At 34.0% G+C, this 55,949-nt stretch carries 54 protein-coding genes, 20 tRNA genes and 1 riboswitch; of the genes, 10 read left to right on the top strand and 64 right to left on the bottom strand.

Annotated features, from left to right (window positions below; genetic code table 11):
• Positions 1-22: 22 nt before the first annotated feature.
• The 3 genes from COI44_RS21335 to COI44_RS21325 form a co-directional block, all read right to left on the bottom strand.
• A tRNA-Gly gene (locus COI44_RS21335) sits at positions 23-96 on the bottom strand.
• Positions 97-100: 4 nt separating this feature from the next.
• A tRNA-Pro gene (locus COI44_RS21330) sits at positions 101-177 on the bottom strand.
• Positions 178-182: 5 nt separating this feature from the next.
• Positions 183-259, bottom strand: a tRNA-Arg gene (locus COI44_RS21325).
• 572 nt (positions 260-831) lie between these two features.
• On the opposite strand from COI44_RS21325, the gene cls reads away from it, so the two are divergent.
• Both cls and COI44_RS21315 read left to right on the top strand, forming a co-directional pair.
• Positions 832-2,277: a cardiolipin synthase gene (gene cls / locus COI44_RS21320; RefSeq protein WP_098429696.1), complete on the top strand. Its 1,446-nt coding sequence runs from the start codon at positions 832-834 to the stop codon at positions 2,275-2,277.
• Positions 2,278-2,409: 132 nt separating this feature from the next.
• Positions 2,410-3,228: a M15 family metallopeptidase gene (locus COI44_RS21315; RefSeq protein ID WP_098429695.1), complete on the top strand. Its 819-nt coding sequence runs from the start codon at positions 2,410-2,412 to the stop codon at positions 3,226-3,228.
• Between the two features lie 79 nt (positions 3,229-3,307).
• Here COI44_RS21315 and COI44_RS21310 read toward each other — a convergent pair whose 3' ends face one another.
• The 14 genes from COI44_RS21310 to COI44_RS21240 form a co-directional block, all read right to left on the bottom strand.
• Positions 3,308-4,036 carry a GntR family transcriptional regulator gene (locus COI44_RS21310; RefSeq protein WP_098429694.1) on the bottom strand — a complete coding sequence of 243 codons (729 nt, stop codon included), beginning with the start codon at positions 4,034-4,036 and terminating at the stop codon, positions 3,308-3,310.
• Positions 4,037-4,096: 60 nt separating this feature from the next.
• Positions 4,097-4,879, bottom strand: a complete 783-nt coding sequence (gene frlD, locus COI44_RS21305; protein ID WP_098429693.1) for a fructoselysine 6-kinase — start codon at positions 4,877-4,879, stop codon at positions 4,097-4,099.
• 64 nt (positions 4,880-4,943) lie between these two features.
• Complete coding sequence (locus COI44_RS21300) at positions 4,944-5,957, bottom strand: SIS domain-containing protein (protein WP_098429692.1); 1,014 nt, start codon at positions 5,955-5,957, stop codon at positions 4,944-4,946.
• A gap of 101 nt (positions 5,958-6,058) precedes the next feature.
• Positions 6,059-7,429 (bottom strand): amino acid permease, encoded by a 1,371-nt coding sequence (locus COI44_RS21295; protein ID WP_098429691.1) that lies wholly within the window; start codon positions 7,427-7,429, stop codon positions 6,059-6,061.
• A gap of 24 nt (positions 7,430-7,453) precedes the next feature.
• A complete protein-coding gene (locus COI44_RS21290; protein WP_098429690.1) occupies positions 7,454-8,275 on the bottom strand; it encodes a sugar phosphate isomerase/epimerase family protein in 822 nt (273 codons plus the stop codon).
• 221 nt (positions 8,276-8,496) lie between these two features.
• Positions 8,497-8,579, bottom strand: a tRNA-Leu gene (locus COI44_RS21285).
• Between the two features lie 13 nt (positions 8,580-8,592).
• Positions 8,593-8,665, bottom strand: a tRNA-Lys gene (locus COI44_RS21280).
• 126 nt (positions 8,666-8,791) lie between these two features.
• Positions 8,792-8,866: transfer RNA gene (locus COI44_RS21275), tRNA-Gln, on the bottom strand.
• A gap of 460 nt (positions 8,867-9,326) precedes the next feature.
• Positions 9,327-9,402 (bottom strand) — tRNA-Asp (locus COI44_RS21265).
• 12 nt (positions 9,403-9,414) lie between these two features.
• Positions 9,415-9,490: transfer RNA gene (locus COI44_RS21260), tRNA-Val, on the bottom strand.
• Between the two features lie 9 nt (positions 9,491-9,499).
• Positions 9,500-9,574: transfer RNA gene (locus tag COI44_RS21255), tRNA-Glu, on the bottom strand.
• 7 nt (positions 9,575-9,581) lie between these two features.
• A tRNA-Ser gene (locus COI44_RS21250) sits at positions 9,582-9,672 on the bottom strand.
• Between the two features lie 7 nt (positions 9,673-9,679).
• Positions 9,680-9,754, bottom strand: a tRNA-Asn gene (locus tag COI44_RS21245).
• 83 nt (positions 9,755-9,837) lie between these two features.
• On the bottom strand, positions 9,838-10,290 hold the full coding sequence (locus tag COI44_RS21240) for a SprT family protein (protein WP_098429688.1): 453 nt from the start codon (positions 10,288-10,290) through the stop codon (positions 9,838-9,840).
• Between the two features lie 303 nt (positions 10,291-10,593).
• Between COI44_RS21240 and cmpA the strand changes: the two genes are divergently transcribed.
• Positions 10,594-10,704, top strand: coding sequence for a cortex morphogenetic protein CmpA (gene cmpA / locus COI44_RS21235; RefSeq protein WP_088014579.1), 111 nt, complete (start codon positions 10,594-10,596; stop codon positions 10,702-10,704).
• Here cmpA and COI44_RS21230 read toward each other — a convergent pair.
• The 13 genes from COI44_RS21230 to msrA form a co-directional block, all read right to left on the bottom strand.
• Positions 10,694-12,892: a Tex family protein gene (locus tag COI44_RS21230; RefSeq protein ID WP_286164032.1), complete on the bottom strand. Its 2,199-nt coding sequence runs from the start codon at positions 12,890-12,892 to the stop codon at positions 10,694-10,696. The two genes, cmpA and COI44_RS21230, sit on opposite strands and share 11 nt — an antisense overlap.
• Before the next feature lie 118 nt (positions 12,893-13,010).
• Positions 13,011-13,361 carry a type II toxin-antitoxin system endoribonuclease NdoA gene (gene ndoA, locus COI44_RS21225; RefSeq protein ID WP_056476047.1) on the bottom strand — a complete coding sequence of 117 codons (351 nt, stop codon included), beginning with the start codon at positions 13,359-13,361 and terminating at the stop codon, positions 13,011-13,013.
• 4 nt (positions 13,362-13,365) lie between these two features.
• Positions 13,366-13,647 carry a CopG family ribbon-helix-helix protein gene (locus COI44_RS21220; RefSeq protein ID WP_056476050.1) on the bottom strand — a complete coding sequence of 94 codons (282 nt, stop codon included), beginning with the start codon at positions 13,645-13,647 and terminating at the stop codon, positions 13,366-13,368.
• Between the two features lie 144 nt (positions 13,648-13,791).
• Positions 13,792-14,958: an alanine racemase gene (alr, locus tag COI44_RS21215; protein WP_098429686.1), complete on the bottom strand. Its 1,167-nt coding sequence runs from the start codon at positions 14,956-14,958 to the stop codon at positions 13,792-13,794.
• 168 nt (positions 14,959-15,126) lie between these two features.
• Positions 15,127-16,146 carry a LolA family protein gene (locus COI44_RS21210; RefSeq protein WP_098429685.1) on the bottom strand — a complete coding sequence of 340 codons (1,020 nt, stop codon included), beginning with the start codon at positions 16,144-16,146 and terminating at the stop codon, positions 15,127-15,129.
• Between the two features lie 341 nt (positions 16,147-16,487).
• Positions 16,488-16,841: a holo-ACP synthase gene (gene acpS, locus COI44_RS21205; protein WP_098429684.1), complete on the bottom strand. Its 354-nt coding sequence runs from the start codon at positions 16,839-16,841 to the stop codon at positions 16,488-16,490.
• Between the two features lie 25 nt (positions 16,842-16,866).
• Entirely contained in the window at positions 16,867-17,832 is a 966-nt protein-coding gene (gene uvsE / locus COI44_RS21200; protein ID WP_098429700.1) for a UV DNA damage repair endonuclease UvsE, read from the bottom strand.
• A gap of 125 nt (positions 17,833-17,957) precedes the next feature.
• Positions 17,958-19,508, bottom strand: a complete 1,551-nt coding sequence (gene cshA / locus COI44_RS21195) for a degradosome RNA helicase CshA (protein WP_098429683.1) — start codon at positions 19,506-19,508, stop codon at positions 17,958-17,960.
• Positions 19,509-19,927: 419 nt separating this feature from the next.
• Positions 19,928-21,310 (bottom strand): UDP-N-acetylmuramoyl-tripeptide--D-alanyl-D-alanine ligase, encoded by a 1,383-nt coding sequence (locus tag COI44_RS21190; RefSeq protein ID WP_098429682.1) that lies wholly within the window; start codon positions 21,308-21,310, stop codon positions 19,928-19,930.
• A gap of 80 nt (positions 21,311-21,390) precedes the next feature.
• The gene (locus tag COI44_RS21185) at positions 21,391-22,491 is read right to left on the bottom strand and encodes a D-alanine--D-alanine ligase (protein WP_142329294.1); all 1,101 of its coding nucleotides are present in this window, start codon (positions 22,489-22,491) and stop codon (positions 21,391-21,393) included.
• Positions 22,492-22,777: 286 nt separating this feature from the next.
• The gene (locus COI44_RS21180; RefSeq protein WP_098429680.1) at positions 22,778-24,049 is read right to left on the bottom strand and encodes an MDR family MFS transporter; all 1,272 of its coding nucleotides are present in this window, start codon (positions 24,047-24,049) and stop codon (positions 22,778-22,780) included.
• Between the two features lie 169 nt (positions 24,050-24,218).
• Positions 24,219-24,446: a hypothetical protein gene (locus tag COI44_RS21175; protein ID WP_097978935.1), complete on the bottom strand. Its 228-nt coding sequence runs from the start codon at positions 24,444-24,446 to the stop codon at positions 24,219-24,221.
• 276 nt (positions 24,447-24,722) lie between these two features.
• A complete protein-coding gene (msrA, locus tag COI44_RS21170) occupies positions 24,723-25,670 on the bottom strand; it encodes a peptide-methionine (S)-S-oxide reductase MsrA (protein WP_286164028.1) in 948 nt (315 codons plus the stop codon).
• 151 nt (positions 25,671-25,821) lie between these two features.
• Between msrA and mscL the strand changes: the two genes are divergently transcribed.
• Entirely contained in the window at positions 25,822-26,211 is a 390-nt protein-coding gene (mscL, locus tag COI44_RS21165) for a large-conductance mechanosensitive channel protein MscL (protein ID WP_098429678.1), read from the top strand.
• Positions 26,212-26,293: 82 nt separating this feature from the next.
• Here the strand turns inward: mscL and COI44_RS21160 are convergent, their stop codons facing one another.
• Complete coding sequence (locus tag COI44_RS21160) at positions 26,294-27,499, bottom strand: C40 family peptidase (RefSeq protein ID WP_098429677.1); 1,206 nt, start codon at positions 27,497-27,499, stop codon at positions 26,294-26,296.
• Positions 27,500-27,708: 209 nt separating this feature from the next.
• Positions 27,709-29,028, bottom strand: coding sequence for a diaminopimelate decarboxylase (lysA, locus tag COI44_RS21155; protein ID WP_098429676.1), 1,320 nt, complete (start codon positions 29,026-29,028; stop codon positions 27,709-27,711).
• Positions 29,029-29,163: 135 nt separating this feature from the next.
• Positions 29,164-29,337, bottom strand: a riboswitch (Lysine riboswitch).
• A gap of 306 nt (positions 29,338-29,643) precedes the next feature.
• Here lysA and COI44_RS21150 point away from each other — a divergent pair.
• Positions 29,644-30,582 (top strand): cation diffusion facilitator family transporter, encoded by a 939-nt coding sequence (locus COI44_RS21150; RefSeq protein ID WP_098429675.1) that lies wholly within the window; start codon positions 29,644-29,646, stop codon positions 30,580-30,582.
• A 70-nt stretch (positions 30,583-30,652) separates the two neighbouring features.
• Here the strand turns inward: COI44_RS21150 and COI44_RS21145 are convergent, their stop codons facing one another.
• From COI44_RS21145 to COI44_RS21135, 3 genes are all read right to left on the bottom strand, one after another.
• Positions 30,653-31,309, bottom strand: a complete 657-nt coding sequence (locus COI44_RS21145) for a VC0807 family protein (RefSeq protein ID WP_098429674.1) — start codon at positions 31,307-31,309, stop codon at positions 30,653-30,655.
• A 228-nt stretch (positions 31,310-31,537) separates the two neighbouring features.
• A complete protein-coding gene (locus tag COI44_RS21140; protein ID WP_098429673.1) occupies positions 31,538-32,005 on the bottom strand; it encodes a DinB family protein in 468 nt (155 codons plus the stop codon).
• 174 nt (positions 32,006-32,179) lie between these two features.
• Entirely contained in the window at positions 32,180-32,566 is a 387-nt protein-coding gene (locus tag COI44_RS21135; RefSeq protein ID WP_098429672.1) for a DoxX family protein, read from the bottom strand.
• Between the two features lie 175 nt (positions 32,567-32,741).
• Here COI44_RS21135 and COI44_RS21130 point away from each other — a divergent pair, with 175 nt between their 5' ends.
• Positions 32,742-33,386, top strand: coding sequence for a TVP38/TMEM64 family protein (locus tag COI44_RS21130; RefSeq protein ID WP_098429671.1), 645 nt, complete (start codon positions 32,742-32,744; stop codon positions 33,384-33,386).
• A gap of 113 nt (positions 33,387-33,499) precedes the next feature.
• Positions 33,500-33,808, top strand: a complete 309-nt coding sequence (locus COI44_RS21125) for a magnetosome magnetite crystal formation protein family (RefSeq protein ID WP_098429670.1) — start codon at positions 33,500-33,502, stop codon at positions 33,806-33,808.
• A gap of 120 nt (positions 33,809-33,928) precedes the next feature.
• On the opposite strand, the gene COI44_RS21120 is transcribed toward COI44_RS21125, so the two are convergent.
• From COI44_RS21120 to COI44_RS21110, 3 genes are all read right to left on the bottom strand, one after another.
• Positions 33,929-34,813 carry a TVP38/TMEM64 family protein gene (locus COI44_RS21120; RefSeq protein ID WP_286164027.1) on the bottom strand — a complete coding sequence of 295 codons (885 nt, stop codon included), beginning with the start codon at positions 34,811-34,813 and terminating at the stop codon, positions 33,929-33,931.
• Between the two features lie 303 nt (positions 34,814-35,116).
• On the bottom strand, positions 35,117-35,947 hold the full coding sequence (locus COI44_RS21115) for an aldo/keto reductase (protein ID WP_098429669.1): 831 nt from the start codon (positions 35,945-35,947) through the stop codon (positions 35,117-35,119).
• Between the two features lie 38 nt (positions 35,948-35,985).
• Positions 35,986-37,188 carry an MFS transporter gene (locus COI44_RS21110; RefSeq protein ID WP_098429668.1) on the bottom strand — a complete coding sequence of 401 codons (1,203 nt, stop codon included), beginning with the start codon at positions 37,186-37,188 and terminating at the stop codon, positions 35,986-35,988.
• Between the two features lie 408 nt (positions 37,189-37,596).
• Here COI44_RS21110 and COI44_RS21105 point away from each other — a divergent pair, with 408 nt between their 5' ends.
• Positions 37,597-37,962 (top strand): winged helix-turn-helix transcriptional regulator, encoded by a 366-nt coding sequence (locus COI44_RS21105; protein ID WP_097978515.1) that lies wholly within the window; start codon positions 37,597-37,599, stop codon positions 37,960-37,962.
• Positions 37,963-38,008: 46 nt separating this feature from the next.
• Here the strand turns inward: COI44_RS21105 and COI44_RS21100 are convergent, their stop codons facing one another.
• Together COI44_RS21100 and COI44_RS21095 are read right to left on the bottom strand one after the other, a co-directional pair.
• Positions 38,009-38,680 (bottom strand): DUF4352 domain-containing protein, encoded by a 672-nt coding sequence (locus tag COI44_RS21100; protein WP_098429667.1) that lies wholly within the window; start codon positions 38,678-38,680, stop codon positions 38,009-38,011.
• A 50-nt stretch (positions 38,681-38,730) separates the two neighbouring features.
• A complete protein-coding gene (locus COI44_RS21095; RefSeq protein WP_098429666.1) occupies positions 38,731-40,095 on the bottom strand; it encodes an alkaline phosphatase in 1,365 nt (454 codons plus the stop codon).
• A gap of 332 nt (positions 40,096-40,427) precedes the next feature.
• Between COI44_RS21095 and COI44_RS21090 the strand changes: the two genes are divergently transcribed.
• Both COI44_RS21090 and COI44_RS21085 read left to right on the top strand, forming a co-directional pair.
• A complete protein-coding gene (locus COI44_RS21090; protein WP_098429665.1) occupies positions 40,428-40,970 on the top strand; it encodes a copper resistance CopC family protein in 543 nt (180 codons plus the stop codon).
• Entirely contained in the window at positions 40,967-42,049 is a 1,083-nt protein-coding gene (locus tag COI44_RS21085; protein WP_098429664.1) for a copper resistance D family protein, read from the top strand. The genes COI44_RS21090 and COI44_RS21085 overlap by 4 nt, the downstream gene beginning before the upstream one ends.
• 42 nt (positions 42,050-42,091) lie before the next feature.
• Here COI44_RS21085 and COI44_RS24325 read toward each other — a convergent pair whose 3' ends face one another.
• The 24 genes from COI44_RS24325 to COI44_RS20975 form a co-directional block, all read right to left on the bottom strand.
• Positions 42,092-42,256 carry a hypothetical protein gene (locus COI44_RS24325; RefSeq protein WP_176547407.1) on the bottom strand — a complete coding sequence of 55 codons (165 nt, stop codon included), beginning with the start codon at positions 42,254-42,256 and terminating at the stop codon, positions 42,092-42,094.
• Positions 42,257-42,346: 90 nt separating this feature from the next.
• Positions 42,347-42,763 carry a methylglyoxal synthase gene (mgsA, locus tag COI44_RS21080; protein ID WP_097978524.1) on the bottom strand — a complete coding sequence of 139 codons (417 nt, stop codon included), beginning with the start codon at positions 42,761-42,763 and terminating at the stop codon, positions 42,347-42,349.
• 120 nt (positions 42,764-42,883) lie between these two features.
• Positions 42,884-44,329 (bottom strand): sensor histidine kinase, encoded by a 1,446-nt coding sequence (locus tag COI44_RS21075; protein ID WP_286164025.1) that lies wholly within the window; start codon positions 44,327-44,329, stop codon positions 42,884-42,886.
• Entirely contained in the window at positions 44,319-44,993 is a 675-nt protein-coding gene (locus tag COI44_RS21070) for a response regulator transcription factor (RefSeq protein WP_098429697.1), read from the bottom strand. The genes COI44_RS21075 and COI44_RS21070 overlap by 11 nt, the downstream gene beginning before the upstream one ends.
• Positions 44,994-45,142: 149 nt before the next feature.
• A complete protein-coding gene (locus COI44_RS21065; protein WP_098429663.1) occupies positions 45,143-45,811 on the bottom strand; it encodes a PspA/IM30 family protein in 669 nt (222 codons plus the stop codon).
• 1 nt (position 45,812) lies between these two features.
• A complete protein-coding gene (locus COI44_RS21060; protein ID WP_098429662.1) occupies positions 45,813-46,223 on the bottom strand; it encodes a hypothetical protein in 411 nt (136 codons plus the stop codon).
• Between the two features lie 163 nt (positions 46,224-46,386).
• Entirely contained in the window at positions 46,387-46,575 is a 189-nt protein-coding gene (locus COI44_RS24895; protein WP_098429661.1) for a Ger(x)C family spore germination C-terminal domain-containing protein, read from the bottom strand.
• Positions 46,562-46,747 (bottom strand): hypothetical protein, encoded by a 186-nt coding sequence (locus tag COI44_RS21050; RefSeq protein ID WP_098429660.1) that lies wholly within the window; start codon positions 46,745-46,747, stop codon positions 46,562-46,564. The genes COI44_RS24895 and COI44_RS21050 overlap by 14 nt, the downstream gene beginning before the upstream one ends.
• Positions 46,728-47,024, bottom strand: coding sequence for a hypothetical protein (locus COI44_RS21045; RefSeq protein ID WP_142329292.1), 297 nt, complete (start codon positions 47,022-47,024; stop codon positions 46,728-46,730). The genes COI44_RS21050 and COI44_RS21045 overlap by 20 nt, the downstream gene beginning before the upstream one ends.
• A 48-nt stretch (positions 47,025-47,072) precedes the next feature.
• Positions 47,073-47,225 (bottom strand): Ger(x)C family spore germination protein, encoded by a 153-nt coding sequence (locus tag COI44_RS24320; protein ID WP_179887212.1) that lies wholly within the window; start codon positions 47,223-47,225, stop codon positions 47,073-47,075.
• Between the two features lie 676 nt (positions 47,226-47,901).
• Positions 47,902-49,704 (bottom strand): glutamine--fructose-6-phosphate transaminase (isomerizing), encoded by a 1,803-nt coding sequence (gene glmS, locus COI44_RS21040; RefSeq protein WP_098429658.1) that lies wholly within the window; start codon positions 49,702-49,704, stop codon positions 47,902-47,904.
• Positions 49,705-50,236: 532 nt separating this feature from the next.
• The gene (glmM, locus tag COI44_RS21035; RefSeq protein ID WP_098429657.1) at positions 50,237-51,580 is read right to left on the bottom strand and encodes a phosphoglucosamine mutase; all 1,344 of its coding nucleotides are present in this window, start codon (positions 51,578-51,580) and stop codon (positions 50,237-50,239) included.
• Positions 51,581-51,593: 13 nt separating this feature from the next.
• Positions 51,594-52,889, bottom strand: coding sequence for a CdaR family protein (locus COI44_RS21030; RefSeq protein ID WP_098429656.1), 1,296 nt, complete (start codon positions 52,887-52,889; stop codon positions 51,594-51,596).
• A complete protein-coding gene (cdaA, locus tag COI44_RS21025; protein ID WP_098429655.1) occupies positions 52,882-53,700 on the bottom strand; it encodes a diadenylate cyclase CdaA in 819 nt (272 codons plus the stop codon). The genes COI44_RS21030 and cdaA overlap by 8 nt, the downstream gene beginning before the upstream one ends.
• A gap of 270 nt (positions 53,701-53,970) precedes the next feature.
• On the bottom strand, positions 53,971-54,870 hold the full coding sequence (gene rocF, locus COI44_RS21020; RefSeq protein ID WP_088014518.1) for an arginase: 900 nt from the start codon (positions 54,868-54,870) through the stop codon (positions 53,971-53,973).
• Positions 54,871-55,110: 240 nt separating this feature from the next.
• Positions 55,111-55,186 (bottom strand) — tRNA-Ala (locus COI44_RS21015).
• 20 nt (positions 55,187-55,206) lie between these two features.
• A tRNA-Gly gene (locus tag COI44_RS21010) sits at positions 55,207-55,281 on the bottom strand.
• Between the two features lie 16 nt (positions 55,282-55,297).
• Positions 55,298-55,370: transfer RNA gene (locus COI44_RS21005), tRNA-Lys, on the bottom strand.
• Positions 55,371-55,397: 27 nt separating this feature from the next.
• Positions 55,398-55,472, bottom strand: a tRNA-Gln gene (locus COI44_RS21000).
• Positions 55,473-55,480: 8 nt separating this feature from the next.
• Positions 55,481-55,565, bottom strand: a tRNA-Tyr gene (locus COI44_RS20995).
• An 18-nt stretch (positions 55,566-55,583) separates the two neighbouring features.
• Positions 55,584-55,659 (bottom strand) — tRNA-Val (locus COI44_RS20990).
• 10 nt (positions 55,660-55,669) lie between these two features.
• Positions 55,670-55,744, bottom strand: a tRNA-Glu gene (locus tag COI44_RS20985).
• Positions 55,745-55,760: 16 nt separating this feature from the next.
• Positions 55,761-55,833, bottom strand: a tRNA-Thr gene (locus COI44_RS20980).
• A gap of 13 nt (positions 55,834-55,846) precedes the next feature.
• A tRNA-Asn gene (locus COI44_RS20975) sits at positions 55,847-55,921 on the bottom strand.
• Between the last annotated feature and the right edge of the window lie 28 nt (positions 55,922-55,949).

Here is a 55,949-nt window from a genome sequence, read left to right as displayed (position 1 = left end):
GTTTAGTTTTCAAAGTTCATAATGGAGCGGGTGATGGGAATCGAACCCACGACCGAAGCTTGGAAGGCTTCTATTTTACCATTAAACTACACCCGCGAAATGGTCGGGAAGACAGGATTTGAACCTGCGACCCCCTGGTCCCAAACCAGGTGCTCTACCAAGCTGAGCCACTTCCCGAAATATGGCGCGCCCGAAAGGACTCGAACCCATAACCTTTTGATCCGTAGTCAAACGCTCTATCCAATTGAGCTACGGGCGCATATTGTAAAGTGTGTCGTCTTCGTTAGCGACTTTTACAGTTTATAACATCCAACTGTTTATGTCAACACTTTTTTAAAAGTTTTTTTAACTTTAAAAGCTTACTACGATAAGCTTTCGTTGACTTCGTTAACTTGTCTGACGTGACTTAAACTATATTAAAGCATCGAACATTCAATGTCAACACTTTTCAATCAAAAAATTCAAGAGTTTATTTACACATTGGATTTTACTGGGCTTAAGAGCCTTTTTAAGTTATTAATGTAGCTTTAATCAGTACATATTTAATGTTTCTGACAAAGTACTACGTAACAATAACTGACTTACTATAGTACAATTTAAGGACAGGCCCTGTTAAAAGTAGAGCTACTCCTTTTTCTCATAAAGAAGTTCTATGTTTCATTTTTTGATATTTTAACGAGAAAGAATTGGTATATATAATATATCTGTTTTTTAGAGTTACTGAAGTGTTCTCGAATACTTTGTTCTTACTAAATAAAAAATATTATTAATGAGTATTAAAAAAGATATTAAACTAAAATAAGATAATTTAACTAATAGGACGTGTGAAAAATGGATATTAATAATTTTCTTACAATCCTCCTTATCATCAATATACTTCTAGCAGGTGTACTAGTATTTATTGAAAAAAGAGATGTTGTCGCCACATGGGCGTGGCTAATGATTTTATTTTTTATACCTATAGTGGGATTTTTACTATATTTATTTTTAGGTAGGCAGCTAAAACAAAAGAATTTCTACCATCTATCGGCTAAAGAAAGAACTTATCTTCAATTGGCGGTTACGGACCAAGCTAATAAAATTCATACTGATCAAAGTTTTCGTCAAGATGAGCTACTATCAAAGCATTCACATTTAATTATGATGAATTTAAAGTCGGCTAACGCTTTATTAACGACAGATAATGAGATCCAAACCTTTCGAGATGGACACGAAAAATTTAATTCTCTTTTCAAAGACATACAACTTGCCCAAAAAGAGATTAATATTCAGTACTATATCATCCAGCGTGATTCGTTAGGAAAGAAACTTAGAGATGAACTTTCAAAAAAAGCAGAAGAAGGTGTGAAAGTACGAGTCTTGTATGATGACATAGGTTCTAAAAGAATTACCCCTTCTTTTTTCAAAGAACTTGTTAAACATGGTGGTGAGGTAAGAGCTTTCTTCCCTTCATTTTTAAGACTCATCAATTTTCGATTAAATAATAGGAATCACAGAAAACTGTGTATTATTGATGGGAAAATTGCTTATATAGGAGGGTTCAATATTGGAAATGAATATCTTGGTATTGATCAAAAATTTGGTTATTGGAGGGACACTCATTTTCGTATAACGGGAGAATCCGTTAACCAAATTCAAGGTAGATTTATTTTAGACTGGCAACAAGCTACTAATCAACCTCTACATAATATAGAAGAATTCTCATTTAATAATGAAAAAAATATCGGAAGTACCCCTATCCAAATAGTTGCAAGTGGACCAAATTCAGAAACAGAACACTTAAAAAACATGTATGTTAAGTTAATTATGTCTGCCAAAAAATGTGTTTATATTCAAACACCGTATTTTATTCCAGATACAAGCATTATGGATGCGTGCAAAATCGCAATTTTATCCGGTATCGACGTAAGAATAATGATTCCAAGTAAACCTGATCACCCATTCGTGTATTGGGCATCTCTATCGTACGCTGGGGAACTTTTGTCGTATGGCGCAAAAATATTACTTTACGAGAATGGTTTTTTACATGCTAAAACAATCGTTGTTGATCATGAAGTAGCTTCAGTAGGAACTACGAATATTGATACACGAAGTTTTAAATTAAACTTTGAAATAAACGCGATTACTTATTCAGAAGAAAAAGCTTCTGAGCTACAAAATCTTTTTTTACTTGATAGTAATCATAGTAGTGAACTTACGATTGAAAAATATCAAGAGCGATCAGTCATAATCAAGTTAAAAGAAGCAATATCACGCCTCTTATCTCCAATATTGTAAATAAAAACATTACTTAACGGTAATGTTTTTTATTTTATCTTTCTAGTTTCAAAATGAAAGGTGATGTGCGCTTTTCTGTAGAATAAAATGGTTATAGGGAACAGATTATTAAAATATCAAAGAAGGTGAAATATGAGAATTATTAAGAAGTTATTTGTAGTTTTTTTAACTCTTTCATTTCTATCGATAAGTTTCTTTACAAACCCAACTTCTACCTATGCAGCAAATAAAGTTTATACTGTAACTGTAAATAAATTAAATGTCCGTAGTGGGCCTAGTACATCATATAAGTCGATGGGTTCAGTTAAAAAAGGCCAACTTTTAACGGTTATTAATAAACACTCCAATGGATGGTATAAAATTAAGTTTAAAAAAACAACAGGATTTATAAATGGAAAATATGTGATGGCGGAGTTCAATAACGTTAAATCATTAGATAAAAGTATTATTGTTGACTTGAAATATAACACAAACAATAACTTTACTGGCAAACGTATTTATAATTTTAGTCAAGCAATACTTCGGACAAGTACAGCAAAAAAATTAGCAAAAGCAAACGCAATACTTAAAGAACAAGGATATACAATTAAAGTATGGGATGCTTATCGTCCATTATCTGCACAACAAACACTTTGGAACGCATATCCTAATTCGAATTATGTAGCTAAACCTGATCCTAAAAATATCCGCGGACACCAACTTGGCGCAACGGTGGATATTACACTATGTACTTTAGATGGCAAAGAAGTACAAATGCAATCTAAATTCGATGATTTTTCTTCACGAGCATCTCGAAGCTATAAACGAAACAGCGTACAGGAAAAGAGTTATCAAATTATGGATAAGGCAATGAGACAAGTAGGTTTTGTAGGCTATTCTAAAGAATGGTGGCATTACTCAGATAATAATCAAAACTTTAAAGCTATCCAGGTAAATCCTGCAAATTATTAATGCTAAAACTCACTTTTGAATAGAATCAAAAGTGAGTTTTTTTATAAAAATATGTATTCCATTTAAAATAGCATTATCTCTATTTTGTCCGATGAACGGTTAAGGTTACTTTACTTGTTTCACACATAAAAGTCGAAAGGTGGACTGGTTCCTCATTTGAATCATAGGCGATTTTTAGGATTTTAAAAAGATTGGCTCCTATATCGCATTCAAGGTAATTGGCATATACTTTTGTCGCACCGATTACGTCGATGATTTTATCGTTGCTTAGGATTTCTGTATTATAGGCCTTTGACAGAACTTTATATGTGGATTCATCTATTGCAATTTTCTTTTCCAAATCAGGAAAACGAATTAGTGAGTAATGTGCAATATCATAAAAAAGTGGACGGTCGTTCACATACATGAGTCGCTCAAGCTCTAGTACGCGACTTCCTTCTTCAACTTTAAGATGTTCTGCAACATCCTTTGATGCCGGGATGACTTCACTTCTAAGGATTCGGGAATTTGGAATCATCCCTAGTTGGTGACTAAACTCCGAGAATCCACTTACAGATAACAGTTCATTATTAAACTTATTCGAAGCTACAAACGTCCCCCTGCGTGGTATGCGTGTTAAAGTACCATCCTTCACTAATTCCTCAATGGCCTTTCGAATAGTGATTCGACTAACATTATACGTTTCACAAAGCTCAGCTTCTGTGGGAATCTGTTGATCTGGTTTATATTTCCCTTGTTGAATATCATTCTGTAGCATTTGCCTAATCTGCATATAGAGAGGCTGTGGGGTTGAAGAATTTAGGTTCATAATTTTCATCCTATCCGTCAATGTTTTTCAACATTATTATACACTGCCGACTAGTTAACGTCACCATGCACCGAAATAGCCAATTGTTTTTGCAGCCGTTTTTGTCCCTAATTCCAAACACTGTTGGATCGAAAGACCCTGTAAAGTACCATAAAGAAAACCAGCTATGAAAGAATCTCCTGCTCCCATCGTATCTACAACATTATCTTCCAATACTCCAAATTGATAAAAATGTTTCCCGTCGAAAGCTAAAGATCCATTTTCTCCAAGCGTAGCAACAGCAATCTTGGAACCTTGTGTTTTTACGTCCTTTAAAAATCCTCTGATAAATTCATCATCCTTTTTATAAGAAAAAAAGGAATAGTCCACATAACTAGGTAGTGTCTTTACTAAATCGTGCTCTAACTGGTCTGAAAAATCAAATGCAGTAAGCAACCCTTTTTGTTTAAAAAATGGATAATACTCCTCAACATGTCCCCATATGCCAGCGTGGACAAGTTGTGAGGTTTGAATAAACTCCAGTTCTTCATCAGATAATGTGAACTGAGCCATTACTCCTTCATCGTAAGCTCCAAAATGGCGGTCATTATTAACCAATTCAACATGGGTAACCGCTGTTTTTCCTATCTTTTTAGATATAAACGATGTATCGACACCCTTACTTTGAATCGACTTAATCATTTGTTCACCAAAGGAATCACTTCCAACCCAGCCGATATAAGTAGAGTCCGCCCCTAACTCTTTTAAGTAGACAGCAACATTTACCGGATTTCCTCCGGGATACACTTCCTCGTCTGCAAGATAGACATCCATACAGTTATCGCCTGCTGTAACAATTCTCATCTAATCGCCAACCTTCTTTTTAATCTAAGAAACGAGCACTACTATGTAGTGCCCATTCAATCTTTTAATATTCTACTTTGCGGTAGTATCTTCTTAGGTCTAATGAGTGGTTTCTTTCCCTTTCAAGGTAAACACTGATTCGACTTAAAACTGCCCAGTTAATACTAACAGAAAAGTGTTTTCTAAATTCCTCACTAATACCTAGCAATTCAAAGTCCTTTGTATCAATAACAGTTAATTGATTCGTAATTTTTTCGGCAAACCTTTCAACACGTTCCATCAATGGTCTTGTTTCATCTTCACCTTTAAGTAAAATAACACTGGTATCTTCAACTACTAGCTCAAGCGTACCATGAAAAAACTCCGCTGCATGGATGGATTTTGCATGAATCCATTGCATTTCCTCCAAAATACACATTGCGTATGAATAAGTGTTACCCCATAAGTTACCTGAGCCTACCATCATATGATAATCAGTATCCTTATGTTTAATAGCAAATTCCTCAGCCTTTTTATCAAAGTCTTTTACGGCAGCTAAAATAGCTTGTGGCAACAAGGAAACTTCTTTTGTGAACTGTTCATATTGCGGAAATTCATTGTTATTATACATGAAGCGAAATACTACCATGTACAACAGCATAAAGAACGTATCAAAGGAATGTTTTTCCGATCCGGTTGTAATACAGTAATCTACTACCTCCGTTAATGGCGTATTTGGCTCCGCTACTAATGCAATTGTAGTAGCCCCTCTTTCTTTACAAAACTCTGCCGCCGCAACAGTTTCTTGCGTTGTCCCTGAAACTGAGGTGAAAACACATACGGAATCCTTTGAAAAGTGCTTATTGTTCATGACCATAAACTCGGCTGCGATTTCGGCATGTACATTGATCGTTGAGTTTGATTCTAAAATATATTTATAAGGATACATCATTGCAATAGTTCCTCCAGCACCAATCAGGAAAAGATTGCTGTAACCTTTTTGACAGATTGAATCGACGATATCCTCAATTTTACTTCTAAACGTAAGTCCTTCATTTTCTACAAGTTTTAAAAATAACGCTTCATCAAATTTTAACATGGTTAGATCCCCCTAAAATATATTTGTTATGTCTTGTATTATAATTAAATATAACAAATAATGCAATCCTTTTTAAAAAATTAAGAAGCTAGTAAAGTACACTAGCTTCCTGAAATAAATGAATTCTTCTTTTTTACTAGATTACCGTCATTTTTCTTATTCGGCCCGTATCGTTTTTCCCAGTAAAAGTAAACAGGTAGTCCGGTAGTGATAACAATGAATGCAGCTACCATCCCTTGCCACGGAGCCCAAGTAAACGTACCCCAAGCAAGCCAAGAAGCTCCAATAATTGCTAAAATCGTCGTTAGTCTCCACAGTGGCATCCTGTAAATCGGGTTATAGTCCTCCCTCTTACGGCATTTATAAACCGCTACAAAATCCAAAATATTAATCACTAATTGAATTAATGTAAAATAGCCTAGTAAAGTCGTTAAATTAGTTGCAAAAACTAGAATACATGCATAGGTTACTTGAACAATAATTGAAAAACTTGGTGTTTCATACTTTGGATGGACACGACCAAAACGCTGGAAAAACAGCCCGTCCTTAGCCATCGCGTATTCTAACCTAGGCTGAAACATGATACAGGAACTTAATGATCCTAAAATGACTATAATTGCAGTAATCGCAACAAACGAAGAAGCAATATGAGATAGTCCCGGTATATACTTAACCGCATCAGAAACAGCTGCACTAGAACCCATCAATTTACTAAAAGGCATTAATCCAATTACGCAGACTGCTAGCAATGTATATAAGATTAATACAATAAAGACAGCGCTAATCAGTGCACGAGGTAGCGTTTTTCCGGGATTTTTAAATTCACCTGCCATAAAACAAATGGCGGCCATACCGGTATAGGCCCAAGTTGTGGCAGAGACACCGCCGATTAGACTTGTTTTTACCACTTCTCCATGAGGTGTATAAGAGAAGTTCCCCGGGTGCATATACATTAAACCTAGAACAATAACAATAATGAACGGAATGATTTTCACGGCGGTAATAATCACTTGAAAAAGCCCGCCCTCTTTTACACTTCGATAATGAATTGAAGTTATGATTAAAATTATCGCTACCCCTAACAACTTGCCAGCAACTCCAGAGAAGAATGGGAAAAAGCTTGCCAAGTATGAAACTACTGCTAGAGCCATAATAGAAATAGATGGTGGATCAAGCGCCCAAAATGTTGCCCATCCATATAAAAAGGCTAAAGGTCTCCAGCCTGCTTTATTCAAATAGACGTAACCGCTTCCATTTTCAGGATAGGCTGTTGATAATTCAGCAAGAACCATTACTTGCGGAATAGCGATAATACCGCCAATAATCCATGCTAAAATAGAAATAGAAGGGGTTCCAGCTGCTTTTGCTACATCACCAGACGAGACAAAGATACCTGATCCTACAGTCGTACCAACAGCAATTGCTAATGCCGACCAAAATCCGAGCTTTCGTGTAAGCGTAGTATTACTCATAAAGGGCTCCTCCAAATTTTTAGATTATACAATTCCTAATTCATTTAGTTTCACTAAGGATTTTTTTACAGCATCTAGTGGATTTTGATAGTAAGTAGACCCCATAATTTCAAGAGTGCATGCCCCATCGTATTGGTGCTTTTGCAAGCTTTTCACATATTCTCTCCATTGTAAATTACCATCATCTAAAGCAAGATGAGAATCTGTCTTGCTATCTCCATCTATTAAATGGAAATGACATAACTCAGGAAGCAATAAAAAATAATCATCTGGTGTTTCACCAGCCAAGTTCATTGCAACGATATCAATCATCCCTTTTAGATTAGGGGACTTTATCTCTTCAATCATTCTCTTTAATCCTCGAGTATCAATAATTAAATTAGATTCGAATCTTGTTAATGGTTCTAGTGCAAGAGTGATACCCTCGTGCTCCGCCGCTTTTGTGATTTGATAGATTGATTCACTTGCATAATTCCACGATTCCTCTTTTGTTAGGGAGAAATCTCCTATCCCTGAAGTAATTAACATCTTATCCGTCTCTAATTCCACAGCAGAGTGAATATTTTCAATAAAATAATCAATACTCGTTTTCCGCCAATTTGGATCTGAAGCAGCGAGATTGTAAGGATAAATGCATTGTTCTGGAGTATAGCAGACTATTTCCATACTTCTAGCTTTAATTTCTTTCTTTATCTCTCTCAAATTGCAAAGCAAGTTTCTATAAACATAGAGGTGTGGTTCACCAGCCCATAATTCAATGCTACTAATTCCTAATTGGTCCATACAATCCAAAAAATATAGGGTAGGGTAATGCTTGAATGTAATATTCATCCCTGCTATTTTCATTGATTACCTCCTTTCCCTTAAAGTCATTTCATTTGTTATGCTTTGTATTATAATCAAGAATAACATAAAATACAATAAATTTTAAAAATTTTTAATATTCATTTTTGAATCCTACGAAGTCTAGTACCTTGACCAACCAGTCTATAAAAGTCAGACAATTTTTAAACACAAAAAAGGCCTCTACATTACGTAGAAGCCTTATTACTATATATATAATTTGATGCGGCCGAGAGGACTTGAACCTCCACGGAGAAACCTCCACTAGGCCCTCAACCTAGCACGTCTGCCATTCCGCCACGACCGCGAATAAACAAAAGTGAGCCATGAAGGATTCGAACCTTCGACCCTCTGATTAAAAGTCAGATGCTCTACCTACTGAGCTAATGGCTCATAATATAAAGATATTACAAGTATAACTAAATACCAAATATTTTTAAACCAACTCACTGTCTACACGATCGCGTCTAAGATAAAAGCCAATCCCCTTACCTTAAACATATTTATTCAAAACTAAAATGGCTGGGCTACCTGGATTCGAACCAGGGCATGACGGAATCAAAATCCGTTGCCTTACCGCTTGGCTATAGCCCATTGATTTATCACCATGAATTAACTCCTCCGAATTAACATCATGAACCTGCACCGCAGGATTTTTTTTTATGTTGTATTGTTTCAACCTCTTGAATCAACCTCTCAAGATAAAAAACAATCCGACAATTACGAAATTCATCTTTACCTAAAGTACGAATTTGCTACATGAAGTTCCACCGCAGGATTTTTTTTATGTTGTAATGTTTTAACCCCTCGAATTTACTCCTCAAGATAAAAACAATCCGACATTTCATTACATTTCTTATTGTAGAATGCGAATTAACATCATGAACCCACTCCGCAGGATTTTTTTTATGTTGTTTTGCTTCTACTTCTAGAATTAACCCCTCAAGATAAAAAACAATCCGACAATTAAAACATTTAAGATCTAACTCCAAAAACCCACCCTAACTATTTTTCTCCAAATAAAGAAAAAAATACTACAATTTGTAGTAAATAGTGGCGGTCCCGACCGGGATCGAACCGGCGATCTCCTGCGTGACAGGCAGGCATGTTAACCGCTACACCACGGGACCATATGAAGTTAATGGTGGAGGATGACGGGCTCGAACCGCCGACCCCCTGCTTGTAAGGCAGGTGCTCTCCCAGCTGAGCTAATCCTCCAGGATAAAATGGTGACCCGTACGGGACTCGAACCCGTGTTACCGCCGTGAAAGGGCGGTGTCTTAACCGCTTGACCAACGGGCCTTAAATATGGCAGAGAAGAAGGGATTCGAACCCTCGCACCGCGTAAACGATCTACACCCTTAGCAGGGGCGCCCCTTGAGCCACTTGGGTACTTCTCTATAATAATGGCTCCGCAGGTAGGGTTCGAACCTACGACCACTCGGTTAACAGCCGAGTGCTCTACCACTGAGCTACTGCGGAAAAATACTAATCTTTTCATCAAGTGCTAAAACGTGATGACAAGTATTAATATAAACTAAATGCATATTAGATGTCAACACTATTTATAATAGTTTTAATGGACTTTTGCATAGTCCACATACATAGCGGCTTATGTCCACTTTTCTTTTTCTTAAGAAAGCTTCCCCACACCCTGAACATCTATATTTATACTTATAAGAATGCGTTCTTTTTTTTATTGAATTTAGTGGTTTACAATACCTAGGAGCACCTACCTTTTTTAATAGCTCTTTAAAATCTCTATCTTCGTGCTTATATCCTTTCTTCATAATATGAAGATGATAATGACATAGCTCGTGTAATATGATCCCCTTTAACTCTTCAATTCCGTGTTCTTCATAATAAAACTTATTTAATTCGATATTACTTGTTTTTAATAAATACCTACCACCAGTTGTCCTCAATCTAGTATTGAAAGAAGCTTGGTGGAGAAATGGTCGATCGAAATAAGTGATTGATAGTTCTTCAACCAGTTTTTGTATCTCCTCATTATCCATTTATGAATCGCCATCCTTTTTTTCTTCTTTATTATAACTGAACAACTCACAAATTCTTGGGTATGCGCATACATTAAACTTACAAATGAGAATTTCAAAAGATCTTATTAGTACGATTTATGCTAAATGGGCTGCTCTTAGTAAATCTCTCTACAACGGCGTAATTTTTACTATCAAAATGAACAATACAGTTATCCTTTTTATACAATGTATCGGAAGGTTACCCCTCACTCATTTATTTCATCGCCCATCCTCAAAAAAAGATGGGCGAAGATTTTTAAGTTGGAGGTTTTCATCATGGCAATGCCTAGTTGGCTTAAATCTCAAATTCAAAAAGCATTTTATGAAAAAAACCGTTATCAAATTAAACTATTGAATCAATGTTGGTTTTACTATCAAAAAATTAAGCTTTGACGATTTCTTTCGATTCAATTGGTAGCATAGATAAACCTACTCTTTGTTTCTTTTGGTCTACTTCAGCAATCCATACTTTTACTACTTGACCAACTGATACAACATCAAGCGGATGCTTAATAAATTTGCTACTCATTCTAGAAATATGAACAAGGCCATCGTTCTTTAATCCAATATCAACAAATGCACCAAAATCGACAACATTTCTTACTGTTCCTTCAAGTTCCATCCCTATTTTTAGGTCTTCAATTTGAAGAACATCTTGGCGAAGGATTGGCGCAGCTAATTCATCTCGTAAATCTCTTTCAGGTTGCATTAATGATGCTAAAATATCTTTTAGCGTAATTTCACCAATATCTAGTTGTTCTGATACTTCTTTTAAATTAATCGTTTTTAACTGTTCTTTCAATTCATTTGAACCAATTTGACTCGTTGAGAAATTTAATTGCTTTAATAATTTTTTTACTTGTACGTAACTCTCAGGGTGAATACTTGTACGGTCTAAAGGCTCATCTCCTTCAAGAACACGTAAAAATCCAATACATTGCTCATATGTTTTAGCGCCTAATCTCGGTATTGTTTTAAGCTCTTTTCGGTTTGTAATTTTCCCTTTTTCGTCACGGTAATTAACAATATTTTTCGCTACTGTTTTGGACAATCCCGATACATATTGAAGTAGTGAAACTGATGCTGTATTTACATTTACACCAACTTGGTTAACAGAAGTTTCAACGACAAATGATAATGATTCATTTAAGCTCTTTTGAGATACATCGTGTTGATATAATCCTACCCCAACAGATTTAGGATCAATTTTTACTAGTTCTGCTAACGGATCTTGTAGTCGTCTTGCAATTGATACTGCGCTTCGTTCCTCTACTTGGAAATCTGGGAACTCTTCTCTTGCTAACTCAGATGCTGAATAAACACTTGCACCAGCTTCATTTACGATTACATAGTAAGTATTATTTTTCATTTCTTTTAAAATTCCAGATATAAACAGCTCTGTTTCTCTCGAAGCTGTACCATTTCCAATTGCGATCATTTCTATTTTATATTTGATTAGAATATCATTAATTTTTGCAACTGCTTGTTCTCTTTTATTTCTTTGAACCTCTTCTCTTTCACCTCTGAAAGGATGAGGATAAATCACATCTATTTTAAGTACTTTACCCGTCTCGTCTACTACTGCCAACTTACAACCTGTACGGAATGCAGGATCTACTCCTAGCACGATTTTCCCTTTTAATGGTGGTTGCAGTAATAATGAACGTAAGTTTTCTGAGAAAATATTAATTGCGTGTGAATCAGCTTTTTCGGATAATTCTTTACGAATCTCTCTTTCAATTGAAGGCTGAATTAATCTTTTATATGCATCTTCAACGACTTCCATTAAGATTGCTCGTACAAAAGTGTCCTTTGTAATGACCCTTTTTTCTAGATATAAAATAATTTCATCAAAAGGAGATTGAATTGCAACCTTTAAAATATCTTCTTTTTCAGCACGATTCATTGCTAGTATTCTATGTGGAACAATTTTCGAAATTGGTTCAGTGTACTCGTAATACATTTCGTATACTTTTTTCTCGTCTTTTTCGGAGTCTTTTACCGAACTATCAATCGTTCCCTTTTTGAAGGTAAGTTCACGAATCCACTTGCGATAAGTAGCATCATCTGCAATCCATTCCGCAATAATATCTTTTCCACCTTGAATAACTTCATCAACTGTATTAACTTCAAGTTCAACATTTATGTATTTTAACGCTTCATCCGCAAGTGAACCTTCATTTGGCATTGAAAATAACCATTCTGCAAAAGGTTCTAACCCTTTATCTTTTGCAACTGTAGCACGAGTTCTTCTTTTTTCTTTATATGGTCGGTATAAATCTTCAACCTCTTGTAACTTTGTAGCTAATGTAATACTTTTACGTAAGTCTTCAGTCAGTTTCCCTTTTTCCTCAATTAAACGGATTACTTCATTTTTTCTCGTTTGAAGATTTACAGCATACTCATATTTTTCTAAAATGGAATGAATTTGCACCTCATCAAGAGAACCCGTTTTTTCTTTTCGATACCTGGCAATAAAGGGAATCGTATTTCCTTCTTCCTTTAATTCAATTACGGTAGCTACTTGTTTTGTAGTAATCGATAAATCAGATGCAATTTTATTAATCAATTGTTGTGACAAAAATAACGCCTCCAATTTTTGGGAATTTTTAAAGGACCTAAAATAACCCTTTCAAGACGAAAGGGTTACAAAACAATTTATTATAATCTATGTAGGTAAAGCTGCTATAAAAGCAACTTTAAAAATCAACAAGTCCTAAACTGATTTGCAACGCTTCGTCAACCTGATCCATCATCTCATCATCAAGATGTGTTATCTTATCGGTTAATCGTTGTTTGTCAATCGTTCGAATTTGTTCTAGTAGTATAACCGAATCACGTTCAAATCCATATTTTTTAGCATCGATTTCAACATGTGTTGGAAGCTTTGCTTTTTGGATTTGTGCTGTAATCGCAGCGACTATAACGGTAGGACTAAAACGATTACCGATATCATTTTGTATTATGAGAACCGGACGAACTCCACCTTGTTCTGAGCCAACTACAGGGGAAAGGTCTGCAAAATATACGTCGCCACGTTTTACTATCAAGTGATTACCCCCCGCTAACTAAGCGCTCCACTTTAGAATCCGCTTCAGACTCAGCATAGAATGACTCAGAAGATATTAATAAGTTGATTTTAGCCATTTCCATGTATCCACGTCGCATATGTTCGCGACTTTGGCGTCTTTTGCGATCTTTTAAAAACATCTTAGTCGCTTGATAAATATACTCATTTCGATTACCGTTTTCTTGCTTTACTAATCCATCTAGTTCGCTTACTACATGTTTTGGTAAACGTACTGTTATTTCAGTTGTCGCATTTAGTTCGGACAAGTTTCAGCACCTCCAGAATCAACTATTACCCATATATCTCCCTATACTACATCATACCATTATTTTCAGTGATTGGAAAGACACATATCTTCGTTTATCTTAACCAAATAACAGTGTTTCATACTTTAATACATCAAATTACAATTAATCTGATACTAGATAATTACTTATGGACTTAATATTTCCATTCTTTTTATATACCCTTGGTACTCTATGATTTATTAGGCACGTTACTTCATAATTGATTGTATTCATATGTGTAGCGACTTCCTCAGCCGTTATTGCTCCATCCTTACTTTCTCCTATTAAAGTTACTTTTGTACCAACAGGATAATGTTTAGAAAGCTTGATCATACACTGATCCATACAAACTCTACCAACGATTTCTGCCTTTTCACCTTCAACCAACACAGAAAATCCTTGCATATCTCTAAGCCAGCCATCTGCATACCCGACTGGTAACGTCGCAATCCACTCAGAATCAGAAGTAAAATATGTTGCACCATAACTTACACCACTATTAGCTGGTAATTGCTTAATATGAGAGATTTTCGTATAAAACGATAATGCTGGCTTTAATGTAAATGGTAACATTGGTTTTATGTCTAAAGATGGAGTTAAACCATACATGATAATACCAACACGTACAGTATTAAATAAGTTTGTTTCTAATGCAGCCGCTGCACTATTTGCACAATGCAGTAGCTCCGGAGAGAATCCACTGCTCTTAACCCAATCTATACATTCATAAAATTTGTCTAGTTGCTCATTAAAATAGGATCTATTTAGCTCATCAGCAGTAGCGAAATGTGTAAACAAACCTTCTAGTATAATTGATGGATTTTTTCGTAAGATCGATGCAGCTTGCTCCCATTCAGCTTTTGTTTTTAGACCTAATCTACCCATCCCAGTATCAAATTTAATATGAATCATTGTACGATCTGTGCTTTTTAGATTTTTAGAAATACCTTCTAACCAATCAACATTATATGCCGTTAAAGTTAATTTATTCTTTATTGCAACGTTAATATCCTCTGGTCTAGTTGCTCCTAACACTAATATCGGCGCCTCTATACCCGCGTTGCGCAGAAAAATCCCTTCATCAATAAAAGCAACTAATAATCTTGTTGCTCCAGACTTCAATGCTTGTTTCGCTACTTCAACGTAACCATGTCCATATGCATTCGCTTTTAAAGCTACATATATTTCTTGATGATTAGGGTAAAGCGATACAATATTTTTGATATTTTCCTCAATTGCATCTAAATCTACTTCTACCCAAGTGTCGCGATAAAATGATGTTTCTGTCATGATCTACACTTCCTTATCGATTTACCCATTACTCTTTTTTTATATGTGTAAAATTATTTGCTTATTTTACTATAAATGTCAACCAATATACTACTCATTTATAGTTTATTTAAAATTTAAAAAGGCGTGATAAAGCATCATCACGCCCTTTTAAGTTTGAAAAAAATATTATTTTGTGCCTGTATCTCCGACTGATTGGGCAACTTGAATTAACTCACCTTGAGTTAAGTTTTTAGAAACAATCGTAAAATCTGTTCCACCGTATGACCATGTGATCATCTTATCTGATAAAGCTCCTACCGTTTTACCTAAATCTACTGGTTCACCAGTGATTTCCATCGTTGTTCCAGACTCTGAAATTCGCGCTTTTTCCTCTATTAAAGTAAACGATTTTTTATCACCTTTATATGAAAGTATAACCTGAACACCATTGTTTGTTTTTACTTCTTGTTGATCATCTAACACAACACCCTTCATTAAATAATTAGGGTAAAGTGTAACTAATAAATTAGGATCATTATTTGGATTTGTAGATGTAGGTACACTTAAACGAGCGCTCGTCATATTTTTCTTCACATCAAAAGCATCATTATCAAACTTCGGATTGTATAGTACTTTATCGAATTTAACATCCAACACAACATTTTTATCTGTATCTAATAGTTTTACTGATTCAGGTGTCAGACCTTTTTTATTAAATGTAATTTCTTGTGTTGGGAGCAATTGTCTATTTGTGTAATTTGTTTTTGTTTCAAACACATATCCTTGCTTAGTTGTTTTAAACGTTGCATTCTTATCTTGTACTAAGTCATTAACTAATGATTCCGGTAAATATGGCTGACTGCTGTTTGATGGCCAATCACTTTGGAAGCGATAGCTTTTATTTAATGCTGGCGTTAAAACAAACACACCCTCTTTGTTTCTTAAGATAATTTGGTTTTGATCACTCTTAGCATTTTTTAATTGTACGCGGTAGTAAGAAGGCTTTTTATGCCAAATGACTACTTCATACTTTTGAGGATCATTACCATTATTAATCGTTAATGTTGCATCAGCCTTATAGCCATTCATTTTTTCCATCTGATTGCTAAGTGAACCTACAACATCATCTTTCGATTTCTTGCCACATGCAGCCAATGATAGTACTAACATGATTGTCAAAAGCATCGCTACAAGCTTTTTCTTCATCTCCCCAGCTCCTTTATTCCTCTTAAATTGTTAAAAAGAGAATTTTGTGCAAAGGCTTATGAATAAATGTGCGCGAGTAGCTTAGAAGTAAAATCTAGATTTATTCATGCACGTTGCAACCTTGCTTCTCATATCCTCATGAAACTATATGAGGTCAAGCTCTAAAATATGCAGACTAGCATGACAAGCTAATTTAAAAAATTTAAAGAAAACACTCTGATTGGCTAGGGCAGTAAGTGAAGACAATGGAGTAGTTACACTTATTAATTAATCTTTAAAATTTAACTACTAAGAGTACAAAAAAGAAAAGCCACCCAAAAGAGTGACTGTTTAAAAGGGTATTATATTTGCTGTAAGACCACTTGAGCAGCAGCATAATGTTCAGTATGCGTAATTGATAAAAACGGTATAAACGGCAAATCAACGGTTAAGACAGGCTTACCTTTTTCGTCATTCAAGATTTCAATGTCATGAAATCCTAATTCCTTCCCAATTCCTGTACCAAAAGCTTTTGAACATGCTTCTTTTGCGGCGAATCTTCCTGATAAAAATTCAAGTTTTCTTCGTTCTGATAAGTTTTCGTATATTTCATATTCTGCTTCAGTTAAAATCCTTTTCGCAAACCGTGGCTGCGAGCTTATAATTTCTTTCATTCGTTCAATTTCTACTAAATCTAATCCAATACCTACGATCATATTTCCTCACCCTAACTTTCGAGTACTACGGTTTAAAATAAAAGTTTGAATCATTAACCATTTCAATAGACGGATGAGCTTTCATATCATCTATTAATTGAAATAGTGCATTATCTTTTTGTTTTGCTTCAATCATACAATCAATTTGCCTAACCGAGCCATAAATTTCATTTAAAAATGTAATAAAAATGTTAGGGTCCACAAAATCTGCATGAGCACGTATGTCTTTCTCATCTCTAGGACTTGATATATGCATTTTCATAGGCAAACTCGAAGCTTTCCATGTATCGACTGCATAGCTCCAATTTTTAACCCAATCTTCATTTGTGTGATTGACTAGATGATGATGATAGTCAAATACAAGCGGTACTCCTAATTTTTCACAGGCAAATAATGTTTCATCAAACGTAAAGGTAGTATCATCATTTTCAAACATTAGCATTTTTTGAATTTGCGCAGGAACAAGGCTAAAATTCTCTATTAATTGTTCCAATGATTTTTCCTTATCATCATACCCTCCACCAATATGGAGTACACATCGTTGTTCTGTATTAATCTTCATCGCTTTTAAAAGTTGATAATGCATTTTTAAGGTTTTTACGGATGTTTTTAATAACTCTTCATCAGTTGAGTTCAAGATAACGAAATGATCTGGATGAAAATCAATCCTCATTTCATTCGTAATTGCAAATTTACCTAACTCGAGTAAACTTTCCTTTAATGGCTTTATGTAATTCCAATCTGCTACTTCTTCATGGTTTGCTAATGGTATTAACTTACTGCTCAGGCGAAAAAAAGATATATCATGTGCCTTGTTGTGCTTTAGTAGTCTTAGACAGTTATTAATATTGGTTTTAGCAATTTGCTCTAGCTTACGAATAGCCGCATCTTTATCCTTTTGTTTTAAAAACTGAGCAACCGTCATTGTCTTTGATGGCGAGGCGTTTTGTAAATTCATACTCATTGCGACATACCCAAGTCTTACTAACATTTTCATTCCAACTCTCATATGTTTTTAATTAGTTTATGGAATCTACCAAAATTCACACATTACGAGAGAATAAAATTATATACAAAAAAGGTACATGGATTTTACCATGTACCTTAACTAGTTTCTTATTTACTGCTGTCTTGTGGTTTGCGTTGTCCACCACGGTTGTTATTATCACGAGAACCTTCGTTACGTTTGCCACGGAAGTTTCCTCCGCGGTTATCACGGTCTCCACGACGTCCATCTCCACGACGATTATCGCTACGACGTCCATCTCCACCGCCACGTCTATTTTCGCCACGACGGTATCCACCGCCACCGCCACCGTTTCCTCCGCGTCCGCCACGGTCACGTTTGACCATTGGTGGCTCATCAGTTAAACGAATTGGTGTTTCATTTGGCTCTTTTGTTAACATTTTTAAAGCTGCAGCTACAACACTTACAGAATCATGCTCTTCAAGTAATTCTTCTGCAATACGTTTGTAGAATGCTAAATTATCACTTTCCATAGTCGAAGTTAATTTTTCAGCAATGATACGTTGTTGACTTTCAATTGCTTCGTCTAATGTCGGTGCAGTCATACGTTCCATACGACGTTTAGTTGTACGTTCGATATTTTTTAATTGATTAAACTCACGAGGAGTAATAAATAACATCGCTATACCTGATTTCCCAGCACGTCCTGTACGTCCAATACGATGAACATAGCTTTCAGGATCTTGTGGAATATCAAAGTTGTATACATGTGTAACTCCAGAAATATCTAATCCACGTGCTGCTACATCAGTTGCAACTAAAACATCAATTGAACCAGCTTTAAATTTACGAAGTACTTGCTCACGTTTTGCTTGTGATAAATCACCATGAATACCTTCTGCAGCATATCCACGTAAGTTTAATGCTTCTGATAATTCATCAACACGACGTTTTGTACGGCCGAAAATAATCGCTAATTCTGGTGTTTGAATATCTAATAAACGTGTAAGAACGTCAAATTTTTTCTTTTCTTGAACTTCAATAAAATGTTGTTCAATGTTAGGCATTGTAACTTCTTTTGCTTGTACTTTTACGATTTGTGGATTTGTCATGAAAGTTTCTGCAATGCGACGAATTGGATCAGGCATAGTTGCAGAGAAAAGAAGTGTTTGTTTATTTTCTGGAACCTCTTTTAAGATCGCTTCAATATCTTCAATGAATCCCATGTTTAACATTTCATCCGCTTCATCTAATACAACTGTATTTACATTGTTTAGGCGAATTGTACGACGGTTAATATGGTCTTGAATACGACCAGGAGTTCCTACAATAATATGTGGGAATTTTTTTAATGAACGCATTTGACGATTAATATCTTGTCCACCGTATATCGGAAGGATTTTTACACCTTTATTCATACCGATTTTGTGTAACTCTTCGCCAACTTGAATAGCTAGTTCTCGTGTAGGAGCGATAACAAGTCCTTGGACATTGTTACTATCTACATCAATTTTTTCTAGTAATGGAATACCAAAAGCGGCTGTTTTACCAGTACCAGTTTGCGCTTGACCAATTACATCATGGCCTTGTTTTGCTAATGGAATAGTCTGCGCTTGAATTGGTGTAGCTTCCTCGAAGCCTAATTTTTCAATCGCAAACAGGATTTTACTACTTAATCCTAATTCTTGAAATGTTGTCAATTTGGTTAATCTCCTTTGTATCTCAATTGATCTATAAAAATTTTAAAAATTATATGTTTCGTGACTGTTTCATATGGAAGGTTCGTTTTTAGTGGAAAACAATAGTCCGAAGTATCATGAAAAGGAAACAATATCTACCCATTATACGGACATTCTATCTAAAAAGCAAATGAAGTTATATTCTAACAATTTGTTTTCCAAACTATATTTTACCCTTAAATTATCTTTAAATTCGCCATAAAATCATGTTTTTAGCCTTCTTCATCCCTTATATTACGAACAGTTTTCATTTGTTAAATTACGCGTATAAAGTTTTCACTTCGTATATTTTTACATACAAGAAGCGAAGAGCAGAACGAATGAAATTAAGGAAAATTTTTTATCCCTACTTCTCTTGCCTTCCCTTCCTGATTATATGCTTACCCCTGATTTAGTAACACATTTACAACTTCTTCTAATTTCATTCCCCTAGAAGCTTTAACTAATACTAGGTCATTTGGTCGAACTTGTTGTAATAAATCTTCAATTAACTTATTTTTATCTTCGAAGCTTTTTACTCTTGATGAGTCCATTTGTTCAAAGGCTGATGTTGCTGCAAATTTACTTAACGTTCCAAAAGTATAAAGAAAATCGAAATGAAGATTTACAACTTCTTCTCCAATTTCTTCATGAAAAGCAATTTCTTGATCACCTAGTTCTAACATGTCGCCAAATATAACAAATTTTCGATTATAGCCCTTTAGTTCTGAAGCAAATAAAAGAGCAGCTTTCATTGATGTAACACTTGCATTATAGGCATCATTAATTATTGTTATTCCATTTTCATTCTTTAATAGTTCCATACGCATTTTTGTCATTTCTAAATTCTGCATACCAGAACTAATTTCTTCCCATGTTAATGAAAACTTTCTCGCAACTGCAATAGCTGCCAATGTATTACTAATATTATGTTTGCCTAGTACGCCCAATTTGAAACGGACATCCTTAGCTTTATTTATTTCAAATTCACTACCAGATTCATTCATTTCAATAAATGTTGGATATACATCATTACTTTCGCTTAAACCAAAAGTTTCGATTGTATAGATTAAGTTTTTGTCTTTTGTACCTTCGATTAATAATGGTTCATCCCCATTAATGACAAGTAATCCATTCTTTGATAGTCCGCTAGCAATCTCAAGCTTCGCCTTTGCGATCCCAGCTCTTGAGCCTAATTCCTGCATATGAGACTCACCGATGTTTGTAATGATTGCCGCGTCAGGTTCAGCTAAATTAGATAAAAATTCAATTTCTCCAAAATTGCTCATACCCATTTCTAAGACAGCAACTTCTGTATCTTCTGCCATCGCTAATACTGTTAACGGAAGTCCGATATGATTATTAAAGTTCCCTTGTGTTTTATGTACTTTATATTTTGCTGAAAGAATGCTAGTTAAAATATCTTTTGTCGATGTTTTTCCATTACTTCCTGTTATACCAACTATTTTACCATTCCACTCACTTAAATATGATTTAGACAGTTTTTGTAACGCTTCTAATGTATCATCAACTAAGATGACAGATGCGTTTGTTGGTACATTTGAAAACTTTCTAGAACAAAGTACTGCTTTAGCACCATTTTCAATTGCTTGAGGTAAAAATTGATGTGCATCGAATTTTTCACCGATCAGCGGTATAAATAATTTTCCATTTAAGTCTACACGAGAGTCTGTTGAAACTCCGTTGATTGTTAAATCTTCACCCTTTAATTCGCTACCAGGGATCATGTTAATGATTTGAGATAAAGTACGTACGATTGACATTGTCACCGACTCCTCTTCTATAGCATTTTTCTTCTATTCACATGAAAACACTATTCAACCATGAATAGTGTTTTCAATTGTTAAATATTATATTTAATTTGTTGTTTTTGTTCGTAACGTTCAATTGCTAGGTCTATTAATTTTTCAATTAATTTTGGATATGTTAATCCAGTAGCCTGCCATAATTGAGGATACATACTGAATGGAGTAAATCCAGGCATTGTATTAACTTCATTCATTAATACGCCACCATCTTCTGTTACAAAGAAATCAGCACGAGTTAAGCCTGATCCATCGATTGCTTTGAACGCAACTTCTGCATAATGCTTAATTTTTTCATATGTTTCAGTTTCTACAGGAGCTGGGATAATTAGACCAGTATCGCCACTCTCATATTTTGCAGTATAATCATAAAATTCTACAGATGGTTTGATTTCGCCAACAACAGAACATTCAACTTGATCGTTACCTAATACAGCAATTTCAATTTCACGTCCAACAATATTTTCTTCAATAATTATTTTACGGTCAAATTGGAACGCTTCTTCAAATGAAGCCATTAATGCTTCACGATTTTTAGCTTTCGTAATACCAACACTTGAACCTAAGTTTGCAGGTTTAACAAATACAGGATAGCCTAATTCTTTCTCAACTACTTCATAGCAAGACTCTGCACTTGATTTCCACTCTGTTTTTAAGAAATGTACATATTTAGCTTGAGGAATTCCAGCCTGAGCAAATAAGTTTTTCATAATCACTTTATCCATACCAGCCGCTGAAGCTAATACACCATTTCCTACATAAGGGATATTTAATAGCTCAAGTAAACCTTGAACTGTTCCATCTTCACCATTTGGTCCATGTAATAATGGGAAAATAACGTCAACTGGGCCAGTTGAATCTTGATTTGAAGCTGCAGGAATAATTGATGAAGTTAACGCGACAGGAGCGATTTCATTTACATGTTGATCTTCATTTGAGAATTTTAAAGCTGCAACACTTTCTACTTTCCCCTCAATTTGTTTCCCTTGTAACCATTCGCCTTGTTCTGTTATATAAATTGGATACACATCAAATTTTGTGTGATCTAAAGCAGAAATAACGGCAAAAGCTGTTTGTAATGATACTTTATGTTCAGCAGATTTACCGCCATATAATAATCCTAACTTAATCTTCATGATGTTCCCCCTACTATTTTTTGCTCTCCCTATTGTACCACTTTATACAAATGTGTATAAGCTTTTATGGGTAGAAACCTATTTTTCTTTACAACATATGCAATGATATCTGTTTTGTGATTTCTTTACAACTAAAAAAAGCATAGCTCCACTTAAGCTATACTTAGTTTGTAGACAAGGGTACAAAAACTTAAATTCCAGACTTATTGCATGTGTTTCCGGGCAGTTTAACAAGAGTAATAAGCACTACTTAACTGACGAAGTAACAAAGAAACAAGCGTCCTTAGAACTATTGCGCTATACCCTGTTGGTTATCTCTAATCGCTACTTTTTCATCAAGTGAGCGATACATTATTCCTGATAGTACAACTCCTGTTCCAAGAATTATAAAAAGCCATATTCCAAGTTTTAAATCAAATAAAAATCCACCTAATAAAGGTCCAAGAAATCCACCAATCGTCCATTTCATACTACCAACCGCCATATAGGTCGCTCTTAAATCTTCAGGTGCAATATTCGCCACAAATGTCATTTGAACTGGCGACATGACCATTTCCCCAAAAGTGTAGTATATGAAGATAATTGCCAAGAAAAATAGAATTATCCACTTACCTAATCCAACTGTAAGTAATATTGGAGGTGCAAGGCCGATTGATAAAATACCTAAGCCAAATAAAATGGTTCCATAAAACATCGTTTTTCCAATTGAACGATTCGATAAATAACTTGAAATCGGAAATTGCAAAAGAACAACTAACAATCCATTAAGCGACATTAAAAATGGGTAAGGATTCCACATACCAAATTGAGATTGAAAGGTTTGTTTAAAATAAAGTGGAAGCATTCCCTCAATTTGAGAGAAACCCATTGAAATAATTACGCCTGTTGCCACGTAAAAAATTAATAATTTATCAGATCTAATGATTTTCATAACCTTTTTAAAAGGTATTTTCGTTACTTCATTCTTTTCATTAACATTCTTTTCTGCAGGAAGTGTTTCTTTTAATAGAATTAATTGTGCAATGCTATAAAGCCCTAAAGTGATTGCTGCAATATAAAATAAACTGTCTTTCGAAAAGTAAACAACTGAACTTCCTAATAACGGACCGATTACAGTGCCTACATTACTTCCTACCCTTAATAATCCATATGCTTCCGTTCTTTTCTCTGGTTCAGTAACATCAGCTACCATAGCAGAAGCTGCTGGACTAAAGAACGAGTTACTAATACCTAGTAAAATTGATAAAATTAAAAATGCTGTATAGCCTTCTGCTAAAGCAAAGGATACTAAAATAAGAGATGTTCCAAGCGTCGAATAAACCATCATACGTTTTCGACCATATAAATCTGCGAGTCTACCACCAGCCATCGAACCAAATAATGATGCTATAGGTGAAATTGACATAATAAATCCTACCTTTAGCATTGAATCAACTTTTCCTTCTAGGTAGAGTGCAAAAAATGGCATAAGCATCATCATTGCACTACTCGTTATCGTTTCACCAATCACTCGAATCCACACATTACGATCCATACCTTTTAACTTTTTAAAAAAATTCATCCTTTAGCGGCACCTCCTAGTGCATCATAACTTCCATATTTTAATCGTATCGGAAGAATTTTTAGTTTCAAATTACTTTATACTCGTATCCGATAAAATATGTTATACAAAACAAAAGGGCGTTCAAATGACTTATCGCCATTTGAACACCCACTCTTTTTTTAAACTTTTAAACTTGTTCTTTTGAAGAAATTGAGAACATCAATCCCAAAAAAGTACCTAATAGAAATAAGGTTGAACAAGAGCCCATCAATACTATGCTCACCGTTAAGCTTACGCCCGTATGTAAGAAACCGCTTCCAGTGAAATATAGTAAAAAAAGAATAAGACCAATAAAAAAGGCAATACCAGAATATTGAGTATATGTTTCAACGATTTCATAATCAGTTCGCTTCATAATGATTAACCTCCTGTTTTCATCTTTTTTGTGAATTGCAATACCTAATTTGTGACAACTTTGTGACACTTTTATATTAACACACTTATTTCATAATTGTAAATATTTTCAGAAAACTTTTTAGAAAATATTTAGGACAAAATTAAAAAACTAATGATTAGGTAAGATCAATTCCATCTCCCTTCTAAATAAACAAAAAAACCGAGACGAATAGCTATCTCGGTCCAAATTTTAATTATTTCAATTAGAACGTACTTAGTTAAATATCCTTAGAGTCTATTTAAGAAAGATACTCTTATAATTGCCATAGCCCTCTTCTTCCATTTTTTCATATGGAACAAATCTTAATGCCGCAGAGTTTATGCAGTAGCGAAGGCCCTCAGGTCCAGGTCCATCATCAAATACATGCCCTAGATGCGAGTCAGCTTCAGAACTTCTGACTTCAATACGTAACATCCCATGGCTATAATCCTTCTTCTCTTCAATTTCGCCTTTTAGAATCGGCTTTGTAAAACTTGGCCATCCACAGCCTGAATCAAATTTGTCTAATGAACTAAATAAAGGAAGTCCTGATACGATATCAACATAAATCCCTTTTTCTTTATGATTCCAAAACTCATTTCTAAATGGCGGTTCAGTTGCATCTTCCTGAGTAACAGCATACTGAATTGGTGTTAGTTTTTGCTTAAGCTCCTCTTGGCCCGTTTTCCAGTGTTCCTTTAAAAATTTTTGACGACCAGATCCTTTAAAGTAAAGTTGGTAACGAACCGGGTGCTTTTTATAATAATGCTGATGATAATCTTCTGCTTCATAAAATGGTTTTGCAGATAAAATTTCAGTCACAATTGGTTTCTTGAAAACGCCACTTTTCTCTAGTTTATCTTTCGAAGCTAAAGCTTGCTCTTTTTGATTTTCATTATGATAAAAAATTGCAGTTTTATATGAACTACCTCGATCATTAAATTGCCCACCTACATCTGTTGGGTCAATTTGTTGCCAAAATAAGTCCAATAATTTTTCATACGGATAGACTTCCGGATCAAATGTGATTTGAACAGCTTCATAATGACCTGTTAAATGAGTACATACTTCTTCATATGTCGGGTTTTCTTTTTCCCCACCTGTATAGCCTGAAACAACTTTTATAATTCCGTCCTGTTGATCAAACGGTTTTACCATACACCAAAAACATCCACCAGCAAATGTAGCCAATTCTGTGCCCATACCTATACTCCTCCTAAAAATTGTCATTAATTATATTTACCATATCTAATAGCTGATATAAATATTTTTGCTTAAAAAAGCCCAATTGCTAACTTGAAAGAATTAAGATTTGTATGTAAACTTATACGATAATTACACAGGAGGAAATAAGATGTTAGAAGAATTTAAGAAGTTTGCTTTAAAAGGAAATGTACTTGATTTAGCAGTCGGGGTAATTATTGGTGGTGCTTTTGGTAAGATCGTATCTTCATTAGTTGGAGATATAATGATGCCAATTTTTGCACTTATCGTAGGAAAACAAAACTTTACTGCTTGGCATTATCATGAGATTAAATATGGCTCATTCATCCAAACAGTAGTCGACTTCCTAATCATCTCAATCTCAGTATTTTTCTTTGTTCGATTAATTAATAGACTTTCATTTAGAAAGAAAGAAGCAGAAGAAGCAAAACCCGTTGTTCCTACTAAAGAAGAAGCTCTACTTATTGAAATACGTGATTTATTAAAAGAACAGGTTTCAAATCAAAAAGGTATAAGCTAAACGCTTATACCTTTTTGATTTTCCTTAAAACAATATAAAAAACCTCGTACTATACTAAATATAATACGAGGTTAATAAACTATTAGAATTTTCCATAGCCTAAGAAGTGAGAACGAACCCAGCTATTACTTAAGCTGATTACGCTGATCCCTTTACTTCCAGCATGAACCATTTTATTTCCACCAATGTAAATACCCATATGTGAAGGACCATTAATATAAGTATTTTGTAAGAATACTAGGTCACCAGGTTGTGGAGAGCTGATTTTTGTCGCATTGCTCCAATATGTGTTTACATTTCCACGAGAGATGCCATATCCATTATGTGAGTATACATACCAGATGAAACCACTGCAATCGAAACCGCTTGGAGACGTTCCACCAAATACATAAGGTACACCTTGGAATTGTAAAGCATAATCTACAAGTGAGTTTCCAGTTGCTGCTGGACCATCATTATTTGAACCTGAATCAGGTTTAGAATTTGAATTTGAATTTGAACTAGAATTTGAATTCGACTTCGAATCAGAATTTGAACTAGATTTAGTAGCTGGCGTGCTAACGCTGTCATCTTCTTCATCATCGCTAGATAATGCAGCTAACTCAAGAGATTGTTGCTCAAGACGTTGAACTCTTTCATCTTCTTTTGCATTCTCTAATTCTTTAACAGCTAACTTTAAGTTAGCTTCAGCAGTATTTAATGATTTTTGTTTTTCAGCTTGTGATTTTGAAAGTTCACTTTGTTGAGCCACTAAATCTTCTTTTGCTGTTACTAAAGATTCTTTCTTCTGGTCAACAAGTTGTTTTTCTTTTACTACTTCTGCTTGTTCAGACTTTTGTTCTTTAATGATATTTTCATCAGCATCAAATAGTGTTGAAATTGAGTTTACTCGATTAAAGAAATCTACGATTGAATCAGAATTAAATAAAACGTCTGTTACTAGATTAACTTTTGGTTGCTTTTGCATTGCAACTAAACGATCCTCTAATAAATCGTTACGTTTTTGAATTCTGTCTTCTAAATATGTAATTCTTGCTTTTTTATCTTTAATAATTTCTTCTGTTTCAGAAATTTCTGCTTTTTTTGCTTCTATGTTTTGCTTAGTTGTTTTAATTTGTTGATCTATTTTCTCTATCTCGTTGCTTAATTCTTTAAATTGTGATTGGAACTTATCTACTTCAGCTTGCTTTTTTTCAACTTTGCTATCAGCTAATACTGAAGCATTTGGCGCTAATGATAATACTATTGTACTTGCCATCGCCAGCACTGCTAGTTTTTTTCTTAACATTTCAGCGTATCTCCTCTCGCTAATCTACGTAAATATTTATACCATAGATTCCCGAAGAGAGTCGCAATTGTTACAATATTGTAATATAAATGATAAATATGTCTTTATATGTCGATAAATTATCATCTTTTATTAAAGGAAACGAAATAAAACACTTCTATATAATATAGAAGTGTTGGTATCTGAGACAATTTACACAAGATTGTTAATTATCTAGTAGAGTTTTCGATGTAAACTCTGTCATTTCTAACTAAATCCTCATATGTTTCTCGACGAACTACTTCTCTTGAAACACCATCTTTAACAAATACTACTGCTGGGCGACGAATACGGTTGTAATTATTAGCCATTGAATAGCCATATGCACCAGTGCAAGATACAGCTAATAAATCATTGTTTTGTACAACAGGTAAGTTACAATCCCAAATTAGCATATCTCCACTTTCACAGCATTTACCAGCAATCGATACAACTTCTTTATTCTCATCATTTGCTCGATTTGCAAGCATCGCTTCGTATTTTGATCCGTATAGAGCAGGACGAATATTATCAGTCATTCCCCCGTCAACAGATACATATTTACGAATTGAAGGAAGCGTTTTTGTTGAACCAATCGTATAAAGTGTTGTTCCAGCTTCACCAACAATACTGCGTCCAGGCTCTAACCATAATTCTGGTAATTTGTAGTCTAGCTCTTCACATTGTTGTTTTATAATAGTAGTAATTTTTTCTATATGTTTAGCAACAGCTAACGGCTCATCTTCTGAAGTATAGCGAATACCGAAGCCTCCACCTACATTTAATATATCAGCTGTAAAACCTAAATCGTTTTTAAGTCCATTTAAAAAGCTCATTAATACATTGATTGCATGAACAAATCCATCTGGTTCGAAAATTTGAGATCCTATATGTGAATGTACCCCTAATAATTTTAGGTTAGTTGAATTTAAAGAAACTTCCACTGCTTCATTAGCCTGACCAGACATAATATCGAATCCGAATTTAGAGTCTTCTTGGCCCGTCATTACATATTCATGTGTATGTGCTTCTACACCTGGCGTAACACGTAATAAGATTAATACTTCTTCATTACGTTGCTCAGCTAAGGCCTGTAATACTTCTAGCTCAAAGAAATTATCGACTACAAAACAACCGATTTTTGCATTTAAAGCTTCTTCAATTTCTTCAATTGTTTTGTTGTTACCATGAAAGTGAATTTTCTCAGCTGGATAACCTGCTTGCAAAGCTGTATATAACTCTCCACCAGAAACAACATCTAGACATAGACCTTCTCTTTCTATTAAGCGGGCTTGTTCAACACATAGAAACGCTTTACTCGCGTAAGCAACCTGATATTTCATTCCCGTTTCTCTTAAAGCTTCATGGAATTCCCTACATTTTGATTCAATTAATGTTTCGTCATAAATGTATAGAGGGGTACCGTATTTTTTTACTAAATCTACAGTATCACAACCTCCGATTTCTAAATGTCCTTCATTATTAATTCGACTATTACCATGTAAATACATTCGTATTCTCCCTTCAAATCAAATGTAAGATCATTCTAAGAAGCTTCCTTCGATGTATTAGTGTATTAAAAAAGACACATGAAGGATATGTTCATGTGCCTATCGCTTTTTAAAAAAGGACTTAGCCAATCACATCTCTTCAATAGCTCTTCACAAACACATGTGACAGTACTACATTTATTAAATGTAGTCCCAGAAATAAAATGTGTGGCAATTTATTTCTTCGGCATAGGATCCTTTCTCATTTTGTCATAAAACCCACAGTTCTCTAAAATGATACTCATATACAATGCAACCTCTACGAATAGACTGTTATTTTTTATATTAGTCTATGTATAACACAGTCTAAAAATAGATGTCAAACCATTTTTAAATTATTTGTCGATTTATATTCAATCACACACACAGCTTTTGCTTTCCAAAAATAGTATTTATAATATAGAATATGTTTTATGCGAGAGAAAAGGTGATTCAAAAATGAAAAAACATTTCAATAAATATAAATTAAATCTAAAAAAAACAAACCACTAACAAATTGTTAGTGGTTTTTCTTTTTTGTTGCCTTATTACAAAACTCTTAACTTAAGTAGAAAAAATTGGACAGGGGTGAATAGATTGCGTTCAAGCAAAATAGCAGTACTTTCAATATGTAGTAACACATTCATTGTTTTATTAAAATTAATTGTCGGGATTTTTACTGGTTCAGTAGCAATTATCTCTGAAGCAATTCATTCTTTATTGGATTTAGTTGCTTCGGTCATTGCATTTTTCTCTGTAAGGATTTCAAACAGACCGCCCGATAAGGAACATCCTTATGGTCATGGTAAGTTTGAAAATATTTCAGGTACGGTCGAAACAATCTTAATATTTGTAGCTGGTATCTGGATCATTATTGAATCTGTTGAAAAGCTACTTCATCCTACCCCAATTAAAATGCCAATTATCGGTGTAGTCGTCATGTTAATTGGAGCTTTAATCAATTGGAGAGTAGGAAAAATCGTTCAAAAAGTAGGAAATGATACTCATTCTGTTGCAATGCAATCAAATGCTTTACACTTATTAACAGACGTTTATTCATCACTCGGAGTTGCAGTAAGTTTAATTTTAGTAAGCCTCACTGGTTGGGTATTTCTCGATGCATTGATCGGAATTGGAATCGCAATTTATATCATGAAAGAATCAATCGAACTCGGGCATAAGTCGTTTACCCCCCTACTTGATACTGGGCTTTCTACAGATGAATTAAAACAAATCGAAAATGTATTATATTCTTTTAAATCCCAATTTATCGAATACCATGACTTACGCACGAGACGTTCGGGTGCCGAGGAGCATATAGATTTCCATTTAGTATTACCATCACACATGAGCATTGAAGAAGCCCATTTACTATGTGATAAAATAGAAGACGAAATAAAAAAGGTTTTAGTAGATCCTAAAATATTAATTCATGTCGAACCAGAAAATGAAAGAATACAAAAACTTGATATTTTAAATGCAAGATCAAGAGAAGAGCAGGAATTGCAAGGAGTAGGAAATTCATTTAAGGGATAAATGGACATCAGTAAAAAACCCCACAAGAATTTTATAACTTGTGGGGTTCATTCTAATTAAAGGACTTTTACTAAATAATGATTTCATCGGAAGGTTGCTCTGGGTCGTCCCCTTTTAATTTTTGAGCTCTCATCGTAACCATTGCATAGCCGATTGCCATAATTATGCCAAAAACATACCCACCAACTGTAAAGATAATTGTACGTGAGTAATATGCTTTTAATCCATACGTATCAACCATCCACCATTGTGCAACAGCAAATACGATATCTTTAATAATCCATGCAACAAACAAGTACTGAAACACTTTAAATAGTGATGGATGTTTATATAATTTTTTACTTTCTTCACGATCTTGCCCCTGTATTGCAGCAATATCAATCATAAAATAATATGGTAATGGCTTTTTCAAAGCCATTAAAATTAAAAATACTACTACAACCCCAAAATGATAATACACATTGTACAAAATTAAGTTTTTCGCAGAACCTAATGCCATTAAATCAACGGCAGTACTAACAGTTAATGTTGAGATAATAAAAATACCAGTAACATTAAACTGTTTCGTATACCAAAAACGAAATAAAGTATATAAGATTCCTGGAACTGTCGGTAAGAGCATCGCCCAATAGTCACTAAAATAGTGTTGTAAAACTTTATATAAAACAAGCGGAAATACTAAATACAAAATTAGATCGTAAATAATTAAATTACTTTCTTTCTTCATTTATATAACCTCGTTTTTTTAGGCCATTTTCGTCATAATCTTTGCTAGTAAATATTATTATTAATGTTACTAAAAAACAAAAATCAATTAGAAAGAGCCATATTTTATTTTGAATTACCACAATTTTCAAACTATCAAATTGACAAATTGTTAAACATGATTATAACAAAAAAACCTAAGAGCATAAACTCCTAGATTTAGTGTGTGGAAAAAAGTTAAAAAATAACTCTATTGGCCAAGTGATCTTTTTAAACCATTTATTAATCCGGCATGAAGCCCTTCATGAAAAATGTTAAAGCTAATCATGTCTCGAATTGTCTTTATTTCAAAACTACCTAGTTTCATCTCTTTTGAAATGATTTCATCTAAACGCCCTTCATATGTCGAAATAACTTGTTCAACTTGCTGTTCTAGTAAAGTAACAATTTCCTCATATGATGGTGGCTCCGCTTGCCAATCACCTGGTTTAGTCCCACCCTTGAAAAAATCAATGAATTCCTTTGAAAGTTTCCCAGCATTACCAGTGTTAGCATAAAGTAATTGCTCATATGCCCCTAGCACATGACCTGCATTCCAAAGAATATTATTATTAAACCCTGCCGGTATTACATCTACAGCTTCTTTTGAAACAGAACCAAGAACTTTCAATGTATAAAACCTTGTAAACCTAAGTTGTTCAAAAATAGCATCTGCCATCTTGATCCCTCCATATAGTGTTATTACGAATATTATCGTATCACGAATGAAGGATATTTTTCATAAAAAAGATGTCATATCGCTAGACTTAGATAAGCGTTTGAACGAAAATTCAGAAACAAAAAAGGAGCCTCAAAACACGAGACTCCCTCCAGCCTTAATCCTATCAATCCTTTAAAATAAAACCATTGATCCTGGACCAGTGAGCAATAACCCTACTGCAGCTGCAATAATTAATAGATTAAACTCAAATCCGTTCGAACTATTCCAGAATCCGTTCTTTATATGAACCTTTATTACCGCTACTGCCATCACTACTATTATCAACCATGCGCCTATTTCTGTATATACACCAGCCGCTACAAAGAATCCACCTACGATTTCTGCCGCTCCTGTTATAAAAGCAAAAAATGCTCCAGGTTTGATTCCAATCGACTCTAACCATTGTCCAGTTCCTTTAATACCGTAACCACCAAACCAACCAAATACTTTCTGCACCCCATGACCTAATAAAATAATACCTAAAACAAGTCTAATGACTAATAGGCCTTCATCAAGCATATCTTCACCTCAACTCTCTTTAATTTGAGATATTTAGTGCATAATTATTTTTATTCATTTTTTGACATGTTTATGACCTTTATTATTAATTTTTAAAAATGAATCAGTTTTCTTGTATTTGAGGAATAGAATACTATAACAGAAGATTTTCTAACTTAAAAGGAGAGCATAAATCATGAAAAAAGTCGTTCCACTAACCGTAATCGGCTTTTGGATTTTAATGCTACTACTCGCTATTCGATATCATTTATTTCACTTATCATTGCAAGATATAAAACATTTTATTGCTAATTCTTCCATCAATCCGATGCTATTATTTGTCGCTATTTTCTGTGCAAGAATCTTTCTATTCATTCCTAGCTCTGTATTAATTGTAGTAGGAAGCTTGTTTTTTCACCCGTTTGAAACCATTCTCTTATCATTAATCGGAATGGCCATCACAGAAACAATTATTTACTTATTAAGTAGAAGTATTTTAAGTGATTCGATTCAGCAATTCATGGAGAATAAATATCCTTCTCTATATGAAGAGATTATTTCGAACCGAAAGAGATACTTATTCTTAACAGTTGCAACTCCACTAGCTCCAACAGATGGTGCATGCTTTATCGCAGCCTCCACTAATATGAAATACTTTTCCTATATTGCAATTGTGTTTGCTGGTAATATTCCGATTGCAGTTCTTTATACCTTATACGGAAATTTCTTGCTTGGCTCGCCATGGATTACAATCTGTATTACTGCTACAATCTTAGTTGGATTTTTCATTTACATTTCTTTAAAAAAGAGACAAAAAAAGGATACGCATTTCTCAGCCTAAACTTTTTTAAATTATGTATTTTAAAAAATTGTTAATAAATTAATCGGTTTTTATATATAAATTAAACTATACTAAGATTAATTAAAACTTTTTTAAGAAACCGAGGTAAAAAGATGGAAACAAATAAGATTTTGTCCTCATTATGTTATTTTAGCGTATTCTTCGCACCTTTTTTATTCCCTATAATTGTTTATTTCGTTGCAAAGGATCAACAACTAAAATCGCATTCTAAACGAGCATTTTTTTCACATATACTCCCATTTCTAACAATTATTATTTTAGCGATTATTTCCCTTTTCACTTTTAATACTTTTGGTGACGGTGCAGGTTTTGCTCTTATAGGTGGATTTGTATTAGCATTGATTGTTAATTTAATTGTCTTTATATGGAATATTGTTCAAGGTATTAAAGTATTGATGTAAATTCGTCATTTTTTCTACATTATTTCTCAGGAAATTTTCAATTTCGACAAACGAAAGTTTAAACTTTCATAATAAGTAAAAAGGCAATGTAATGTTTAAGCATTACATTGCCTTTTTTTATTATTCACTTTGTGTTGCATAAGCTTCTTTTGAATTAGTTCGTTTAATTGATTTCTTAATCATAATTGATAAAGAAAAGATGCAGGCAATTAAAATGGAGCTAGTTAAAGCTATTTGCGATGTTGTTAAAGATAAAAATTTAGCCAAATAGACAGAGTATGAAAGTAGAGATGATGTAATTAATTTTGAAATCGAAGCAATTAATAGAAACTTTTTGAAAGATACTTTACTAATTCCTGCCCCGACACAAATTATTTCATCTGGTAAAATCGGAATGATAAACATTAAAGTTAAAATAATTGTTTCATTTTTTTTGACATACTCCTGATATTTTTTTAACTGTCTTTCTTTAACAAACTTTGAAACTAATTTAAGTCCGCCTATTCTTGCTACAAAATACATTATGACAATACCTAAAGTTGAACCTAAAAATCCAATTAACGCTCCTGAAAACGATCCAATTACAGCACTACCCGCAGGTATAGTAAGTGCTTCTGGTAAAGGTAAAAAAATCGGTTGAAATAAACAGATTAAGAAAAATAATAATTTTGCAGTTGAAATATGATTGGTTAATATTCGCTCAACTCCGTACTTATCTACGAATACTAGAAATTGACTAGCATAAAACAGAATTCCAACTACTGATATACAAAGTAGTAAACTAATTAGCGCTATTTTTGTAAACTTTAAAAAATTTTTATGATTCGATACAACTAGATAGAAATCTAGTAGCAGAATTCCCATGATTGCAAAAATAAATGATATTTTATAAATCGTTACGACAGTAGGTAAACTAGTGACTAATATTAAGATCGATATTGTAGCTAATACGATGTGTAACGTAAGTTCTTTCATCGTATTAATCTGTTTATTCTCTTTCTTCAAAGTAATCAACTCCTCTACTACAGCTTGACCGTTCTCCAATATTTATCGCTACTATATTTATAGTAACGAAACGATATATAATTTGAAACGAACTTAAGTATTAAACTTACTAAGTCTTAAGTCTTACGGTGAGGAAGTTTTTGTAAATGAAATTGTTATATTCGAATATTCGACTCTTAATTCAAAATGCCTCTATGATTAAATCGAAATTATTAGGTTTTTTGTTTGATGACAAACGCACCAATTGATATTAAATAAAAACGACTGTCAAAGATTTGACAGTCGTTTACTTTTATTTTTAAATTAAAAATCAAAATTGTCAGGGTCTGGACCAACACGGTGATTTTGGTTCAGAGAGTTGATTTGGTTCATTTCTTCTTCTGTTAGTTCGAAATCGAAAATATTTGCGTTTTCTTGAATGCGGTGTTCTTTGATTGATTTTGGTATGATCACTACACCATTTTGTAAATGCCAACGTAAAACAACTTGAGCAATTGATTTATTATGCTTGTTTGCTATTTGTAATAATGTTTCGTTTTCAAACAGCTGTCCTTGCATTAATGGTGCCCATGCTTCTACTTGAATTGAATTTTCTTTTAAAAATTCTCTTAGTTCAACTTGACTTAACATAGGGTGTAACTCAACTTGATTGATCATAGGCATTATTTCAGCATTAGCCATTACTTGTTTCAAATGATGAATTTGGAAGTTACTCATTCCAATTGCTTTTACTTTACCAGTTTTGTATAGTGTTTCAAGTGCTTTCCATGATTCAACATATTTACCTTCTACTGGCCAGTGGATTAAATATAGATCTAAATAATCCAGACCTAGTTTCTTCAAACTTAATTCGAAAGCATCGATAGTTGATTGGTAGCCTAAATCAGCATTCCATACCTTTGATGTAATAAATAAGTCTTCACGTTTAAGACCATTTTCTTCAAGAGCTTCTCTAATTCCTTGCCCTACACCTTCTTCGTTTTGATAAATCGCTGCAGTATCGATACTACGGTATCCATTTCGTATTGCAGCTTTTACAGATTCAATTACGACTTGTCCGTCTTCTACTTGGAAAACTCCTAACCCAATTACCGGCATTTCTAAACCATTATTTAATTTAACTAAATTATTCATTTTTATTTCTCCTTTTTTTATATAATATTTTTTAAAATTTACTTTTTCTTTTCTAAAGAAGCACTCCAGATGCTTAACAGAACTGCTCCTAATACCATGATTCCACCAATCCACGGTGTATGGATCAAGCCGATTGTATCTACGACTAAACCGCCAATAAATGCTCCAATTGCAATACCTACGTTGAAAGCTGCTATATTTAGCGCTGATGCAATATCTACAGCAGATGGAACATACTTCTCAGCTAATTTCACAACATAAATTTGTAGACCAGGTACATTCATAAAAGCTAGTAAGCCTAAGAAGAAAATCGTTACAATCCCTACTATTTTAAACGGTGCCGTAAAAGATAGAATGATGAGAACAATTGCTTGAACAGCAAACATCCAAGTTAGTGCTTTTAAAGGATTTTTATTTGCCGCTTTTCCACCAATCGTATTACCAAGTGCTACTGCAATTCCATAGACAAGTAAGATAATACTTACAGAGTTTGGAGCAAAGCCGGTAATTTTTTCAAGGATTGGTGACAAGTATGTGAATGCTACAAACGTACCTCCATATCCTAATGCTGTAATAGCAAAAGCCAAAAGTAATGGTCCATTTTTTAAGACTTTCAGGTTATCACTTAATTTTGAAGCTGGCGGTTGTTTAATTGATTTCGGGACTAATATTGCAATTGCAATGATTGCAATAACACCTAATAATGCTACAGCTCCAAATGTTGATCTCCATCCAAAATGCTGGCCAATAAATGTGCCTACTGGAACACCTGTTACAGTCGCAACAGTCAAGCCTGTAAACATAAATGCAATCGCACTTGCACGTTTGTTTTCAGGAACTACATCCGCTGCAATTGTTGAACCGATTGAAAAGAACACCCCATGAGAAAATGAAGTTATAATTCGCGCAACTAACAATAGGCCAAAACTTGTCGAAAAGGCAGCAACACTATTACCTACTATAAAAATAATCATTAAAAGCATTAATAACGATTTTCGACCAATCTTATTTGTTAATGCTGTTAAAATGGGTGCTCCAAAAGCAACTCCCATAGCATATCCAGAAATTAATAATCCTGCTAAGGTAATTGAAATTTTCAAATCACCAGCAAGAGTTGATAATAAACCAACGGGAACAAATTCAGTTGTTCCGATACCAAATGCACTAATGGCAAGAGCCATTAACGCAGGTGTGCCACTTTTTTTCTCTTGTATTTTAATCGAAGCAGCTGTCGAACTCATATAACTCCTCCTTGTGTTATAGTTATAGTTATTTTTATTATTAGTTTGAATACAAAGAGAAATGGCGCCTGAATAAAGTCTCTTCGTCATTCAAAACATAAATGAAATGAAATAGTTAAAGATTAACGTCCTCATCTATACACTTACTTTTTATAAATGTTTGCTAATCAATTTACTATTGTCATTATGCGCGATAGGATTGATTAAAAGAAGTATGTACTTTGAAGTGATATAGTTACTTTTTAGTAACATTTAAGCGAATAAAGGTTTAAAACAGAGAAAAATTTACAAAAAAGTTTTTTGCCGAACTAGAAACTACACAGTTTGCAAAGAGAATGTTATGATATTTGAATCATTAAAAATATGTTTCGTAGGTTTTGATAAAAATGAATGAAGGAGAGGAGAAAAATGAAAAAATACAATATTCCAGTTGAAGCTTCATTAGATGTAATCGGTGGTAAATGGAAGGTTGTGATTCTTTGTCATTTGACAAAAGGCACAAAAAGAACTTCTCAATTAAAAAAATTAATGCCAAACATTACTCAAAAAATGTTAACTCAGCAGCTAAAGGAATTGCAGGAAGACAATATCGTTCACCGAAAAGTATTTAATCAGGTTCCGCCAAAAGTGGAATATTCCTTAACGGATTACGGATGGTCTTTAAAAGAAGTATTAGACTTACTATGCTCTTGGGGAGAAAATCACATTGAACATATGTATCCTGACAAAAGTGAAGTACTTCTGCCACCAGTTGAAGATGAAGTAACTCTATAAATAAAAAACTCCTTTTTCTTTTATGAAAGGAGTTTTTTTCTGCAATCTAATTAAAATTCACTTTTATTTTTTGTGCTTTCGCAATTACTTTATGTTGATCATCTAATACATCACTAGTTGTCAGCTCAATCCATTTCAAGCTAGGATTAGTATGATCGACTATAAATCCCATTGCGCCTTGTTTTGAACTATTAGGATTCATTTCCCCACCTAAATATTCAATATAAAAGTCATCTTTAAATTCCTTTACTTCATTATTACTTGTCATCAAATGGGCAACTGGACCAAAGTGTAATTGTTTATTCGAGTGATTAATGATTTCTACCTCAACCTTTACGAATCGAAAGCCTTCATAGCTTTCTGTATAATAATGAAAATAATCCATTAAAGAATACGTTGGTAAATTTTTAATCAGCTTAATCTGTTTAATTTTCATTTCGATTGGCCCAACTGAGTAAGACTTATTTAATGTAGCAATGCCCTCTAAAGTAACTTCACCTTTCTCATCTTTCAGTGTTTGACCTTTAAGAAGTAAACTAGTATCATCTGTAACCTGTGGATTTGTCACATATACATCGCCTAAAGACTTAGCCCGGCTTTTAGAGATTGTAGAGACATTTTTTATATTCTCTGCTGAAGCAGTTGTTTTCTCCTTCTGAACTAAGCTACATCCTGAAAGCATTAAAGAAAGTAAAATAAATGGAATTAATTTTTTCATATAATCCCCTTTCATCCTTAAATCCCGTTTAACGGGATCTGTTTTTTTACTTATTTACCATTCTTTAAAATTCTAAAGATGTTTTTTGCTTGGTCAGTATTATCAATTTTCCCTGCAAATAATTGGCTGCCAGGGCCATACGCATAAACATTTACGTCTTCACCTGTATGACCACCAGTAGTCCAACCAGTTACTGAACGGTTATCAAAAATTGCTTCGATTGAATTATCAATCTCTAACATATTTTTTGACTCAGCTACTTTTTTAACAGCTTGAATTTCTTCAGGCTTCAATTCTAAGTTAATATTCGATTTTAATGTTTTTTCTACATCTGCGCCTTTACTAATTTGTTCAGCCATGAAATCAGGAGTGCGTTTAGCTGCAGCAATCGGTGCACCGTACCAATTGTAATCACCTTTTGCCCCAATAGAATAGCCACCTGTTGAGTGGTCTGCTGTTGCAACAACTAATGTATGCTTGTCCTTTTTAGCAAATGCAATTGCAGCTTTAAACGCTTTTTCAAAGTCTTCCATTTCACTCATTGCTGCAACGATATCGTTATCGTGTCCGGCCCAATCAATTTGACTACCTTCTACCATTAAAAAGAATCCATCTTTATCTCTGTTTAATTTATCAATTGCTGTATTTGTCATTTCGCTTAATGATGGCATTGAATCATCACGATCGATCATCTTTGGCATTCCACCAGGAGCAAATAAACCTAATACTTTATTGTTTTTATCATTCAACATTTGGTTTTTATTCGTTACATAAGAGTATCCATCTTTTTTAAATTGCTTAGTTAAATCACGATCTTCTCGTACAAAATTACTTAATCCGCCACCAAGCATGACATCTATTTTATGTCCACCTTTAATTAGTTCATCATAATAATCATCCGCAATTGCATTCATATTTTTACGACTTACATCATGAGCTCCATAAGACGCTGGTGTAGCATGTGTAATTTCTGAAGTTGCTACAAGCCCTGTTGCTTTTCCTTTTTCCTTTGCAGCCTCTAGTACTGTTTTTACTCTTGACCCATCATTATCTACACCAATTGCTGCGTTATAAGTTTTAATCCCCGCTGACATAGCTGTTGCCGCTGCAGCAGAGTCAGTAATATTTTGCATTGGATCCTCAGGATATGTCATTTGTTGCCCTACTAAATAATGATCAAATTCTGTTTGTTCTACTACATTTGTTTTTGGATTATCTTTTAAATAACGATAAGCAGTCGTGTATGAAACACCCATTCCATCGCCAATTAAAAAGATTACATTTCTAATTTCATTCTTGTTTGTTCCCTTAGCTTGTACGGTATGATTAGCAAAAGAGCCAATAAACGAACCAAATGCCATTGTTGAAAGCACTGCCACTGGAATTAACTTTTTCTTAAGTTTGTTTCTGAACATAAAAAAAACCCCCTAAAAAATTAAAATCTCATTATATTTCACCTCTTAATTTTAATGAAATTTTATTAATTTACTTTGGAGGTTCTGTAAATAGAGTATTAAGAATTGTTTTTAATATATTAATTTCTTAAATTAAAACCAAACACTACTTTCTTAAGATTAAAAATATAAACTGACTAGTTACATATTCTTCACAAATACATCACATTTTTGAACTAAAATGTCTAATTGAATAGAGTGGTTCATTTAACTAAAATAATAATATTTTATAATTACAAGTTTTTACATTATATTAAATTAAACACAAATTTTTACATAAGAAGGAGATTTATATGAAAAAAGGTTTATCAATCATTATTTTACTGCTATTTTTATTCCCAACTATGGCGAGTGCGCATACTAAGCTTGTTTCTTCTAATCCATCAAATGGGCAAATTATCACAGAACCAACTAAACAAATTACGCTTGAATTTGAAGAGGCTCTTGAGCAATTAGGTACAATTAAATTATATAAAGCTGGTACTGCTACAGCCGTTACAAATGTGCAAGTTAACGGTAATAAATTAATTGCTGATCTACCAAATGGATTAGAAAATGGCGATTATAAGATTGAGTGGAAAGTAGTAAGTGAAGATGGTCATCCAATAACAGGTCAAATTCCTTTCAAAGTGCAATTAAAGCAAGCTGAAACTAAAACGACAACTGAAAATAAAACAACTGACAAAGCAGTTAAGGATCAAACGCTCGCTAAAGAAAAACAAAAAGAGGCTACTCCTAAAAAAGAAAGATCTAAATATCTTATTCCATTAATTGCAATCGGGCTATTTGGAATCGCGTTAATGGTTGGTGGAGTTGTTCTTTGGAATAGAAAATGAGTTATATCGTTCCAATCACGGAGTTCATAACATATATCCTTTATTCGATATTAGCAGGAAAGTTTGTATTAGATTTTGTACCATCAGATAATAAACCAACTATCAGTATTTCGAAAGGTACTGTTTATTTGGTTATTGTCGGCATTTTATTCTTTTCACTATTTCCTGCTCTACGAATTATTACTTTTTTCCTAGATGATGTTCATCTTAAAATAGCCATTTATTCTGTTTTCATAAAAACAGCTATAGGAAATGCGTGGATTTACTCGAGTATGTTTGCCATTATGCTTGTCATTAATATTTATAGCGATGGTAAAAAGTTTTTTAATTTCTTTTGGTTATTTATGATGATTTTAAGTATCGGTTATGCTGGTCATATAACCTCTATGAACTTTTGGACGGGTTTTATCTTTCAAAGTAGTCATTTCCTAATGGTTTCTATTTGGAGTGGAATTCTATTTAATGTCACGTGGCTAGCTAAGGACATTAGTAACTATGGTAAATTCTTGAAATGGTTTACACCTTTAGCCATCATATGTGTCTTTATTATTTTCATTAGCGGTGTAGTATTGATGCTAGAAGTCGTTAAACTAAAAGACTATACGAATGCTTGGTTACTTCCTTATGGACAGATGTTAGTCTTGAAGCACATTAGCATCATTCCAGTATTGTTTTTTGCTTTTTTCAATGGTGTACTAATGAGAAAATCCGCTGAAGGCCCTTCGAGTACTATTCGTAGTTGGTTAAAAGCAGAGTATATTACCATCATAATTGTGTTCTTTTTTACAGCTATAATGGGTACTAAATCTCCTCCGCATAATATTAATTTAACTTTGCAAAATGAGGGTCCGTCTAAATGGATTGAATGGATTATGGGAATTGATATTACCTTGCCTATTAGAATAGCTTTTACTTTTACGGTAGAAGGTACGATGTTAATGAGTATGTCGATCATCTTTCTAATGTTATTAGTCATCAGCTTTATGAAAAAGACAAAAATAATACTACCAATTGCATTTAGTCTTTGCTTTGTCATTACGATGTATCTTGGTCTTATGTATAGCGTATCAGTTCACTAAAAAAAGATTGTACTATGTACAATCTTTTTTTGTCTCATATTCTTAACGTCCATGTCTCCATTTAGTTGGCTTTCCTGATGAAGGGCAATTAGGGAACTTTTGTCCTGCTTGTAATTCAATATGCTCCCCGTCTTTATCAGTATAATAACCTGAAATTTTTACTGTTTCACCTGTATCATGTGTATGTCCAATTCCTTGATTATCCATCGTAAACCTCCTTTTCAACTGAACTAGCATTACTATTTCCTTCATCAAAGTTAATTATTCGATTACTACATCTTTTTTAGGATTTTTTGCTTATCTTTCTCGAATTTGTTTATCATGTACGATGTTTCTCCACTTTAAGTCACCTCGCTCTAGACCATGAATTAAAATTTCTGCTGTACCCATGTTCGTTGCTAAAGGAATTGAGTAAACATCACATAAACGAATTAAAGCCAAAATATCTGGTTCATGCGGTTGTGCTGTAAGTGGATCGCGAAAGAAGATAACAATATCCATCAAATTCTTAGCTATTAAGGCACCGATTTCCTGGTCTCCCCCAAGCGGTCCAGAATTAAATCGATGTATTTTTAAATTTGTATTTTCCATTATTTTTGTTCCAGTTGTTCCTGTTGAATATAATTCATGTTTAGATAAAATAGATTCATATGCCATCGCAAAATTTACTAATTCTTTTTTCTTTTGATCGTGTGCAATGAAAGCAATTTTCAACGTCAACATTCCTTCCTTTTAGGAAAAATGGATTTCCAATTTCAGCAATTGTTCGTAACAACAATAGGAAATGACTCCATTCAAATTTAACCTTTTATATTTTTTACTTCTTTGTATCGGTTATTCTACTCTTTGTGCATATGCCTTTTTACTATTCATATTAGAAATTGGAATCCGAATAGTAAACGTACTTCCTTTTCCAACTTCACTATTTACTTGAATAGTTCCATTATGAATTTCCACGATCCATTTTGCAATCGCCAAGCCTAAACCATGGCTCCCAATTTGTCTAGATCTTGATTTATCAGATCGGTAAAAACGGTCAAATATTCGGGCATGATCTTCCGATTTAATGCCAATACCAGTATCTGTTACTTGGATACTTAGTTCATTTTCTTTATCCGAAAGCACTAACTGAACCTCTCCTCCAACAGGTGTATACTTAATCCCATTATCTATTAATATATATAAGAGCTGTGATAACTTTTCAGGGTCTCCTAGGGCGATTACATTCTCTGGAGCAGTTAGGTTTAAATTGATTTGTTTTGATGCTGCTAACGGTTGTAGTGATAAAATCGCCTTTTCTGCAATGGAGCGAAATTCAAACTTCTCTAATTTAATTTCAACTTGATCCGAGTCTGAACGAGCTAAAGTTAATAATCCGCTGACTAAGTTTGTCATCCTTTTTACTTCGTCTTTCATATTAAATAAAAGCTTTCGAGAAAAATCATCTTTCTCTGTATCGATCGTCATTTCCATTGCATCAATCGACGATAACAAAACGCTTAATGGTGTTCTTAATTCATGAGAAGCATCTGCAACAAATTGGCGCTGTCGGTTAAATGATTTAAAGATCGGGATCATCGCTTTTTTTGACATAAAAAAACTGATATATAGTGCAACTCCAGAAAATACAATTGTTAAGCCAACCAATATGATGACAACAAATTTGAATAAATGGTACACATCCGAAATATCTTTTCCAACATAGATTGTACCGATTAAATTTCCTTTATAAAAAAGTGGTTTACCTGATACCATCAAACTAATCTCATTACGATTTGAAGGAACGTGTATTTCATGATCATGGAATTTTCTCATGTCCTTTTCAAACTCTTCATGTTCTATTTTAATTTTTACCTTACGGGTTTCATTTTCTTTAGGCATCCAACCTTTTATTTGCCCAAAAAGCCTTGACCTTATTTGTGGGATATCCTCTTGTCCCATTATTAATTCGCTATTTGGATTAACTACATAATAAAAAAATTGATCGACACCTGCTAAAACTACTTCTTGGTTATCGTCCTGGAGGTTTCCTTGTTGATTTTGAATCATATAGTTTTCGACAATCTTTGCTTCTTGACTTGCCAATGATTCCACTGTACGTCTTTGATCATTCATAATGACTACATATAACACTGCAAAGACTATGATGATGAATATAATTAAAAAAAGCATGACAAGTCCGCTATATAGTACTGTTAGGCGATTTTGCGTACGCTTAAAAACATCTCTTCCTCCGCGATTTCGAAAATCACGTAGAGAAGAAATAAGATTAGTTATCAAATTTATATCCTACCCCTCTAATGCTTTGTAGCAAATCTTGTTTACCAAGCAAATCTAGTTTCTTTCGAAGAAGTTTAACAGTGGCATCAATCGTTTTCATTGCAACATCTGAATCAAAGCCCCATACACGCTCCAAAATAATTTCACGAGGTAATACTTGCCCTTTATTTTGTATTAAAAAATCAACTAATTGAAATTCGCGAGGGCTTAATTGTATTTCAGTGTCTCCCCCTCTAATTGATTGGCTTGTACGGTTTAGAATCATATCACTAATAAAAATTTCTTCCTCTAATATAGGAGCATAATTTCGCCTAGAAAGAGCTCTTAATCGAGCTAGTAGCTCATCAATTTCAAAAGGTTTAACTAAATAATCATCAGCTCCTGAGTCCAGTCCTACAATGCGGTCCTCTAGGGCGTCTTTAGCTGTAAGGATGAGAATCGCTCCTGAATATCCTTCTTTGCGTAACCTACGACACACTTCTATTCCTGTTCCACCTGGCATCATCCAATCTAATATTAATACATCATAATGGGTGTTAGTAGCGTAATAGTAAGCTTCTTCTCCCTCTGTAACCCATTCCACTTTATAACCTGCTTTTTTCTTTAACATATAACTGATTAGCTCACCCAGTTTCAAATCATCTTCAGCTACTAGTATATTCATCATCAAAAATACTCCCTCGTTTTATATAAGTATCTCTATATTTTTCAGTTGTCTTCTTCATCTTTTCCATTTTCAAATCAATTATAAAATAAAAGGAAGCACCCGTTAATTAATACGGTGCTCCCCGATATTTCTTTTAGATCATGTCCTTACGCAGTTTCCACAGCATGCTGTTTTAGCTTTTGTAGCTCTTCTTCTATCTCTTCACTCATTACGTTATCTTTATATCCATTAGATAGGTTATTATGATATGCAAATTTATTTTGAGCTTGTACTTCTGCCTCCATCATAAGTATTCGATCTTCTGCACGCGAAATTCCATTTGCGATTGTTTCTGAATTAAATGAAACAGATGTTTGTTGAATTTGTTTAATTGATCTTGCAATATTTGCTCTAGAAACTAGTAATAGTCTCTTATGCAGATATTCATCATATTTACCTTTCAGTTCATCTAATTTTTCATAAAGTGACTGAGTTTGATTTTGAATTGTATTTAGTTGCTCTGTATATAGGCTTAGCTGTTTTTCATGAACAAGTTTTTCCTGTAATGCCAGTTTTGCAATGGAATCTTCTCCATTTTCAACTGCTAGCTTAGCTTGTCCACTTCTTTTGTTTACCAGCCCTTCCGTCTCCAAAATCAATGCTTTTTGCTTATTCTCTAGATAGATTTGACGAGAAAGTGCTTCCTGACCTTTCGAAAGATCTTCTTCCATTTCTCTAATATATTGATTCAGCATTGAGATTGGATCTTCTAAACCATCCAATGCTCCATTCACTTTAGCCAACGATATTGATTTCATTCTTTTAAAAATGCCCATTTTATTTATTCTCCTTTTTTGATAATAGATTTTTTTCCCATTTATCCAATAAATCTGCGTTTGTTCTGTTTATAGGTGTGTTAAAACTAGTTGTATCAAATGAAATTTGATTAACCTGGCTAGCTTGTCCCTTTTTAACTAACTTTTTAAAGATAAAAGTCACTACCGTAAATGCGATTAAAAGGAATAATACTAAACCAATCCAAGAAAAATCATGAAAATGGTGTGGACCATGCATCATCTGATGTGACCTAAATTCGTTTCGACCGCCTCTATCCATGAACATTGAATGTTGATCAGCAAAACGTCTTTCATGAAAACCACCTAGTAATCTAAGAAAAAAATGTACCCCTAAAACAAAAACTGCTGTTATAGAGACCCATGTAAATATTCTCCTTACTCTTTTATTCATGTTATTTCCCTCCTCTCATTTCTTAATAAATTGAATTCTAATAGAGTATGGTGAAATTATGGTGAAAACGAAAAATTAGTTTTGTTCATAAAAAAAGATAGATAACAGATTTCCATCTGCTTACCTATCTCATTTTCTTTTTTCGTAAATTTTATTAAAAGACTCAATTAATTAATTCGGTCCCTTTAATTTTCACTTCAGACTTAATTTTAAAGGCTAGGTTAGTGTACTTTTTGTTCCATAATGATAAATTTCTATTTTCGCTATTCCTAGATAAGTATCTTAAACCAAAACCGATTGGATCAATGTCTTTTTCTTTTATTTTACTAAGTAAAGCATTAGTCTTCCGCATTAATCTTATCTTCCAATTGCTTATTTAGTTCAGATATGTCACTTTCTTTGATTGGACCCAAGCCATCAATCTTTTCTTCTATAACCGCTCTCATCTTAATCGTATAATTGGCGACTATATTTTTATTTTGATGTTTTAATTTGTAATTTACCTTACCTTTTTCTAAACTCATTACATATAACTTTCTTGTTTTTGACCTTTAAGCTTTCATCGTAGATTCCAGTCGTTATAAGTCGATAGGTTTCTGATTCACTTAGACTGAGCTCCATAATCATTTTACTCTTATCAAATAATGCTATCCGATCTACTAATAAATCTTTTTTATTTGATTCAATTATAGGCATGACGATATCTATACCATCTTCTGTTTCTCTCCTATATGCGTCAAAAAGACAAACTGGGTCTATGTACGGCGATTCTGTTCTACTAAAATCAAAATATGATTTCAAAACACCGCCTGATACTTGTTCTTGTATCGGTTTAAAATTAAGCACTTCTTATGCATTCGGTTTACCAACACTCATTTGAATATCTGGTCCTCTTACAAAATACTCTAATAACGGCTGTATATTACTTTTGGCTAATTTTTCTCCATTTATAATCGTACTACTTTGTCCATATACCAATTCTTTATCAACCTCTGACTTCATTAAGTTAAGACCAAAATATATATTGGCAATAAGTAAAACTATGTATAGAAATCTAATTTATAAATATCATCACTTGGTCCGATAATGGAACTATGATTTTCATTTGAAAGTTAGATTTTAGCTGAGAGATGGTGCGATTTCGGAAGCGACAAAAAAGAGGCTGCTGAAAATTTAGATTTCAACTTAGCCTCTCTTTTATTAAAGTTCAACCTGATTTGGTTTTCTTATTACAACACGCTCATCAACTTCACTAACATGAAAGTCATCTTTTGTTGGAATGAAGTTTTCATCGTAAATTTTTATCATCATTTTTCACTCCAGCTAGTATTAAATTTTGCATTATCCCATATTCTTAAGATGGATTGATTAATCTAAGTTTATTCTTAGTTTTGTTAAATTTTTGCTTTTATAAAACTTCAGAAGTTTAGCTTGTATGTGTTATCATGTTCAAAATAAAAAAGGACTAATGGTCATAACCACTAGTCCCCTGTATCTTAAATTTAAAGTTATTTAATTGGTTTTCTTATTACAACACGCTCATCAACTTCACTAACGTGAAAATCGTCTTTTGTAGGGATGATATTTTCATCGTTAAATTTGGTCATCATTTTACACTCCCTGCTCAGTTTTTATTTTCAAATCTGTTTTTTAATAAACTTTAAGATTACTAATTTGATTATTCAACAGTAACTGATTTTGCAAGATTACGTGGTTTATCAACATCACAACCACGATGTAAAGCAGCATAGTAAGAAATTAATTGTAATGGTACAACTGAAAGGATTGGAGATAATTCTTCTTGTACTTTTGGTAAAATGAAGCGATCGCCTTCCATATTTAATCCTTCCATAGAAATGATACAAGGGTTAGCACCACGAGCAACAACCTCTTTTACATTTCCACGAATGTTTAAGTTTACTGATTCTTGTGTTGCTAATGCGAAGATTGGAGTCCCTTCTTCGATTAAAGCAATTGTACCGTGTTTTAACTCTCCACCAGCAAATCCTTCTGCTTGGATGTAAGAAATTTCTTTTAGTTTTAATGCACCTTCTAAGCAAACGAAGTAATCTACGTTACGACCGATGAAGAATGCATTACGAGTTGTAGCTAAATATTCTGTAGCAATTTTTTCAAACTCTTCTTTTTGGTTTGTAATTGATTCCATTGCATTTGCTACAATTCCAAGTTCTTTAACTAGGTTAAAGTTAACTGTTTTTCCTTTTTCTTTTGCAAGAGCATTTGCAACAATTGCAAGTACTGCTAATTGTGCAGTGTAAGCTTTCGTTGATGCAACAGCGATTTCAGGACCTGCATGTAAAGGAAGAGTGAAATCAGCCTCACGTGATAATGTTGATCCTGGAACGTTTGTAAGTGTAATTGCTTTATGACCTAATTTATTTGTTTGTACTAGACATGCTCTGCTATCAGCAGTTTCACCGCTTTGTGAAATATAAATGAATAATGGTTTTTCTGAAAGCAGTGGCATATTGTAAGAGAATTCACTTGCAACATGTACTTCTACAGGTACTCCCGCCATTTTTTCAATAAATTGTTTTCCAACAAGACCAGCATGATAACTAGTTCCACAAGCAACAATATATAATCTGTCAGCTTCTGCTAAAGCCGCTTTAATTTCTGAGTCGATTACAAGCTCGCCATTTGCATCTTGGTACTTTTGGATAATATTACGGATTACTAAAGGTTGCTCATCTGTCTCTTTTAACATGAAATGAGGATAAGTTCCTTTTTCGATATCGCTAGCATCAATTTCTGCAGTATATGGAGAACGTTCTTTAACATTTCCGTTAAGATCCATTAATTGAACACGATCTTTAGTAACTAAAATAACCTCTTTATCCATTAATTCAATAAATTGATCAGTAATTTGTAGCATTGCCATCGCATCAGATGCAATAACATTAAACTCTTCACCAACACCAACTAGTAATGGGCTTTTGTTTTTTGCTACATAAATTACATCATCGTTTTGTTTATCTAATAATGCAATTGCATATGAACCTTTAAGAAGCTTAAGTGTTTCTCTAAAAGCATCAAGCACAGATAGACCTTTTTTAATATGCAGTTCAACTAACTGAACAATTACTTCAGTATCTGTATCACTTGTAAATTCAATATCATTTAAATAATCGTTTTTTAATTGTACATCGTTCTCGATAACGCCATTATGAACAAGTGTAAAACGTTCAGTAGAGCTTTGGTGAGGATGCGCATTACGTTTACTTGGAGCACCATGTGTTGCCCATCTTGTATGACCAATTCCAACGTTTCCGTCTGTCTTTGTAGGGATTGATTTACGTAATACTGCAATTCTACCTTTTTCTTTATAAACTTCTACACCATTGTCAGTTAAAAGAGAAATCCCAGCAGAATCGTAACCACGATACTCTAATTTCTCTAAACCTTTTAATAAAATTTCTTTCGCATTATCATTTCCAATATATCCAACGATTCCACACATAGTTACTATTGCTTAGTAAGTCCTAAAACAAGACATACAAAATGTATAGGAATGGAACGCTGTTTTCCTAACCGTTTAACTATTTAATTTTCTATTCCCTCGTCATGTTTAATAATGGTAGAGGACTTACAAGCAATATCCACCTACCTTTCATATTCCGCTCATTAGCGAGTTCATTTTTTTGTTTTAAACGGTGTATCAGATTATTTACGTTTGTGCACACAGTCACCCATATGTTTTACATAAATAATTTCGGTTGTGATACAGCAACCGGGAGTCATCCGCCGAAACTTCGATAAAACTCCACCTCGTCAACTACACATTCACGTCTAGTGTAGTTCTGGCGCTTTTTAATACTTTATTATTTCTATACTCCTTCCCTGTTAGGAAAACAATAAAACAACTATACTATACTGTATTTAAAATGGTCAACAAAAATATGTTGAAAAAAGTTATAGAATAGCTGTATATAACAAAAATATGCATAGACTTACACAAAAGTGCTCATCAATGCATATTTTTTTAATTTATATTATTCTCCAACTTCTTCTTTTACAACAGCAACAATACGTTCTACATATTGTTTACATTCTGCCTCAGAAGGAGCCTCAGCCATAACACGAATAAGTGGCTCAGTACCAGAAGGACGAACTAAAATACGACCATTGCCGTTCATTTCTTCTTCTACCTCTGAAATGATTGCTTTAATACGTTCGTTATTAAGTGCTTCATTTTTATCTGTAACACGCACATTAATTAATAATTGTGGATACTTTTTCATTTCTCCAGCTAATTGTGATAAAGTTTTACCTGTTTCTTTTACTATACTTACGAGCTGAATCGCACTTAACATACCATCACCAGTCGTAATATGATCTAAAAAGATGATGTGTCCAGATTGCTCACCGCCAAGATTGAAACCATTCTTTCTCATCTCTTCCATTACATAACGGTCTCCAACACCTGTAACCGCACTTTTCATCCCATTCATTTCTACTGCTTTGTAGAATCCTAAGTTACTCATAACAGTTGAAACGATTGTGTTTTGTTTTAGACGACCTTTGTCATTTAAATATTTTGCACAAATATACATTATTTGGTCACCATCAACGATTTCACCGTTTTCATCGATTGCAATTAGACGATCTCCATCTCCATCGAATGATAAACCGATGTCAGCACCTTTTTCCTTTACAAGTACTGCTAAAGCTTCAGGATGTGTAGAACCTACACCATCGTTTATATTAAATCCATTAGGATTCGTTCCCATTGTAACAATATCTGCTTCTAAATCTGCGAATAAATATGGCGCTAATGAAGAAGTGGCACCGTGTGCACAATCTAGAGCAACTAATAGGCCTGAGAAATCTTCATCAATTGTGTTTTTAAGGAATTGTAGATATTTTTGACCACCCTCAAAATAATCACTAACTTGGCATAAATCATTTCCAGTTGGTCTTGGTAGACGATCAACTTCTGCATCCATTAGTTCTTCAATTTCATCTTCTTGCTCATCCAATAATTTAAAACCGTCTGGACCAAAAAACTTAATTCCATTATCTGCAACAGGATTGTGTGAAGCTGAAATCATAACACCTGCTTGTGCTCCAAGTGCTTTTGTTAAATAGGCAACACCTGGAGTAGAAATAACTCCTAATCTCATAACTTCAGCACCAATTGATAATAAACCTGCAACTAGTGCTCCTTCAAGCATATGTCCTGATACACGTGTGTCACGCCCAACAATAATTTTAGGTTTGACATTGTTTTTAGTTAATACATAACCGCCACAGCGTCCAATTTTATATGCTAATTCAGGAGTTAACTCTTTATTTGCAACTCCTCGTACACCATCAGTACCAAAATATTTACCCATTTTAACTCTCCTTCTAATTCGATGACTGTCCTACATCGCCTGAATTCTCATTCTCATTTTCATCAGTTTGAGCAGATTTTTTATCAGTAATTTCAATCGTTATTGTATCAAACTCTAAACTATATATAACTCCTTTTGGGCCGGTAATAGTAAGCGCTACATCTCTAGTTCCTGGATCTAGTCCATTTACTTTTGCTGTAATATTTAAATCGCTTGGATTAATCGCATCCAAGTCTTCCTTAAATCCCTTGGCAGTAACTACCACTTTTCCTAAAGGAGGCTTAGTAAACTTATATTCAAATTGATTATTTTCACCCACTAAATGAATAGGGATATTACTAAATTTCTTTTCTGTTTCTTCATCAAAATTAACGTCTACATTAATCGTGCTTGAGTCAACTCTAAATGCTCCATTTGGAGTAGGTACATTAACTTCATATGAACCACTTTGATCAAATGAAGATATGTCAACTGGCACTTCTATAGGTCCGTTAAACTTGTCCAACCAATCTTTAGACGCATAAATTCTTACTGCACCAACTTTACTAGCAAGACTACTTAGTTTTAAACCTTCCTTAAGTGTTCCTGTTTGCACTAACTTAATCGGGAAGCTAGCACTTTCAGAAACAATAGGAACAGTTACTTCAACTTTTCTTGGACTTGTAGTGAACGGAAGTTGAACACCTTTTTTATTGTATAATCTAACAGGTAACACCTGACTAAATGTCTGATTCGCATCAGTAACATCCACACCAACACTTGCATATGCCACTTGTGAGACTTCATCTCTTGATCCTACTATTGTAACTAAACCAGGTTTAACAATTGCATTTTCTGCCTTATATCCATGTTTAATTCTTTTTTCATTTAGATAAATAACTTTAACCGAAACTGCTTTTTCTATTTTTTCATTAATTGTTACTCTAACTGTTCTTGGTTTAATAGTTGCCTTTATTTTATCTGAAATATTTCTAATTTTTAAAGGAACTTCATATGTACCTAAAGCATAAGAGGTTAGATCCAAATATACTTCAAAATCCTTCTTCATTTCAGCAGTTTTTACAATACTATTAGGTCCATCCAATTGCACTGAAACATTCTTTGGAATTCCAGTTACAATTAGATTGCGCTGATCGTAAATAGGTGTTACTGGTACATCTCGCACTAATTCTTTATTATTAACAAACGGTATGTCTCCTAATCCCGATGTACTCGATTGCGGAACTAGATTGACAGACATAAAAAGTAATAATGTTACTAATAATGCGATTCCTCTTAATATCCAACGGTTATCCATAAAATTATCCATTACGTTTCACCTTCCAATTCCATTTAGATGTAGTGGACTCTTCTGGTGATTTTAATTCGGTATTTAATAAATTTATAAGCTCGTCTTTTGATAATTCTCTGTATAGATTACCATTCCTTGCTACTGAAACTGCACCTGTTTCCTCGGAAACTACAATCGTAATACTGTCAGTAACTTCACTGATACCGACAGCAGCTCGATGTCTCGTTCCTAATTCCTTTGAAATAAATGCACTCTCAGACAAAGGTAAATAACAGGCTGCTGCTGTTATCTTTTCACCTTGTATAATTACCGCCCCGTCGTGTAGTGGTGTATTTGGTATAAAGATATTAATCAATAATTCTGATGATAAATTAGCATTCATTCGAATACCGGACTCTATATAGTCACCCATACCTGTTTGTCTCTCAAATGAAATAAGTGCACCTATTCTTCGCTTAGCCATATATTCAGTGGCTTTTGCAATGTTCTCAACAATATCATTTCGGTCATTAATCCCACTACCTGTCGTTCTAGAGAAGAAACGGCCACGTCCAAGCTGCTCTAGTGCTCTCCTTAATTCTGGTTGGAAGATGATAATAACCGCCAAGAAACCCCATGTTAATGCTTGATCCATTAAAAATTGTAAAGTATGCAGGCCAAATAGGCTGCTTAATACTTTTACGACAATAATGATTGTAACACCCTTTAAGAGTTGGACAGCTTTTGTCCCTTGAATAATGATAATTAATCTATAAATAACAAACCAAACGATTAGGATATCTAATCCATTCTGTAAATACTGTAACAAATTTATATGTAAAGAAGGCATCTTTTACCCTCCAAATTCTATAGAATAAAACTGTATCTTGAGTATTATACCATATTTTTGCAATACACAAAATTTGTGAGTTATTAATTATATTAACAATACTTTAACGACTATTTTAGTTATATTAAACAAAGTTACAGAGTTATATATATTGGTTCTCTAAATTCGTAGAAGAATAACCAACAAATCATTCTTTTTGAAGGAGGTCCCCAACGTTTTTTGATAAAAACAAAAAAGCTAGCGAATGCTAGCTTTTTGTATTTGAAATAATTATAGTAACTTCTCACCTAATAATGAGCCTATTAATGCAACTGCTACGATTGCTGTTCTATTTCTTTCGTCTAAAATTGGATTAACTTCTACGAATTCAATTGAAGTAATAATATCAGCATCAGATAACATTTCCATTGCTAAGTGACCTTCTCTATAAGTGATACCTCCAGGAACTGGTGTACCAACTCCAGGAACGTGAATTGGATCTAGACCATCAAGATCTAATGATAAGTGTACACCATCACACCCTTTTAAGTGGTCAATGCTTTCTTCCATTACTTTTGTCATTCCTAATTTATCAATTTCATGCATTGTATAAACTTTAATTCCTAATTCTTTAATAATTGCTCTTTCGCCTTCATCAAGATCACGTGCGCCAATAATGATCACGTTCTCTGGTTTTACTTTAGGGAAGTATCCACCAATTTTCGTTAGTAAATCGTGGCCATGACCTAAAGAAACAGCTAATGACATACCATGAATATTACCAGAAGGAGATGTTTCAGCAGTATTTAAATCTCCATGTGCATCAAACCAAATTAATCCTAGGTTATTATAATGTTTTGATACACCTGCTAATGTACCAATCGCAATACTATGATCACCACCAAGTACTAGTGGCATTCTGTTTCTTTTAATAACTTCATCTACTTCAGCAGCAAGCTTTTCACATGTTTCTTTAACAGATTTTAAGTTCTTTAAATTATGTTCTGAATTATCTTCTTTAACTGGTGTACGTTCTACTAAAATATCGCCTAAGTCTTCTACTTGATAAGACATTCTTTCAATACGTTCGTGTAATTGTGCATATCTAATTGCACTTGGCCCCATATCTACTCCACGTCTAGTTTGTCCTAAATCTAATGGTACTCCAATAATTGAAATATCTTTTAACATTTTTATTTCCCCCATCGACTGAATTCATAAAAGAAAACGCTTACTTGTTTTTGAAAAAATATAATTTTTTGACTGTTAAAGTTATTAATTATATTAATAGTTTAAATCTTTTGAAACACATGGGTCAACTCGACATTTTTTTGTATACATATGCATTTTTAGCTTTTAAATTACTATATCATATGATTATATATAACAAAAAACCTTAGTCAAATGACTAAGGTTTAACTTTATGTATATTGGTGGAGCCTAGCGGGATCGAACCGCTGACCTCCTGCGTGCAAGGCAGGCGCTCTCCCAGCTGAGCTAAGGCCCCACTATTAAAATATATGCGAATGGAGCGGAAGACGGGGCTCGAACCCGCGACCCCAACCTTGGCAAGGTTGTATTCTACCACTGAACTACTTCCGCACATAAAAAAAAAGAGTGAGCCATGAAGGATTCGAACCTTCGACCCTCTGATTAAAAGTCAGATGCTCTACCTACTGAGCTAATGGCTCGCAATAAATTACGATAAAATAAAAAAATGGCTGGGCTACCTGGATTCGAACCAGGGCATGACGGAATCAAAATCCGTTGCCTTACCGCTTGGCTATAGCCCAACAATAAATGGTGGAGGGGGACGGATTCGAACCGCCGAACCCACAGGGAGCGGATTTACAGTCCGCCGCGTTTAGCCACTTCGCTACCCCTCCGGTATTTATTAAATTAGATGGTGGAGGATGACGGGCTCGAACCGCCGACCCCCTGCTTGTAAGGCAGGTGCTCTCCCAGCTGAGCTAATCCTCCGTAATATAAATGGTGACCCGTACGGGACTCGAACCCGTGTTACCGCCGTGAAAGGGCGGTGTCTTAACCGCTTGACCAACGGGCCAGTACAACTTTTCCTAAGCTTCCAACCGGGCTCGAACCGGTGACCTCTTCCTTACCATGGAAGTACTCTGCCTGCTGAGCTATGGAAGCATTAAGTTAAAAATGGCTCCGCAGGTAGGGTTCGAACCTACGACCACTCGGTTAACAGCCGAGTGCTCTACCACTGAGCTACTGCGGAATAATCTTAAAACCAAGCGACGTTCTAC

This window comes from Bacillus sp. AFS088145, from assembly GCF_002564465.1.
GTDB lineage: Bacteria > Bacillota > Bacilli > Bacillales > Bacillaceae_G > Gottfriedia.
The sequence above is the reverse complement of the archived record's forward strand: the minus strand, read 5'-3'. Positions and strand labels throughout refer to the sequence as shown.

Bases quoted from the DNA above. Each gene is read 5' to 3' on its own strand.
- cls (WP_098429696.1), top strand. From the start codon at position 832: ATGGATATTAATAATTTTCTTACAATCCTCCTTATCATCAATATACTT.
- COI44_RS21315 (WP_098429695.1), top strand. From the start codon at position 2,410: ATGAGAATTATTAAGAAGTTATTTGTAGTTTTTTTAACTCTTTCATTT.
- COI44_RS21310 (WP_098429694.1), bottom strand. From the start codon at position 4,036: ATGAACCTAAATTCTTCAACCCCACAGCCTCTCTATATGCAGATTAGG.
- frlD (WP_098429693.1), bottom strand. From the start codon at position 4,879: ATGAGAATTGTTACAGCAGGCGATAACTGTATGGATGTCTATCTTGCA.
- COI44_RS21300 (WP_098429692.1), bottom strand. From the start codon at position 5,957: ATGTTAAAATTTGATGAAGCGTTATTTTTAAAACTTGTAGAAAATGAA.
- COI44_RS21295 (WP_098429691.1), bottom strand. From the start codon at position 7,429: ATGAGTAATACTACGCTTACACGAAAGCTCGGATTTTGGTCGGCATTA.
- COI44_RS21290 (WP_098429690.1), bottom strand. From the start codon at position 8,275: ATGAAAATAGCAGGGATGAATATTACATTCAAGCATTACCCTACCCTA.
- COI44_RS21240 (WP_098429688.1), bottom strand. From the start codon at position 10,290: ATGGATAATGAGGAGATACAAAAACTGGTTGAAGAACTATCAATCACT.
- cmpA (WP_088014579.1), top strand. From the start codon at position 10,594: ATGCCTAGTTGGCTTAAATCTCAAATTCAAAAAGCATTTTATGAAAAA.
- alr (WP_098429686.1), bottom strand. From the start codon at position 14,958: ATGACAGAAACATCATTTTATCGCGACACTTGGGTAGAAGTAGATTTA.
- COI44_RS21210 (WP_098429685.1), bottom strand. From the start codon at position 16,146: ATGAAGAAAAAGCTTGTAGCGATGCTTTTGACAATCATGTTAGTACTA.
- acpS (WP_098429684.1), bottom strand. From the start codon at position 16,841: ATGATCGTAGGTATTGGATTAGATTTAGTAGAAATTGAACGAATGAAA.
- uvsE (WP_098429700.1), bottom strand. From the start codon at position 17,832: ATGTTAGTAAGACTTGGGTATGTCGCAATGAGTATGAATTTACAAAAC.
- COI44_RS21190 (WP_098429682.1), bottom strand. From the start codon at position 21,310: ATGTCAATCGTACGTACTTTATCTCAAATCATTAACATGATCCCTGGT.
- COI44_RS21180 (WP_098429680.1), bottom strand. From the start codon at position 24,049: ATGAATTTTTTTAAAAAGTTAAAAGGTATGGATCGTAATGTGTGGATT.
- COI44_RS21175 (WP_097978935.1), bottom strand. From the start codon at position 24,446: ATGAAGCGAACTGATTATGAAATCGTTGAAACATATACTCAATATTCT.
- msrA (WP_286164028.1), bottom strand. From the start codon at position 25,670: ATGGGCACAGAATTGGCTACATTTGCTGGTGGATGTTTTTGGTGTATG.
- mscL (WP_098429678.1), top strand. From the start codon at position 25,822: ATGTTAGAAGAATTTAAGAAGTTTGCTTTAAAAGGAAATGTACTTGAT.
- COI44_RS21160 (WP_098429677.1), bottom strand. From the start codon at position 27,499: ATGTTAAGAAAAAAACTAGCAGTGCTGGCGATGGCAAGTACAATAGTA.
- lysA (WP_098429676.1), bottom strand. From the start codon at position 29,028: ATGTATTTACATGGTAATAGTCGAATTAATAATGAAGGACATTTAGAA.
- COI44_RS21145 (WP_098429674.1), bottom strand. From the start codon at position 31,309: ATGAAGAAAGAAAGTAATTTAATTATTTACGATCTAATTTTGTATTTA.
- COI44_RS21140 (WP_098429673.1), bottom strand. From the start codon at position 32,005: ATGGCAGATGCTATTTTTGAACAACTTAGGTTTACAAGGTTTTATACA.
- COI44_RS21135 (WP_098429672.1), bottom strand. From the start codon at position 32,566: ATGCTTGATGAAGGCCTATTAGTCATTAGACTTGTTTTAGGTATTATT.
- COI44_RS21130 (WP_098429671.1), top strand. From the start codon at position 32,742: ATGAAAAAAGTCGTTCCACTAACCGTAATCGGCTTTTGGATTTTAATG.
- COI44_RS21125 (WP_098429670.1), top strand. From the start codon at position 33,500: ATGGAAACAAATAAGATTTTGTCCTCATTATGTTATTTTAGCGTATTC.
- COI44_RS21115 (WP_098429669.1), bottom strand. From the start codon at position 35,947: ATGAATAATTTAGTTAAATTAAATAATGGTTTAGAAATGCCGGTAATT.
- COI44_RS21110 (WP_098429668.1), bottom strand. From the start codon at position 37,188: ATGAGTTCGACAGCTGCTTCGATTAAAATACAAGAGAAAAAAAGTGGC.
- COI44_RS21105 (WP_097978515.1), top strand. From the start codon at position 37,597: ATGAAAAAATACAATATTCCAGTTGAAGCTTCATTAGATGTAATCGGT.
- COI44_RS21100 (WP_098429667.1), bottom strand. From the start codon at position 38,680: ATGAAAAAATTAATTCCATTTATTTTACTTTCTTTAATGCTTTCAGGA.
- COI44_RS21095 (WP_098429666.1), bottom strand. From the start codon at position 40,095: ATGTTCAGAAACAAACTTAAGAAAAAGTTAATTCCAGTGGCAGTGCTT.
- COI44_RS21090 (WP_098429665.1), top strand. From the start codon at position 40,428: ATGAAAAAAGGTTTATCAATCATTATTTTACTGCTATTTTTATTCCCA.
- COI44_RS21085 (WP_098429664.1), top strand. From the start codon at position 40,967: ATGAGTTATATCGTTCCAATCACGGAGTTCATAACATATATCCTTTAT.
- COI44_RS24325 (WP_176547407.1), bottom strand. From the start codon at position 42,256: ATGGATAATCAAGGAATTGGACATACACATGATACAGGTGAAACAGTA.
- COI44_RS21070 (WP_098429697.1), bottom strand. From the start codon at position 44,993: ATGAATATACTAGTAGCTGAAGATGATTTGAAACTGGGTGAGCTAATC.
- COI44_RS21065 (WP_098429663.1), bottom strand. From the start codon at position 45,811: ATGGGCATTTTTAAAAGAATGAAATCAATATCGTTGGCTAAAGTGAAT.
- COI44_RS21060 (WP_098429662.1), bottom strand. From the start codon at position 46,223: ATGAATAAAAGAGTAAGGAGAATATTTACATGGGTCTCTATAACAGCA.
- COI44_RS24895 (WP_098429661.1), bottom strand. From the start codon at position 46,575: ATGCGGAAGACTAATGCTTTACTTAGTAAAATAAAAGAAAAAGACATT.
- COI44_RS21050 (WP_098429660.1), bottom strand. From the start codon at position 46,747: ATGAGTTTAGAAAAAGGTAAGGTAAATTACAAATTAAAACATCAAAAT.
- COI44_RS24320 (WP_179887212.1), bottom strand. From the start codon at position 47,225: ATGAAGTCAGAGGTTGATAAAGAATTGGTATATGGACAAAGTAGTACG.
- glmS (WP_098429658.1), bottom strand. From the start codon at position 49,704: ATGTGTGGAATCGTTGGATATATTGGAAATGATAATGCGAAAGAAATT.
- glmM (WP_098429657.1), bottom strand. From the start codon at position 51,580: ATGGGTAAATATTTTGGTACTGATGGTGTACGAGGAGTTGCAAATAAA.
- COI44_RS21030 (WP_098429656.1), bottom strand. From the start codon at position 52,889: ATGGATAATTTTATGGATAACCGTTGGATATTAAGAGGAATCGCATTA.
- cdaA (WP_098429655.1), bottom strand. From the start codon at position 53,700: ATGCCTTCTTTACATATAAATTTGTTACAGTATTTACAGAATGGATTA.
- rocF (WP_088014518.1), bottom strand. From the start codon at position 54,870: ATGTTAAAAGATATTTCAATTATTGGAGTACCATTAGATTTAGGACAA.